Source organism: Streptomyces sp. NPDC127097 (assembly GCF_042724075.1).
GTDB lineage: Bacteria > Actinomycetota > Actinomycetes > Streptomycetales > Streptomycetaceae > Streptomyces.
In genome coordinates, this window is record NZ_JBHXFI010000003.1 from 52,649 (window position 1) to 110,319 (window position 57,671).

The following is a 57,671-nucleotide window of genomic DNA, read 5'->3' on the forward strand; positions in this document are numbered from 1 at the left end:
CAACATCCCCCCCCCGCGGGAGTAAAAGTTGATGCGTTAGATCACCAGCCGGTAGTTGTTCTCTCTACACTAACTTGTGTGTTGTTGCGTGGTTGTGTGCCCCCCGGACTTGCCGGCGGTCCCCCACCCACGACTCAGGACACTAGGACGTGTCCGATGGGTCGCGTCGCTTCTTCCCCTACTCACACCGGTGTTAGCCGGTTGTTAGTGGAGCGGCAGCTTCTCGATAGTGGCCCGGACCAGAGTGGGTGACGTACCGAGGAGACAACTACGCCGACTGCCCCGGGGGCCTGCAATGATTTCCAGCACCACTGCCCGCACCGCCCGTCGCCGCACCCTGCGCATTGCCGCCGCGGCCCTGACCGCAGCCGCCGGCCTCACCCTGACCGCCTGCTCCGGCTCGGACGCCGCCGACACGAAGTCCGCCGGCCACCCGCGCACGAACTCTGCCGCCGCAGAGTCCACCGCCTCGGGCTGGTCCGGACTTCAGAGCTCTGATGGCAAGTCGAGCCCCGTTGCCAGCATCGGCACCAAGGCGGTCGCCGCGGGCAAGCAGTCGGGCGGCGCGCAGTCCGCCAGAGCCAAAACGGGATCCCCGGTCCGGACCACGACCCTGGCGGACGGCAGCACGGCCAAGATCTACGACCTCGGCTCCCAGCGCTACCGCGCCGAGATCGTCAGCGACGGTTCGGTCGTGGCCACGATGGAGACGATGGGGCAGGACGCCGCCGCCGGGCTCGATGCCAACGGCATGTACGTCGTGCTCACGATGGGCGGCGAGATCCACTCCTGGATGGGCGGCGAGCATCAGGGACCGGGCACTTTCAAGCTCGCCGGCGGCTGGACGGCCAAGGTCACGAAGGTCGGCGAGCTGCGGTACCGCGCGCAGATCAACGGCTTCGAGGGCGTGGCCGCCACGCTGGAGACGAAGGGGCACGACGTGGGGCTCGACGCCAACGGCGTGTACATCGTGCTGAGCGCCGGCGGTGTGATCAGCGCCCACGAGTAAAGATCCGCCCGGCTGCGGCGGTGCAGCCACCTCCGGCGGGGCAGCCCCACCGCCAGAGCGGCGGAAGCGGTCTGCGCACTCACTCGCGCGGCGTCCTGCCCTCCGTGACGCGGCCTCAAAGTAGTCCTGGGTGCTTGGGTCGAAACGCAGGCGGGTCTGCACGATCCGGTGCAGGGCGCACCCGCGCGGCGTTGGCGGATGCTCACCGCGCCCTGGTCCGGCTCGCCAACCTCAAGCGTGCCCGCCGGGAACTGCCGGCGCAGAGCGCCCTCCTCGGCTGCTCGGCGCAGCAGCAGCACGCGGCCACCCCGCATGCGTTGATGAAACGGCTCGCTCCTAAGCAACCGTGAGCACGATCTTGCCCTGGATGTGTCCTCGGGCGGCGCGTTCGTGCGCGGCTCGCGCATCCGCGAGCGCAAACGTGCTGTCGATCGCGACGCGGACCGTGCCCGCGTCGAGCAGGCATCCCAATTCGGCAAGCTGCGCGCCGTTCGAACGGACCTGGGTGCCCGTGACCGTGACGCCCAGCTTCACGGTCTCTTCTTCGTCGAATTCGCCGAAGAACACGGGGAACTGGGAGCCGCCACGCTTGAGCGTGCGCAGGAAGCGCTTGCTGTCGGGGCCACCGACGGTGTCGAGAACGAGGTCGACGTCATGCACGAGTTCCTCGGGACGAATCTTGGTGTAGTCGATGAACTGGTCGGCGCCGAGCTCGCGCAGGAACGATTCATGCGCGCCCGATGCCACCGCGATGACTCGTGCACCCTTCCATTTCGCCAGCTGTAGCCCGAAGTGCCCCACACCGCCCGCGGCGCCGTTGATGAGCACCGTCGTGTTGGCGTCGAGTGCCGTCGGGTGATGCTGCGCCGCTTGGAAGGGCGACGGGTGATCGTGTCCGAGCTCGATCAGGAACTGCCACGCGGTGAGCCCGGCCATGGGGGCCCCGGCGGCGTGCACGTGATCGATGCCGGCCGGCTTGAGTGCGAGGTCCGACGCAGGCGCGGCCACGTACTCGGCATATGTGCTGCCATCGAAGCTGGGGAAGCGAAGGAGACCGAAGACTTCGTCCCCGACGGAGAGGCCGTCCACATCCGCGGCGACGGCCTCGACGACGCCCGACAGGTCCGTCCCCGGAATCACGGGCAACTCGAACCTCGGCCTCGTCTCCGGAGGCAGGTTGGCCATCCCCTCGCGCAGATACCAGTCGGGGGGATTGACGCCGACCGCGTGCACGCGAACGAGCACCTCACCCGGCCCCGGCTCGGGAATCGGCACCTCGTCGTAACGCAGAACTTCAGGGCCGCCGTGCTCATGGAGCCGGACCGCCCTCATCGTGTGTGTCGACATCGTTTCCTCCTGCCCGCCCCTGCGGGATACACTTATCCGGATCGGCGATCCACATAAGTGGACCACTGATCCGAATATATGGACCACTGATCCGGATAGTCAAGAGGGACAGATGCGGGCCGACGCCAGGAAGAACCGCGACCACCTGCTCGCAGTAGCGGGCACCGCCATCACCGAGCAAGGCGTCGACGTGTCACTGCGCGACATCGCGCGCAGGGCCGATGTCGGACTCGCGACGCTGCTGCGTCACTTCCCGACCCGCGAGGCGCTGCTCGATGCCCTGCTCCGCACGAGCTTCGACGAGCTGGCCGCCAAGGCAGGCGCCCTCGAAACGTCCAGCTCGCCCGACGATGCGCTCATTTCGTGGCTACGCGACTGCGTCGCGTGGACAACCGAGTACCGGGGCGTGACCGTGCTGATGGCAGCCGCCATCGAGGACACCGAATCCGCACTCCACGCCTCGTGCGTCACCCTGCGCGCAGCCGGTACGCGGCTCCTCACCCGTGCCCAGGCCGCGGGCACGGCGCGAAGCGATATCGATGGCGCCGATTTGTTTGCGCTGGTAGCCATGCTCGCCTGGCTCGGCGATCAGCCCTCACTCGCGCCACGCGCCGACCGCCTCTTCGAGGTTGTCGCGAGCGCGATTCTCACAACCGCAGGAAGCCGGCCATGCCACGGGCGGACGCCGCCCTCAGATCCGTAGCTGACATGGCCACACGCTGTTCGGCGGCCTCGGCCGCGTGCTCGGCAGAGAGGTTCGACGCCGAGTTCGCCAAGCCGGCCGAAGCCCGCGGCAACGAGTCGCACGTTTCCCCGGGAACACCCGGCGACCGCCGCGAAGCGGCCGACGAAGACCGCGGGGCGCACGTCTCGGCGCGGGCCATTCTGCGCGGACTCGCGTGGCAACTGCCCGTCCTGAGAGACCGTTTGACGACAGGGCGTTCATCGGCTGCCAGTATCAAAGCTTCCCCAGTCGGGGGTGGGCGGCGGAGGTCGGCGTAGGCGCGGACGGTGACGCCGGCCTGGCCGGGGGTGTGCCTGCCAGGGGGCGGAGGGCCCGCTGGCACAGGAGCAACCTTGGGGTCCTGTTCGTCACCCGCTGTGCTCTGCTGTACCACCCTGCGGCTAATTTGTGTGCAGGACAGGTACGCACGCCCGTGGTGGCAGAGGTGCACGAGGGATGGGAGGTCGGGAAGGGTGTCGCTGCGCGCAGGTGATCCAGCCGAAATCGGCGGTTATCCGCTTGAGGCGCGACTCGGCTCGGGTGGCATGGGCACGGTCTTTCTGGCCCGTACGAGTTCGGGGCGTCGTGTCGCGATCAAACTGATCCACCCGCAGTTCGCGGCGGACGACGAGTTCCGCACCCGCTTTCGGCAGGAGGTGGTGGCGGCAAGGCGAGTGAGTGGCGCGTTCACCGCCGCCGTGGTCGACGCTGCCCCTGAGGCCGAGCAGCCGTGGATGGCGACGACCTATATCCAGGGGCACACGCTCGCCCGGCGCATCGGCACGAAGGGCCCGCTGAGCGGAGCGGAGCTGAGAAGGCTCGCCATCGGGCTGGCGGAGGCACTACGGGACATCCACCGGGCGGGGGTCGTCCACCGTGACCTGAAGCCCTCTAACGTCGTCCTCTCGTCCGAGGGCCCACGCGTCATCGACTTCGGTATTTCGCGCGCCGTGGACCAGCAGACGCTGACGGTTACAGGGCGGGTCATCGGTACGCCGCCCTTCATGTCGCCGGAGCAGTTGCAGGCGCCGCGCGATGTGGGGCCGCCGTCCGATGTCTTCTCGCTGGGGACGCTGCTGGCCTACTCAGCGACGGGCCACGGGCCGTTCGACGCGGAGAGCCCCTACATAGCTGCGTATCAGGTGGTGCACAGGGAGCCGTCGCTGGAGGATGTGCCGGCGGCCTTGCGCACGGTCGTCGAGTCGTGCCTGGCCAAGGAGCCCAACGAGCGGCCCTCGGCGGACGAACTCCTCGTGCTGCTACGGGACCTGCCGGCCGACCTCGGCCAGATCGACGCGAGGGGAGTTGGCGCGGGCCGCACCCGCGACATAGTCACCGAGCATCACTTCGCGACGCCGGCCACCCCGACGCCAGCCACTCCGACGCCATCCGCCCCCACACGAGCCACCCCGACGCCCGCAGCCCCGACCACCACCCCGGCCGACCTCGATACAGGGAGCGCCGACACCTCCATCGGCCGCCGATTGCGTCCCCGATGGCGTCCCGTGTTCGCGGCCGCGGTCGCGGTCACGGTGGCAGCGATCGGTGGCGGAGTCGCCGCACTGACGGCGGGCGGCTTCGGGGGGAACAGCGGCGGCGACAAGGGCAACAGACTTGCCGCGCCAGGTGCCGCACTTCCGGACGGTTTCGAGCCGTGGCACAAAGCCGTGCCCGGCGGTCGCCCCGACGTCCCCGACGAGCTGCGTTGCGTCGTGCGCGGCAAGGCGGTGTTCTGCGGGGGCGGCAGTGTTGTCGCGACCCGTATCAGGGCCAGGGACGGCTCGCGGGTGTGGACGGCGAAGAGCCCCGGCGTCCCCGTCAACGGCATGCACCTGGTGGGCGCCACCGACGACACGGTGCTCGGTTACCGCTTCGCCGCCCAGGACGCCCCGCAGGACCCTCCGAGTGAGGTGGTGGCCCTCGACGCGGACAGCGGACGGGAGCTGTGGTCCGTGCCGTCCGGCGCCCAGTCGACGGCCGTCACGGGTCGGACCCAGGACGCCATGGTGGTCGGTTCCGACGTCGTGACGGTCGACGCTTCCAACTCCCGCTTCGAGGCCCACAACGCGCACAGCGGTCAGGTCACATGGACGTCGCCATTCCCAGCGGGTACGCAGTGCGCTCCCGTCCCGGCGGGCCCACGGCTCGTCGCGATGTGCGCGAAGGATGCGGAGGTGGATGCCTTGGCAGTGCGCCACCCCACCCTGTACCCGGTCGACCGCGCCTCGGGGACACTGGGCAGGCCCATCGCGGTCAACGGCCCCGCCGTGCCGATGGGCGTCGCCAACGGCAGGCTCGTGCTCCTGCACGTACACAGAAAGGGAACGGAGCTGGCCGGCTACAACGGGGTGACGCGGGTCGACCCGGCCTCCCGGAAGGTCACGTACTCCCGACTGGCCAAGACATACGCGGGGACGCCCGGCATGGCGGACAGCACCGTCTACGTGAGCGGGCAGACCGGTCTCGTCACAGCACTCGACCCCGCGACCGGCCGGAAGAAGTGGTCGCGGCAGACTGGCGTGGAGGGCGCGGCGGGTCCTTTTGCGGGAGCCGGCGCACTGTATTTCAGTTCGGCCACCGGCCGGGTGGTCGCGCTGTCGCCGGACGACGGCAAAGCCCTATGGACAACAGATCCGCAGATCGATGGTTTGACGGGCCAGCAGGGCGCAAGCCCACGGGTGACTCTTGCGGGGCGTGCGGTGATCGTGGCCGCGGCCAAGAACACTCTCTTCGCTTTCGACGCGCAGAAGCCGCCGAAGTCGGGCTGACCCGGGTGGCTGGACGGCGGCTGCAACAAACGGGCGGCCGCGTCACTGCCCCCGCGCGCCCCGGCGTGCGCGTTGAGCGTTCGTTTACCGTCACGCGCCACGGTAAGAGTGCGGGAATACGGCGGGGAATCGACCGTGTGGGGCGGTCGGCCGCGCCGTACACCACGACGGAGTGGGGGAAGCAGCACATGACCACCGCCGCATTCACGAACCGGGCGACGCTGACGTACTCGATCGCCTTCATCGGATACGCGGACCTCGAAGGAGAGGTCAAGAGCGTCTCGCACCAGGCCCTGCGCGGAGGCAACTACTACAAGGACCTGCCCGAACCAAAGGAATGGAACGGCGCCCTCAAGGGCATCCAGCACCGGACGGACTCCGAACGGCAGGTGGTGAACCTCCTCGCCGACGCGATCTACAGCCACCTGAGATGCCGGAGCACCGCCCAGTACACATCGCGCATCGGCGCGGTCCGCAAAGGCACCGTGGTCCTCTACTCCGACATGGGGCCGTGCCACTCCTGCCGCTCGGTGATCAAGGACTTCCGCAGGGATTTCCCGGCTCTGACCCTGGACATCCGCTACCGCAACGCGCTGCGTGGCGGCGGCTCCGCTGCTCTCGTCCCGGCCGGTGACGGCCTGTACGGGAGCTACGGCATCGGTGACGCCACGCAGCGCGAGGACGAACTGTGGGCCAAGATCTACCCGGGTACTCCCGTGGCCGCCGCCACCGGGGCGTACGACGTCAAGGTCGCCGGGCCGGGCGGTCAGACCTTCGCCGGCACGGTGAGCGCGATCGACCAGCAGCCCCACAGCTCGTATCTGTACCCGGCGCCGAAGGCCACAGCGGCACCGCTGGACGAGGTGGCCGCCGTCGTGGACGGGATCGCACGGGGCATCAGCACCAAGATGGCGCCCGGCCAGTTGATGCGGCCGCAGGCATTCCGGCGGTGGATCGGGAACATCGAGGGCACCGTCCGGCTCGACTGCGAGCGGGGGCCCAGCGGGGACGGCCGGACGGCGGTGGCGGCGTTCGTCGAGGACTTCCCGAAGGTCGAAGTCGAGGTGGCTTACCCGGGCACGGCCGCACAGGCCGACGGCTGCGGCTACTCCGACGCCACCGAACAGGACGACGGCACCTGGCTGAAGACCTTCTCCCCCGCCGACTGACGGGCGAGGTCGGCCTGCTGGCCCGGGGTGCGCCGAGAGGTGTCCCCTAACTGATCACCGCGGAATGAGTTCGGTGTGACGGCTGGGAGTTGGGGGTGCCATCGGGCAGGGTCTGCCGAATGGCTGATGGTCTTGTGCCTGACGACCTGTGGGAACGGAGAGCCCCGCTGATCCCGGCCCGGCCGCCGCGACGGCACCGCTTCCCCGGCCGGAGGCCGGTGGAAGCCGGTGGAAGACCGTGTTGCACTGGCGGGCATCGTGTACGTGCTGCGCACAGGTGTGACCTGGGCGGATGTCCCCGCCGAGCGGATCGGCTGCACGGGGTGACCTGCTGGCGGCGTCTGCGGGACTGGACCGAGGCCGGGGTCCGGACCCGCCTCCACAAGGCTCTGCTGATGGAAGATCCGACCGGACCTCGGTCAGTCGATGCCTTCGACGATGCGGAAGTCGCGCTCGACGCCGTCGGAGAGGGCGACCAGCGCCTCCTGGTAGGCCGCGCTCTCGCGCGCCGCGACGGCCTGTTCGAAGCTGTCGAACTCGACCAGGACGGTGCGCTCGGCGATTCCGGCGTCATACGCCACGACCCGACCGCCGCGGACGACGGTCCGACCGCCCATGGGTTGGACGGCCAGACCGGCCAGCTTGTTGTAAGCAGCCAGCTTCTCAGGGTCTGAAATGGTGCGGTAGACGCTGACCCAGTAGCCCTTGGCCATGGGAACCTCCAGTGTGGGGATGAGTACATCTGACTTACGGAACTTACGGGTTGGTCTCGGACGTGCGTCGGCGGGCGAGAGCGAGGCTTGTCAGCGTCGTGATCGCCATGGCGCCGATGCCGACCAGCGCCGCGGTGGTGTAGGCGCTGTCGTCGGGGAAGAGGTGGCCGGGGCCGGTGCCCGCGGCGAGGATCAGGCCGCCGATGGCGCTGCCCAGGGAGTACCCGACGCTGCGGACGACGTAGTTGAAGCTCATGGCGCTCGACGTCTCGCTCTTGGGGGTGACGGCCAGGATGACTCCGGGCATCGCGGCCGAGAAGCCGCCGACGCCGAAGCCGAGCACGCCCATCGCCGCGAACAGTTCGGCCAGGTTGGACCGGGCCGCCGCGAACAGGGCGAACCCGCCGCCGACCACGACGGCGCTGCCGGCCAGGAGCAGGGGGTCGGCGATCCGCGCCCGGACCCGCGGCGTGAGCTTGCCGGCGACGAACCCCAGCACCGAGAACGGGATGAGGACCAGCCCGGCGACGAAGGTCGTCAGCCCGAAGCCGTAGCCGGCGCCGTGCGGCGTCTGCGCGTACCGGGTGATGAGCGTGAGCAGGAGGTACATGCCGATCCCGCCGACGAACATGGCGAGGTTCGCCCCGGCGACCGCCGGGTGCCGCACCGCCCGCACATCGACCAGGGGCGTCGTGCTGCGCAGCTCGATGACGGCCCAGACGCAGAGCAGCACCACCGCGACGACGGCGAGGCCCGCCGCCACGGCGAGGTGCCGGCTCCACAGATTCCGTTCGCCGGCGAGGAACAGCACCAGGAGCAGCGCAGCGGCCAGGACGACCGCGCCTGCCACGTCCACGTGGGCGGAGCGGCCTTCGGGGGCTTCGGGCATGGAGCGCCACGCGGTCAGGAGGGCGGCGGCGGTGACGACCAGGCCGAGGCCGTAGGCGGCCCGTACCCCGCCGAGCTCGGCGAGCAGTGCGGCCAGCGGGTAGCCGACGCCGGCCCCGATGATCGAGACCACCGAGATCAGGGCGATCACGGCCGCGCTGCGCTCCTCGGAGAGGTGGTCCCGGGCCACGCCCATCATCAGCGCCGTCAGCCCGAGCCCGACGCCCTGGGCCGCCCGGCCGGCCAGCAGCCACGCGAACGGCAGCGGCAGCACGGTGAGCGCGCTGCCGGCGACGACGACCGCCAGCGTGGCGAGGATCGTGGCCCGCCGGTGCGGGCCGGCTCCGAGCCGGCCCAGGACCGGCGTGGCGACGGCGCCGCTGAGCAGCGCGACGGTCAGCGTCCACTGCGCGCTGCCGAGCGAGACGTGGAACGAGGTCGCCACGCTGGTGATGAGTGGCGTCCCGAGGCTGGCGACCGCCGCCACGACCAGAGCGATGAACAGCAGGGCGGGGACCAGCAGCCGCGCCTCGGAACGGGCCACCGGGAACGCCTTCACCGCGACCCCGCCGACCGGCTGCCCGTTCACCGCTTCGGCCCTTCGCGGTCCTGGCTTTCGAGCTCTGCCAGATGCTTCAGCGCCGGAAGGGCCGCCACCAGCGCCTCGACCTCGTCGCCGGTGAGCTCGCCGATCAACCGCTCGAACGCGTGGACGCCCGCCTGGCGCCGCGTCCGGACATAGGAGGCGCCGGCCTCGGTCAGGCACACCAGCGTGACCCGCTTGTCGGACGCGTCGCCCCGCCGCTCGACCAGGCCGGACTCCTCCATCACCCGGACCAGGGCGGTCATCGCGGGCTGGGTGACGCCCTCGACCGCGGCCAGATCGGTGATGCGCCGCGGGCCGGTCCGGTCCAGGGTGGCCAGGGTGGCGGCGGACGTCAGGCTCATGTCCCGGGGCAGGCGTCTCGCGGCCCTGGTGGCCAGGCCGTAGAGGGCTGCCCCGATGGCGGCGGACGCGCCAGGGGCGGTGTCTTGACGACTCATGGTCGAAGCATAGCATTTTTATATTCATGCTTTATGGAAATGCCCCAACTGGCGTGGACGGCACGCCCCTTGAGGAGGCCGGCCCACCGGATCCGGGGCAGCGCCAGGCCCAGCAGCCGGTCGGCGCGGTCGCCCTCCGCGAGCCGGTCGCGGTAGTCGGACAGCACGCTGTGGTGGGACCCGGGATCTTCCAGCTCCAGGCCGAGGGCGCACTTGACGTCGATGCGGCAGCGCACCGCCTCGGCGACCTGCGGCAGCGGGCCGGTATACCCCAGAATCCTGCTGCGAGGGTCAGCCTCCAGCACCGTGACCTGGGCAGGTGATCCGATAGCGCTGCTGAGGGGACGGGGTTTGTGACGGTTCTCGTGAGCCCTCGCCGTATTTCAGAGGGATACCCGCACTGTTCTGCCAACGGCAGAACACCAGCCGGACCGGGCTCGACGATCACTACAGTCCGGTCTCATGACGACGATTACGACGCGTACGGTCGAGTATCCGGCCGACGGTTTGACGATGATCGGGCACCTCGCGCTCCCGGCCGGTGCAGACCGCCGGCCCGCCGTGCTGCTCGGACCAGAGGGCACGGGGCTCAGCGACGTCGAGCGCCGCCGGGCCGATGCTCTCGCCGAACTGGGATATATAGCGCTGGCCTTCGACCTTCACGGCGGGCGCTATTTGGGCGACCCCGAGGAGATGCTGGCCCGTTGCATGCCACTGCTCGCCGATCCCGACCGGATGCGGGGCATCGGCCATGCGGCGCTGGACGTGTTGCGCACCGAACCGCGGACCGACCCCGACCGGATCGCCGCCGTCGGTTACGGCACCGGGGGCGCCATCGGGCTGGAACTCGGGCGCGACGGCGTCAACCTGCGCGCGATCGGGACAGTCAACGCACTGACCACGGGCCGACCGGGCGAGGCGGCGCGCATCCGCTGCCCGGTGTGGGCCGGGGTCGGGTCAGAAGACCCGATCATGCCGCCCGCGCAACGGGACGCATTCACGGCCGAGATGCAGGCCGCGGGCGTCGACTGGCGCCTCGTGGTCTACGGCGGCGCCTTGCACGCCTTCCACCACCCGTCGGTCGACCACATCGTGCGCCCCGGTGTCGGATACCACCCGCGGCACGCGCAGCGAGCCTGGCGCGACGTCGTCGACCTGCTCGCCGAGTGCCTGCCCGTGACGGAGGATCTGGGGCATGACCCAGGCAAGCATGCCGGCGCGGGGCACTGACAGTCGCTCCCCTCAAGTCCGCACAGCAGAAACACATTCGGGCAATTACTCGATCGCGGAGACGTATTCACAACTGCCGCAGTAAATGCCGGATTTACTGTGGCAGAGCCCCTCCCGTGATCACCGCGACCTGCGTCGGGACAATCCGGCCGCCGGGGCGAGGTGTACGCATTTACTGTGGCAGTGTCAGGAGGGCGGGGCGGCGTCACGATCGAATCGGTGACCGATCTCGGGAGTGGGGGCGCGCTTCGGTTACCGCGCTCGGGTCGTACCTCTGTCTGCCCGCCCGCGTCGTACACCGCGGCGGTCGAGCGCTACCTCACCGGCGCGGGCATCGCGAGTCCTCCGCGCGGATCTACCGGATCTCGCTGACGACGTGGGGATGGCTGCTCACCGGCAAACCGGCGCCGACCGGGCCCGCCCGCCGAGGCGCGAAGCCGCCCGTCTCCCCCGTCGCCGCGATCGACGACCCGGCGCTGCCGGAGGTCTTGGCCGAGCTGGCGGGCGGCGCGGGCGGACCAGATGGACGCCGACACCATCAACCGGGAGCTTGTCCATCGCGCGCAAGGCGATCGGCTGGTGGCAGCGCCAAGGCTGGATCGAGTGCGATCCGACGATCGGCATCGAGCGGCGGCCGGCGCCGCCGGACCGCACCAAGGCTCTCGCGGAGAACCAGATCGCCGCCCTGTGGCGCCTCGACGTCGCGCTGCGGGAGAAGACGCAGTGGAAGATGCTCTACGAGTCCGCCGCACGGGCCGACGAGGTGCTGTGCCTCAACGTGGAAGACCTCCACCGCAGGACAAGCACGGCAGGATCACCGCCAAGGGCGGGGCGACCGAGTGGATTCACTGGCAGTCCGGCACCGCCCAGCTCCTGCCCCGCCTCATCGCCCTCGCCCGCGAGGTCACCCGCGAGCAGGGCCGCGGCGACCTGCCCGACACCGCCGTCGGTGGCGCCAGCGACGCCAACTTCGTCGCCGCCCTCGGCCTGCCCGTGCTGTGCGGCATGGGCGCAGTCGGCGACAACGCCCACGCCCGGGGCGAGTTCATCTACCCCGACACGGTGCCCGCCCAGACCTCCCTGGTCGCGGGACTGCTGGGACGACTGGTCGAACCGCTGCGGGACTGCGCATGACCCTCCAAGCTCACCTGCGCGACCGGATCGGCGAGTTGGATCTGCCACTACTCGTCCTGCATTCGCCGAACGACAACACCGTCCACATCGACAACACCGGAGAGATCTTCCGCGAGGCACGACACCCGCGAAGCTTCGTCCCGCTCGAAGGAGCAGACCATCTCCTGACCGCCCGAGGACAAGCACAGCGAGCCGCCCACATCATCAGCGCCTGGGCAGACCAGTACCTCCACGGGTAACGGCCCGCAGGAGAGACATCTCAGGTGGTGAAGGGGCTCGCTCGGATAGTCCCGCAGGGTGCACCCCTTGGCTGGCACCCGGTCAACGGACGCAGACGATCAGCGTCAAGCACCTCACGGGCATGGCCACCGCCGACCGCCGGCACAGCGCCCAGCTCCTGGACAGCTACTACGACACCGTCGTCGGCGTGCTGGAGAACTCCCGCTGCGACCAGGTGACCGAAGCCCGGCTGTTCACGCTGGCCTCCCTCCCTTGCCCAGACGATCGGGTGGCACCGCTTCGACCACGACCACCACACCGCCGTCGGCCACTACTGGAGCGCCGCCCTCCACGCCGCCCATCAAGTCGGCGACGGCGACCGCGGAGCAGGTGTCCTTTCTGATCTGGCGTACCAGAACATCTGGCTCGGCCAGGCGGGCACCGCCATCGACGTCCTGGACCATGCTCTGTCCCGTACCCAGGACCCCACCGCCCGCTCCCTGCTCCATCTGCGCAAGGCCCGGGCCTCGGCCATGGACGGCGATGGCCGCGCCTGCCGCCGCGACCTCGATGCGGCGGAACATGCCCTCGACTCCCCCACCACCCGCCCCGCAGATACCGATGTTCGCGGCACCGTCAGGCCCGACGGAAAACACAGCGCGCGCCCACTTCCCGCAGTACCCGCGCGCCGTCGGCCGCACATCACCGACCAGGCTCAGCCGGCCACTCGGCGTCAGCGGATCGAACGAATCCCGCTACCGCCGCAGGAGCCGGTCGGCTGCCTCCCGTGCGGAAACAGGTTCCAGCGCCGGGGGGTGCTGTGCATTGCCGTTCTCCCTCGAAGCGTTGGTGACAACAGGCGCTCCATTGGATCAGCCACGAACTGTGCAACGGCCGTCGGCCCCCTGAAATGACGTCCAAGGCTCGGACGAATGGAGCCGCGCCGAGATCGGCTCGACGAGCGAAAGACGCCCTATGAGCAGGTCGTGAGCCGAACATGAGCGAGGTGGCCAATTCTCGTTGTGTGCCGATCGCAGCAGCAATTCCTATGTGCTGCTGCGATCGGCAGCACTTCCGTTCCGGCCGGCTCGGAGCTGATGCACACCCCCGACGGTGCCGCCCTCCCTGGACGGTCTCACCCGGAGTCGTGAACGGAATCGCAGGACGCAATCCGCACGTCAGGCAGAAGGCAAGGGAAGCAGAAATGAACGGACGAGTACGCAACGTTCTCCCGTCCAGCAGGGGTCGGCGGGCGAAGGCGGCCACGGTGGGAGCGATGGCTCTTGCGGCGTCGCTGTGCCTGAGCATCACTCCGGCGCAGGCGGACGGAGGCGGCTTCGGCGGGATGATTACGCAACCGAGCGACGTCCCCAAGCCCTCCGGTCGCGACTGGCTGGACGACCCGCAAACACGCGCCGAGTTCCTCTCGACCTGCGGCGACAAGTGCACCGTCACCGGTGGCGAGTTCATCAACGAGGCGAGCGAGGGCACGCCGGAGCGGGTCTCGGAGTTCCACGACACCTGCAACGCCACCGGCTCCTTCACCTACAAGGAGGAGGAGACCAACGGCAACGGCCTCGTCGTCAGCATGGGCCTGAAGATTCCTGCCGTGAAGGGCGTTGAGGTCCTGCCGAGGATCGACTACAGCCAGATCCACACCCAGACCACCGGCATCACCGACACGGTCACTCAGGACCAGCCCTACACCATCTACTGGCTGGACAAGGTTCCGATGACCCAGACCCTGCGCGGCAATTGGCACTACGAAGGGGATGGCGTCAAAGCCCTCCCGGAGCGCGATTTCACGGATGTGGAGGCCGACGTGACGTACAACGCCTTCCGGAAGCAGTCCCGCCCGATGACCGAAGAGGAGAAGGTCTCCCGCTGCGGCAACGCCAGCCCCTCCTGATACTGCCGGACACTCGGCCCACCGCCCGCCTCTCCCCTTCCGTGGCGGGCGGTACGGGGCCTGCCACAGCCACGTGGTCAGCAGATCGCTGACCAGTGATGGAGCATGCCTGATGGCCCATCAGAACGAGCGCCAATGAGCGTCACGAGCGTCATTTCAGCGTCAAGATATCGCCCGTAACGCCACACCGCACATAATGCGCATGCACAAAAACGCAGGTCAGGCGCCCTTAGCCGCCTTTTCCAGCACCACAACGCACTCCACATGATGCGTCACAGGAAACAAGCCGCAGCCCTCGGCAGCGTCCGACGCCTGCCTCCGGCCCGGTGACCGGTGCTTCGGGCCATGTCGCTGTCAGCAGTACCCCGAGTGATAGCCGAGAGACGCCCCTGGGCCACGGCCGGCAGACGAGCTCGAAGTTGCGCATCGGAGGCGCTCCGCCAAAGCATCGCAATCCCCTGGCCCGTCGTCGATCTTCACGTAAAGTGCGGCCGAGAGGGTACTCAGGTCTGTCATCACGCACGGCCCTGGACGCCCTCAATCCGCTCCGGCCAAACCACAGAACTACGTGTCGACCGTGATCGCAGTTCGGCTCAGATGTGCCGCCATCGCGGAATTGAGGCCGGCGTCCAGGCGGAGGCAAAGTGAAAGTCCCTGACATGTCCCACGGTGCGCGTCTCACCGCCCATAGTGCCGTCTCCACATCCCTGGCCCTGTGCAGTGATCGCGCACTGCACGAACTCGTGGACACAGCAGTGCCGATCGGAACCGGCATCGGCGGGAAGTCCGCCCTGCTGGAGATCGCCGGAACCCCGACCTTTGTGAAGCGGGTGCCCCTCACCGACCTGGAAAGGCAGCCCGAGCACGTCCGGTCCACGGCGAACCTGTTCGAGCTGCCCGACTTCTGCCAGTACGGCATCGGCGCCATCGGCGGCCCGGGCTTCGGGGCCTGGAGAGAACTCGCCGTGCACACCATGACGACGAACTGGGTACTCGCGGGCGAATACGAGGGCTTCCCTCTGATGTACCACTGGAGGGTGCTGCCCGACGCGACGCCCCTGCCCGAAGAGTTGGCCGACGTCGAACGGGCCGTAGCGTACTGGGGCAGCGGATCGCAGGTGCGCCGCCGGATCCAGGCTCTCCAACGGTCCTCGGCGAGCGTCGCGCTGTTCCTGGAGTACCTCCCGCAGAACCTGCACCAATGGCTGAGCACCCAGGTCGAAGCAGGAGAGCAGACCGCCAACCGGGCCTGCACCATGGTGGAGAGTGAGCTGGCAGCCGGCACCTCGTTCATGAACAGCCGCGGGCTCCTGCACTTCGACGCGCACTTCGAGAACATCCTGACCGACGGTCGGCACCTCTACTTCGCGGACTACGGCCTCGCCATGTCCTCCCAGTTCGAGCTGTCGCAGGACGAGGCCGACTTCTTCGACCGGCATCAGACCTACGACCGCGGTTACACCGCCACGTATCTGGTGAACTGGCTGGTCACCGCTCTGTTCGGATTCCAGAGAGACAACAGGGACGGCCGCTACGAACTGGTGCGCGCCTTCGCAGCGGGCAAGCGCCCAACCGGAATCCCCGAGGAGGCCGCAGCGATCCTCGCCCGGCATGCGCCGACCGCCGCCGTGATATCGGACTTCAACCGCACGTTCCAGCGCCAGAGTAGGCAGACCCCGTATCCGCTGGAGGAACTCCGCCGGATCCATCGGTCGGCCCCCGGGGGCTGATCGCGTCCCCGCCGTGCCAGACATGGTCGAGGGCCGGCATGCGCCTCGGGCTGATCGACCGGCCTCTGGTCCACCAAGCGGTCTCAGAGCTCGCCGCTGGTCGCGACACCCGCGAAGCGCTCCTCGGCGCCAGCCAGGATGTGCGTTCCTTGTTGGCCGCCGAGCCCATGCGCTACCTCCACGGCCTGACCACCGTCGGCGGTCACACTGAGAGATTCCGCGGGTAGAGGACAAGGCGTCATGGTCGGCGGGCTGGCCGTGTGTCCCAGCGTTGGCTGGTCCAGGCTTCGCGGATGAGGCGTCGGATCACGATGATCGCGGTCATCAACGCGAGCAGTGCGTTGATGACGACCGCTCGACGTTCAGTGCAGGACAGGGTGAAGTTGAAGCCGCGGCTGTACCAGGAGTTGGTGCACTCGACGACCCAGCGGCGACAAAACGGATCCCGGTGCCCACGTCACATCAGCCTGACGCCCCTACCCGCGAAATCTCTTACCAACTGACCAAACTCAGGAGCAGTCGGTGGACGTCAGCTACTTCGGTGCCCACGGGCACGTTCCGCTGCGCGTGGCCCTGCTGCTGGCCGCGGTGGCGGGCATCCTGCTCACCGCGCTGGCGGGCAGCGCGCGGATCATGCAGTTGCGCGCGACCGCCCACAAGCACCGCCGGGCCGACCACAGGGCTGTGAAGGCCGAGGCCAAGGACTCGTCGAAGGCCCGGCGGTATCCCGGACTACCGGGAGCCCGCCACAGGCTGCGGCTTGTAGAAGGATTTCTCCAGGTAGGCGGCCTCGTGCGGCTGGTAGGGCTCCTCCAAGTAGGCGGCCTCGTCTTCGTCGAGTTCGACGTCCACCGCGGCGACCGCGTCGGCCAGCTGGGCCGGCTTGGTGACCCCGACGATGGGCGAGGTCACCGCCGGGTTGCGCATGACCCAGGCCAGGGCGACCTGGGCCGGGGACAGGCCCCGCTTGCCCGCGATCTCGTGGACGCGCTCGGCCACTACCTGGTCCTCGTCGCGGTAGAGGGTCTTGCCGCCCTCGTCGGTCCCGGCACGTGCCGTGGTGGTGTCCCGGGCCCGCGTCAGTCTGCCCCGCGCCAGCGGGCTCCACGGGATCACCCCGATGCCCTGGTCGGCGCAGAGCGGGAGCATCTCCCGCTCTGCTTCTCGGTGGATGAGGTTGTAGTGGTCCTGCATCGACACGAACCGGGTCCAGCCGTTCAGGTCAGCCAGGTACAGGGCCTTGGCGAACTGCCAGGCGTGCATGGAAGAGGCTCCGATGTAGCGGACCTTCCCGGACTTGACCGCGTCGTGCAGCGCCTCGAGGGTTTCCTCGATCGGGGTGTCGTAGTCCCAGCGGTGGATCTGGTACAGGTCGATGTAGTCGGTCCCCAGTCGCTTCAGGGAGGCGTCGAGCTCGGCGAAGATCGCCTTGCGGGACAGCCCGGCGCCGTTCGGGCCGGGGCGCGTCCGCATCCAGACCTTGGTGGCGAGAACGACCTCCTCGCGCCGGGTGAAGTCCTTGACCGCCTGGCCGACGATCTCCTCGCTGCTTCCGGCGCTGTACCCATTGGCCGTGTCCAGGAAGTTGACGCCGCCCTCGAGGGCCTGCTTGATGATGTCCCGGCTGGCGTCCGCGCCCAGCGACCAGGGCTCGCCGCCCCGGTCCGGCTCGCCGAAGCTCATGCAGCCGAGGGTGATGGCGGAGACTTCCAGTCCGGTCGTTCCGAGTTTGACGTATCGCATGTTTCCGAAGCTAGGAGTTGGAGTGCGCTCTAACGCAATACGTCTCGGTCCGGAATTCGGAGGCGTGAGCATGTGCACCCTGTCAGGTTTCGACCGTTTCGGCCAGACGCACCAGAGACCCCAGTGGTAGCGAGTAACAAACTGTCAATTCTCGGCCGAGCGCGTGGGGCACTATTCAGCCCCCGACGGCAAAACCGCCCTCGCAGGTCCGTCGCCACGACCGATCATCGCTCGATCACTAAGAGATTCCGCTGGTCCGGGCGGCGGTATCGCGGCGCTCGCGACGGCGCCCCTACCCGCGGGATCTCTTAGCTGTAGGTGATCAAATCGCGAACGGACGCCGCCTCGATGTCTGTCCGTTGGAACACCCGCACGCGGTCGGGGATGGGCCGTGGCTCCCCCCTGTGGCAGCTACGGGCTTGATCCCGCGTTTCCACAGCGGGCCGCGGTACTTCTCGTAGTCGTAGCCACGTCGGCGAACAGCTGCCGCAGCCGGTGACGCGGTCTGCCGGTGCGGCCCTTAATGCGGGGTACCGCATCGAGCAGGGGCAACAGCTGGGAGACATCGTGCCGTTGCGACCAGTCAGCGTGATGGCCGGCGGAGTACCGCGCGAGTCGGTGATCACATGGTGCTTCGAGCCCGGCCTGGCGCGGTCGACCGGGCTCGGGTCGGTTTGTTCCACACCCCGACTTCGTGCCAGTCCCGCAGCCGGCGCCAGCAGGTCATTCCCGAGCCGAAGCCGAGCTCCTGTGGCAGCTACTCCCACTGGATGCCGGTAGGCAGCACGAACAAGATCCCCTGTAGGCACTTGCGGTCATCCAGCGACAACCGGCCCGGATTCCGACTCCGATCGCCTTGGGCATGAGACCGTCGATCACAGCCTCGTCGACGGCGAGTTGCTCGCGCGCCATGCGTCGAGGCTCGCGGCGGCCTCGACGTCGTACCGCGTCCGGCCGCGCTTCCACGCCTCGTACGCCTCTTACATCGCAGCCGAGACGGCGATCTCGCGGAATCCGAGTCGCTCGCGGGTGCGCAGGATGACGGCCTCGTCGGCGCGCTGATCGCCGATGTCCTGATTCGTCTTGGTCGCCATGGCCGCTCGCCTCTCTGGTGCGGAGGATACGGATTTCGGGCGATCCAGGAACTTGGGTGCCGTAAGTCGCGACGAGCCCCATCCGATTTCATCGCACGGGGCGGGCCAGCGAGCGTCATTTCCACGAGTAAGGGCGCAACTGACGGGGTGTGGCTACGCCATATCGGTGCAGTGCGACATCATGCGCTTACCCTTGAACGTGGCGACCTCAAGCTCGATGTGGTCAAGACCAGCCTTGTTGCTTTTAGTTCCCTTCCAAGATTTGTAGTCACCGTAGCCACCAGTGGCCTTGAGCCACGTGCTGTAAGAGCGGCCCCCGTTCATTCCGAGCGGCTTGTGGCTCGGCTGACGGGAAGGGGGCGGTCTCTGCATCATTCCCGCCCCGCAGCCGAGGCCGGCGCGACAGACGGAACCGCACCCGGCACCGCAGACCCACAGACCCGCACCGCCAAGACCTGGCCCGGCAGACCCACGCCGGCACGCTGTACGGCGCAGGTGCCTCCTGGCGCCGCCTAGCTGCCGCCGGCCCCGCGTCGCAGTTGCGCCGAAAGGTGGTGTTGCAGCGGCTGACCGACCGCCGCAAGATCGTGGACAAAGGTGAGCGTGTTCTCGTCGGTAAGGGTGTAGCGGCGGCGGGTGGCGTTGACCTCCTTGGCGGTGGGGGCGAGAGCCACCTCATGGGTGGTGAGGTCGACCATTCCATCGCCTGCACGGCCGACCGAGATCTCCGCGATGCCGGTGGGCTGGGTGATCAATGCCTCCACCCGCCCGTCGGGCTGTAGCCGCCACCAGCCGCTCTCCCGGGCCGACGGCCGCAGCGGGGTGTCGTCCGCATCGAGCAGCCAGGAGCGCGCCTCGTAGTGGAGGAAGGGCCGCCCGTCGTGGCTGAAGGTGACCTCCTGCGCGTACAAGAACTCCTCGGCCAGCGTGGGGTACCCGCCACGGCCCCGGCCGTGCCAAGTGCCCAGGAGCCCGATCACCGGCGCGAGCAGTGCGTGCGGCGCGGGTGCTTCGTCCGGTCGCAAGGCGTCGGGATACGGGTGCTTCGGGGCGTGGTCGAACATGATGTGCGCTCCTGGGTAGAGGCGGGTGCCGGGTGGCAGCCTAGGGCGTCGATCCACCGACGCCGGGCAGCGGAGGGCGCGCCGCCCGGTGACCGCCGTACGGACACGGTGGATCCGGTGCCTCCGCATTCTCCGTACGGGCACGGTGGAGCCGGTGCCGCCGCATTCCCCGTACGCGCTACCGGGGCGAGGAGGCAAGGGGCCGGCTGACCGAGTGGCTCCCTCGCGTCAACCCGCCTCGATAGCAGAGGTGTTGGGTGTTGGGTGAGGCAGTGACCTCGCCTCCTTGTTACGGCGATGGCGCTGCCCATGGAGTATCCGACGACCGCATGGCGGCTACCAGGGCAGGGGCCGGCTCAACGCTTCCCGACGGCCGCGTCTCAGCTACGCTCCCCCTCCTCCCCGAGAGGCGCCCGGCCGCCCTACGGTCCCTCGTTGACGGCTGCCCGCTCCACCGCGCAGTCCTCGACGTGCCACTTCTTGAGGATCTTCGCGTATGCGCCGTTCCTGATGAGGCGGTCGAGAGCTTCCCGTAGGGCGTCGCGCAGGGCTGTGTTGGTCTTGGCGACCGCTACACCGTAGAGAAGGGGTTCCAGCTGCTCACCGCTGAGTTCGAGGGCGGTGCCGCCTGCGCGGGTCGCGGCGCTGTGGGCCGCGACCGGGTAGTCGTCCAGGCAGGCCGTGGACCGACCCTTGGCGACATCGTCGTAGACCTCCGCCGGTGAGTCGAACTCCCGGATCTTCACCTTCTCGGGGACCTGCCTGTTCAGCTGGTCCAGGAGGTCACGGGCGGCCGTGCCACGCTGGACGGCGACCTTCCTGCCGGACAGGTCTGCGGGGGCCTTGACGCCCTCCGGGTTGCCCTTGCGGACAACGATCACCAGCCCGGCCTTGAAATAGTCGACCAGGTCGACGCCGCTGCCGGTCTTCGTGCCGTCCGCGCGCCCCTCCTGACGGTCCTTGGTGTCGGCCATCGCCGACATGACCAGGTCGAAGCGGTTCACGTGCAGTCCGGTGAGGAGGGTGTCGAAAGCGGCGTTCACGAACTTGACGCGCAGGCCCAGTTCACGGCCGAGGGCGTTCGCGAGGTCGACGTCGAGACCGGCGTGCTCGCCGTCGTCCCTGACGAACTCCATGGGCGGGTAGGCGATGTCCGAGCCGATGGTGACGATGCCCTTGTCGCGTATCTCCTTCGGCAGCCGGCCGGAGGGGGCCCCGATGGCAGAAGGGTTCCCGCCCGGCTCGACGCCGGACGGATTCCTGCTGCCGCCGGGCTTTCCCCCGGCGCCCGTGCTGCCGCCGTCCCCGCTGTCCGGCTGAAGCACCCAGGCCAGTGCCCCGCCACCGACTCCGACCCCGACGACGGACAGCGCGGCGAGCACACCGCGCCGGCTCGGCCCCGGGGACGCGGGCCGGGAAGGGGACACGGTCTGCCCAGGGGAGAGCGGAAGCTGGTCCGGGGGGACGGCGTGCGGCCCCGGTGACGGAGCGGGGCCGTGGCGCTCCTGCGACGGAGTGGCGAGGGCTGGGCCATACCCGTCCGGAGACGAAGTGGCGGGGGCTGGACCGTACTGGCCCGGGGACGGAGTGGCGGGCTGCGGAGGCGCGGGAGTGCCCGCGGGCGGCGGCACGTCGTACGACGGCGGGGGCGGTGCGCCGTCCGCCGTCGTACGGGTCGGCAGTTGGTCGTCGGGGACGTCGGCGGGCCCCCCGGCCGGGGGCCGCAGCGCGAACATGTCCGGGGACCTGGGGTCACTGAGCTGCGCGGACAGACGGCGCAGCTGTACGGCGACGGGCTCCGGCAGCCAGACGCCGTAGGGGCCCGGTGCGCCCACCCGCGCCATGAGAGCGGGCAGAGCGGGCCGCCGCTCCGGATCCTTCGCCAGGCAGGCCGACGCCAACTCCCGGAGAGCATCCGTGAGTTCGTCGAGCCGCGGCTCCTCGTGCACGGTGCGGTACATGAGGACCTGCGGATCGGCGTTCCCGTAGGGGCCGCCACCCGTCGCCGCGTACACGATCACCCCGCCCAGCGCGAACACGTCCGCCGCGCCCGTGACCTTGGGGCCGGTCATGACGAGTTGCTCGGGCGCCATGAACCCCGGGGTGCCCAGGGCGGTACCGGTCGTCGTCAGCGCAGTGTCCGCGGCGGAGTGCGCGATGCCGAAGTCGATCACGCGCGGGCCCTCGGCGGTGAGCAGGATGTTCGACGGCTTGAGGTCGCGGTGCACCAGCCCGTGCGCGTGCACCGCCGTCAGGGCGTGCAGCAGGCCGGCCGTCAGCAGCCGCACCGCGTGCTCGGGCAGCGGCCCGCAGTCGTGCACGGCATCGGTGAGCGAGACACCCGGCACGTACTCGGTCGCCATCCAGGGCACGTCATCGTGCGGCGCGGCGTCGACCACCGGTGCCACGAACGGTCCGCCCACCTGCTGGGCCGCGGATACCTCACGGGCGAAACGCGCACGGAAGCCCCGGTCGTCGGCGAGTTCGGAGCGCGCGGTCTTCACCGCCACCGGCCGCCCGTCCGCCGCGCGGCCGAGATAGACCCGTCCCATTCCGCCGCCACCGAGCAGCCCGATGATGCGGAACGGACCGATCTGCTGCGGATCGTGCTTCGCCAGCGGTCGCACCAATACCCCCACCCATGCCAGCAGTTGTCCGACACCATTCTGCACGGCCCCGAATGCTCCGGCGGTGGCTGTTCGGCGGTGGTGCCGACGGTGCTGTGGCGCCGGGCGCCGGTGCGGTGGACACCACGTCCGCGGAGTCGCGGCGCTCCCGCCGCCCGCCGCCCTCCGGGCAGCCGGCCGTCCCGGTGGACTGCTGCCATTTCCGTTCGCGCCGTCGTGCGATGCTGCGGGCGAACTGGACGTCTCGGCGGGGAGGGACGACGAGCGGCTGGTCGCGGGCTATGTGGAGCGGGTGCTCGGCCGGATCGAGACGCATGCCCCGGGCCTGCGCGCCTTAGTGACCCGGTGGGGTGCGGTCAGTCCGGTGGGGATCGCCGCGGCCCACCGCAACGCCGCCCGCTGCGGCTCCGCCGAGCTCGACCAGAGCCTGATCTGGCGGCCTGGGCTGTCGTCGGCCGTGCCGTACAGCTCCGTGGCCTGCGTGCCGCAGGGCGAACGGTCCTCCGGCGATCCCTCACCCGGGCACGGTTCGACCGGTCGGCGGCAAGGGCCCGGGGCTGCTCGAAGGACTCGACGGACCATCCCGGGAACGAGGCGTGCCGACGCTACCGTCCGGTGTAGGTGAACTCGTCGGCCGGGCTGGTGGGAGAGGTGGCCTTGCCGACCGTCACGGTGATGTTCACCGTCTGGTGGACGTCGAGCTGATCGGGCGCGGTTGCGGTGATCTGGTTGGTGGAGATGAACCTGACCGAACCGGATGCCTTGTCCTTGAAGTGCACGGTGGCGCCATTGGCGAAGCCCGAGCCGCCGATGGTGACCGGGGTGCCGACCTTTCCGCTGGTCGGGCTGACCGCACTGACCACCACAGGTGCGGGTCCGCCATAGGCGAACTGCCCCATCGCGACGGCCGGGGAGGTGCCGAGGGTGTTGGTGACGCGGACGTGGACGACGCCGGATCCGTTGGGGACCTGAGCGGTGATTCTTCTGCCGGAGGGGTCGACGGTGCGCTGGGTGCAGGCGAAGCGGCCGAAGTCGACCATGCTGTCCTGACTGAAACCGCTGCCGTTGATGGTCACCATGGCGCCTGCTGCGCCGAAGGTGGGGCTCATGTCGATCACGACGGGCGGGGAAGGGACGGGAGGCGCCCCCACCAGGTCCAGGTAGGTGGAGTTGGCGTGCTGGAAGGCGACCTGGCCGAGGAAGTCCTGGGTGGTCTTGTTGACCAGGTTCTTGGCAAGCTTCCCGTATCCGGTGTTCATCAGGCATTCCGTGCCGGGCTGGACGTAGACGTTGCCCTTGGTGCGCTGGGAGATCGCCCCGATGAGCAGCTTCACTTCTTCGGTCGCCTGCGGTCCCGGGTCCGGGTACCAGCCGGTGGTGGTGTCGAGATCGGCCCACGCGTGCGGTACCAGGTCGTAGGCGTTGTTCTGGCGCTCGTCGATGACCCACGGCAGGGAGTTGAAGTAGTCGACGAAGCTCTGCACGCCCGCGGTGGGAGCGGCATAGGTCATCACCGCGTACTTCGGCTGTTTCGGCCAGGTCTGTGCTTGCAGGTACGGCGCGAGCATGGTGGCGATGCAACCGCCCAGGCTGTGACCGGTCAGATAGACGGTCGGCTCCGGCGAGGACGCCGACTTGAGCGCGGCGGCGAGCGCCTGAGTGAGCGTGAGGTTCGGGGAGGGTGAGGAGGCGAGCGAGCGGGCGTTGATCACCCGTTTGAACGCATCCATCGCCCCCTTGGAAACGTAGGGCTTCGGCGATCCGCTTTCGGGGAACGGAACGACCGTGCCGACGTCGAGGTCCTCGAGGATGTCGGTCCAATCGGCGTCCGTTCCGCGAGCGACCACGGCGAACTCGTTCGAGCCGTTCTGTGCGATGAAGGCCATATTGGCGTTGGCCGCGCTCAGGGCGAGCCACACCAGCTTCCATGTGCCCTGCGTCGCAAGACTGGGATCGTTCAGTTGCGCGTTGATGCCCAAGATGATGCGTTTGGTCTGCTCCTCCAGGGTTTCCCCGGACGGACGTGGGGTGTTCCCGGTGGCTGCAAAGGCAGCCAGGGTCATGGTCACCTGGGCGATTGTCGGATCGGGTGCCATCGTCGTTCCTGCTCCTCGGATGCTTTGCCGACGCGGAGGCGGTTCGGCCTTCGGCAGCATCAGGGCAGATCTGTGCCGAACCGTCAGAGTGGACCGCACACCATCAGACCTCCCCGCTGCGCTGTCCGGTGCTTCCCCTGCCTTCAGCCTGACCAGGTTCACCTTGTTGGCCGTTCGCCATACGTGTCTGCGGTGCGCCGAGTCAGGTGCGCGGCGTGGGCGCCAGAGCTGCGGTGTCCGCGGGCAGGCTCGGGTCGGCGGCCCGGGCGAAGGCGTTCCGGCACCGCAAGGGGATGCGCGCGGCGGACATCCTGACCACGGACACCCTGTGGGGCCTGAGCGCCTCGGCGGCCCGTTCCTGGTTCGCCCGCTCGGACCGTCGGCTGACGCCCGAGCACCGGCACGATCCCCTACCACGAGCGCCTCGGCTTCGTGGCCCGCCCGGAAGAACCACCATCTGTCGAGCGACCACGGACGGCGGCCCGGTCTACTCCGTGTACATCGGGCGGGCCCGGGTACTCGGGCGTCAATTGATACTCGGGTCGCTGCACCGGCCACCCGGGGCCACCCTGGGAGGGAGCCCCCGGCCGGGTCCCTGCCGGGAGGGGTGGCGCCCAGCGGAGAGATCACTCGTCCGGAGGTGTACGAGATGGGCCTGCGCACCTGGGTCACCGAGTGGCCCGTGTACCGGCAGCTCACCGGGAACGACCCGCTCGGACGCGGGAGCGCCACCCGTTCCGCCCACACCGAGACCCTCCGGCCGCGCACCGACCGGGCCGACAGGGTCGTGCAGTCCGTCTGCCCGTACTGCGCCGTCGGCTGCGGTCAGCAGGTCTACGTCAAGGACGACCGCGTCGTGCAGATCGAGGGCGACCCGGACTCCCCTGTCAGCCGGGGCCGGCTGTGCCCCAAGGGCTCCGCCTCCCTCCAGCTCACCACCGGCGCCGCACGTCTGCACCACGTCCTCTACCGTCGGCCGCACGGCACGGACTGGGAGCCGCTCGACCTGGAGACCGCCATGGACATGGTGGCCGAGCGAGTGGTCCGGACCCGTGCCGAGACCTGGGAGTGGGAGCGCGATGGTGTCCGCACGGCGCGCACCATGGGACTTGCGAGCCTGGGCGGAGCGACCCTCGACAACGAGGAGAACTACCTGATCAAGAAGCTGCTCACCGGCCTGGGGGTCGTGCAGGTCGAGAACCAGGCTCGCGTGTGCCACAGCTCGACGGTCGCCGGCCTCGGTACGTCCTTCGGACGTGGCGGCGCCACGACCTTCATGCAGGATCTTCAGCATTCCGACTGCATCGTGATCCAGGGCTCCAACTACGCGGAAGCTCACCCGGTCGGCTTCCAGTGGGTCATGGAAGCCAAAGCGCGCGGAGCCAAGATCATCCACGTCGACCCCCGCTTCACCCGGACGAGCGCCCTCGCCGATCTGCACGTCCCGATCCGCGCCGGCAGCGACATCGTGTTCCTCGGGGCGCTGATCAACCACGTCCTGACCGAGGGCAAGGACTTCCGCGAGTACGTCCTGCGCTACACCAACGCGGCTTCGCTCGTGGGCGAGGACTTTCGCGACACCGAAGACCTGGGAGGCGTGTTTTCCGGATTCGACCCCGAGACCGGCACGTACGATCCCGACAGCTGGCAGTACGACGGCGCCGATGTGCAGGCCCCCGCGGGCGATCCCGACCAGCGCTACGAGGAACGAGTACGCCAGGCCGGCCGCTCGGAGGCGCACGGGTCCGGCGGCCCCCAGGCCCCAGGCCGGCCGCGGCGCGATGACACCCTCCGGCACGAGCGCTGCGTCTACCAGGTCCTCAAACGCCACTACGCGCGCTACACACCCGAGCTCGTCGAGGAGACCTGCGGCATCCCCCGGGCGACCTTCCTGGAGGTGTGCGACGCGCTCACCGCCAATTCCGGACGCGACCGGACCAGCGCTTTCTGCTACGCGGTCGGCTGGACGCAGCACACCGTCGGCTCCCAGTACATCCGTGCCGCCTGCGTGCTCCAGCTGCTGCTCGGCAACATCGGCCGGCCCGGCGGAGGCATTCAGGCGCTGCGCGGCCACGCCTCCATCCAGGGCTCCAGCGACATCCCCACCCTCTTCAACCTGCTGCCCGGCTACCTGCCCATGCCGCACGCCCACGCCCATGAGGACCTCGACGCCTTCATCGCCGCCAGCCGCACCGACAAGGGCTTCTGGGGCAACATGCGCGCCTACTTCGTCAGTCTCCTCAAGGCGTACTACGGCGATGCCGCCACCGCCGACAACGATTTCTGCTTCGACCACCTGCCCCGTCTGACCGGCTCGCACAGCACGTACGAGACCGTCATGGCGCAGCTCGACGGCGAGTGCAAGGGGTATTTCCTCATGGGGGAGAATCCGGCGGTCGGCTCCGCCAACACCCGCCTCCAGCGCCTGGGGATGGCGCAGCTCGACTGGCTCGTGGTGCGCGACTTCTCCCTCATCGAGTCCGCGACGTGGTGGAAGGACGGCCCCGAGATCGCCACGGGTGAGATGCGCACCGAGGACATCGGCACCGAGGTCTTCTTCTTCCCCGCCGCCGCACACACCGAGAAGTCCGGCTCCTTCACCAACACCAACCGCTGGGTCCAGTGGCACCAGGCCGCTGTCGAACCCGAGGGCGAGGCGCGCAGCGACCTGTGGTTCATGTACCACCTCGGACGCCGCGTCAAGGAGCTCCTCAAGGACTCCACCGACCGCCGGGACCGGCCCGTCCAGGACCTCACGTGGGACTACCCCGTGGAGGGCCCGCTGCGCGAGCCCGTCGCCGCCGCCGTGCTCGCCGAGATCAACGGCCACGGACCGGACGGCACCCCGCTGTCGGCCTACACCCAGCTGACGGACGACGGCTCCACGAAGTGCGGCTGCTGGATCTACTGCGGGGTCTACGCGGACGGCGTCAACCAGGCCGACCGCCGCAAGCCGCACAGCGAGCAGAGCTGGACCGCACTGGAGTGGGCCTGGGCCTGGCCCGCCAACTGCCGCATCCTCTACAACCGGGCCTCCGCCGACCCTGAGGGCCGGCCCTGGAGCGCTCGCAAGGCTTATGTGTGGTGGGACAGCGACGCCGGCCGCTGGACGGGGCACGACGTGCCCGACTTCATTCCCGGCCTCGACCCGGCGCACGTCCCGCCCGAGGACGCCGTCGGGCCCGAGGCGCTGCGCGGCGACGACCCGTTCATCATGCAGGCCGACGGCAAAGGCTGGCTCTACGTTCCCGCGGGGCTGGAGGACGGGCCGCTGCCCACGCACTACGAGCCGCAGGACTCGCCCTTTCCCAATCTGCTGTACCCCGACGTCGGCCGGTCGCCGGTCCGCAGGACCCTGCCCCGCGAGGGCAACCGCTACCACCCGAGCGGCAACGAGCCGGGCGCCGAGGTCTACCCGTACATCGTCACCACCCACCGTCTGACGGAGCACTTCACCGCAGGGGGCATGAGCCGCTGGTCGCCCTATCTGAGCGAACTGCAACCGGAGTTCTTCTGCGAACTGTCCCCGGAGCTGGCGGCCGAGCGCGGTCTGGAACACGGCGGCTGGGCCACCGTCATCACCGCCCGCAACGCCATCGAGGCCCGCGTCCTGGTCACCGAACGGCTCCGGCCGCTGATCGTGCACGGCCGCCCCGTGCACCAGATCGGGATGCCTTTCCACTGGGGGCCCAATGGCGTCGTGACCGGCGACGCGGCCAACGAGCTGATGGCCATCTCGTTGGACCCCAACGCGCACATCCAGGAGGACAAGGCGCTCACCGCCGACATCAGGCCCGGACGCCGGCCACGCGGCGCCGCCCTGCCCGCACTCGTGGCCGAGTACCGACGCCGCGCGGGCATCACCGAGCACACCGGAGTGGAGGAGAGCACATGACGGCCGACCCCGTGCCGGAGGCCGGATCCGAGCCCGAGGGCCGGTCCCTGTTCGACCGGCTCCTGTACGGCCCCGAGTCCGACCCGGCCGGCGACGCCGGATACGAGGACGCCCCGCCCCGCGTCGGGTTCTTCACCGACACCTCGGTATGCATCGGCTGCAAGGCGTGCGAGGTGGCCTGCAAGGAGTGGAACGCCCTCCCCGAGGACGGCCTCTCCCTCACCGGCATGTCCTACGACAACACCCAGGGTCTCGGGGCGTCCACCTGGCGGCACGTCGCCTTCATCGAGCAACAAAAGCCCGTGCGCACCGGCCCGCCCGAGCCGGAGGGCCGCACCCTGCTGCCCCTCGCCGACGGCCGCCCGGCACCGGCCGAGCCGTCCCAGGAGCCCGGCGGAATGCGGTGGCTCATGTCCTCCGACGTGTGCAAGCACTGCACCCATGCGGCCTGCCTCGATGTCTGCCCCACCGGCTCGCTCTTCCGCACCGAGTTCGGGACGGTGGTGGTCCAGGAGGACATCTGCAACGGCTGCGGCTATTGCGTGCCGGCCTGCCCCTACGGTGTGATCGAGCAACGGGCCGAAGACGGCCGGGCGTTCAAATGCACGATGTGTTACGACCGGCTCGGGGCCGGGCAGGAACCCGCCTGCGCCAAGGCGTGCCCCACAGATTCCATCCAGTTCGGCCCACTCGACGAACTGCGGGAACGCGCCGCCCTCCGCGTGGAACAACTCCAGGGGTCCGGTGTACCCGAGGCGCGTCTGTACGGACACGAACCGGACGACGGAGTGGGCGGTGACGGTGCCTTCTTCCTGCTCCTGGACGAACCCGAGGTCTACGGTCTGCCGCCGGCGCCCGTCGTGACCACCAGGGACCTGCCCGCGATGTGGAAACACGCGGGCGTCGCCGCCGTGTCCCTGCTCGCCGCAGGGGCCCTCTCCCACGTGCTGCCCGCCCTCGGCCGAGCTGCGGGCCTGCGGAAAGGACGCCGATGACCTCATCCCCCGACGGCCCGCGCGCATCGCGCCATAAGGGTCCTGGCCGCAAGCGACCGGGCGAAGAACTCATGGTCCCCCGCGCCGAGTTCCGGTCCTATTACGGCAGGCCCGTCATCAAGGCACCGTCCTGGGCGCCCCGTGACATCGCCGGCTACTTCTTCCTCGGCGGTCTCGCGGGAGCCGGATCGGTCCTCGCCGCAGGCGCCCACTTCACCGGACGTCCCGTCACCGCGACCGCGCTCAAGGTGTCCTCCCTCGGGGCCCTCGGCCTCTCCGTGGCCGCACTGATCAATGACCTCGGGCGCCCCTCACGGTTCACGAACATGCTGCGGGTGTTCAAGCCGACCTCGCCGATGAGCGTCGGCTCGTGGCTGCTGGGCGTCTACGGGCCGGCCGCGGGACTCGCCGCCGTCACCGCCGTCAGCGGCACCTTCCGGCGCGTGGGTACCGCCGCGACCCTCGGCGCGGCGCTCACCGGCCCCGCCGTCGCCTCGTACACCGCCGTCCTCGCAGCCGACACCGCCGTTCCCGCCTGGCACGGCGCGCACCGCGAACTCCCCTATCTCTTCGCGGCCTCCGCGACCGCCGCGGCCTCGGGGATGGCCCTCGTGGCCGGACCGGTCCGGGAAACGGGGCCCGCCCGATGCGCCGCTGTGCTCGCGGCCGCCGGAGAACTCGCCGCGAGCACGGCCGCCGAACGTCGCCTGGGCAGCGTTGCCGAGACGTGGCGGGAAGGGCGGGCGGGCACGCTGCTTCGCGGCGCCCGCGCGCTCATCGTGGGCGGTGCGGTGACGGGAGCCACGGCTCCGTTCCTGGGACCCGCCGCACGACCCACCGCCTGTGTCGCCGGACTGGCCCTGCTCGCCGGCTCGGCCTGCACCCGCTTCGGGGTCTTCGCGGCGGGCGTCGCCTCGGCCGAGGACCCCCGGCACACCGTCGTACCGCAACGCGAACGACTCGACCGGAAGCGTGCCGCGCAGGAGAACGACGAAGCGTACGCCCCGGACAAGGAGTGAACCGTGCAGATCGGCTACAAACTCGCTGCCGAGTCCTTCGGTCCCCAAGAACTGGTACGCCAGGCCGTGCTCGCGGAGCAGGCCGGATTCGACTTCGTCGAGATCAGCGACCACTACCACCCCTGGCTGGACGTCCAGGGCCACTCCCCCTTCGCCTGGACGGTGCTCGGGACGATCGGCGCCAAGACCGAACGCATCGGTCTGGCGACCGGAGTCACCTGCCCCACGGTCCGCTACCACCCCGCGATCATCGCGCAGGCGGCAGCGACCCTCGCCCTGCTCTCCGACGGTCGTTTCACGCTCGGTGTGGGCTCGGGGGAACGGCTCAACGAGCACGTGACCGGAGAAGGGTTCCCCAACTCCGTACCTGAGCGGCACGCACGGCTGCGGGAGGCACTGGAGATCATCAGGCTGCTGTGGAGCGGCGGCTACCAGTCCTACGACGGCCGGCATCTGAAGCTGGACGACGCCCGCGTCTTCGACCTCCCCCAGGAACTCCCGGAGATCGCGGTGGCCGCCGGCGGCCCCGCCGCGGCCCGCCTCGCCGCCGAGCTCGGAGACGGGCTCTTCGCCACCGAGCCCACGGGCGAGACGGTGGAGGCATACCGCCGTGCGGGCGGCGACGGCCCGCGGTACGCCGAGGTCCCCATGGCCTGGGCTCCCCACGCGCGCACCGGGGCACAGGCCGCCCTGGAGACCTCACGGTGGGCGATGACCGGGTGGAAGGTGATGAGCGAGCTGCCCAACCCGACGAACTTCGAGGCCGCCACCGCCACCGTGCGCGAAGAGGACATGCTGTCCACCTTCGCCTGCGGAACCGACCCCGCGAGGTTCCTGGAAGTGGCGCAGCCCTTCGTGGACGCGGGCTTCGACCGGCTCGTGACGCACAACGCCGGGCCGGACCCGGACGGGTTCATGGACTTCTACCGAAGTGAACTGGACCAGCGGCTCCGCGGCTTGAAGCCCGCCGCCACCTCCTGACCCGCCCGCATTCTCAGCTAGCTCGGCCCCACCAGGAAGCCCGAGGCGATGAGTACGGCCGCACCGGCCCCGTAGCAACAGGTGCTTGCCCTCGCTGGACGGAACGGGCGACTCCTCACCCCCGCGCGTGCACGGGCATGACCGTTCGCGTATCGGGTACCGGCGTGAGTGCCGTTCCTTACGGCGGATCGATCTTCAATTCCGCCTCTGTGCAGGCGCGGAACGCGGGGCGCCTACTTACCTCGGCCGGTGAGGTAGTCGCGTACCCGGTCCACCATTCCCAGACCCGGGGCGAGCAGCTTGTTGGCCGGCGGTGTGCTGGGAGCGTTGGGGTGCGGGCGGGTGGGGGCGCTCTTCTTCGCCTGCCGGACCTTGTTGCCCAGCTCCTCCAGGACGTAGGGATGCACGTGCGTGCGCAGTTGGGCGAAGAGGTGATTCTCCTCGTCGCCCACGTGGGCGGTCACCTCGGTACGCAGCTTCACTACCAGCCGGTCGAAGTCGAGATCATCGGCCTCACGCTGCTGGAGGTCGTCGAGGAGCTGTTCGATGCGCGCGTGGTCAGCGAGTTCCTTGTCCGCCAGCGCGTCCCCCTCCTCCAGGTGCTCACGCACCGCGGGGTAGAGGTACTCCTCCTCGGCTACGGAGTGCCGCACCAGCTCGATCGTCAACGCATCCACCAGACGCTTGCGGTCCGCACTCCCTGGAGGAGCGTCTTCGAACTGTTTGAACAGCTCATCGACCTCCCGGTGGTCGGTGGTCAGCTCCGCGATCACATCACCGCCATGCCCCACGGCACACCGCCTTTCACCGTGCAGCCGGCACATCACCGGCCGTCCCCTCAGGGGTTCCCGGACCTTCAGGGAAATCACACCGCTGGGCGTCCCATTGACCCGCCTGAGGGACGGAGGGCGTGGCGAGCAGACACCGTCCGCCCGGGAGAAGGGACGATCAGCGTGGGTGCGCTGCGTACCGCGCCCATCGTCCCGGTCTCCATCGACCGGCGGTCCTGCGCCTGCCCCCACTTCAGGGGCCTTGGGCGCAGGGCCGACGACACCACACTGGCCTTCGTCGCAGGGCTTGTTCCTGATCACTCGGCGGTGTGAGCGCCCCTGTCCCTGGACGAAGCAGGGGCGGCTCTCACAAGCCCAGCTGCCAGACACCAAGGGCCTGCGCCCAGGCCGGCAGCCACGCGCCGAGAGGACTCAATCGACCACGCGAAACCAAGCAGCCTGGGCACAAAACGCTAGCGGCTCAGTACGCAAAAATCGGCAGCACCACGGCCCGCGATCGCCGACCAGCAGTGTCGTGGACACCGGTAGGTGCCGCACTGTCTTTGTGGAAGTTGAAACGCCCGAGGAGGCCATCGAGGTCGGGCGCCGTCTGGTGGACGAAGGCGTGCAACTGATCGAGCTGTGCGGTGGGTTCGGGCCGGTGTGGGCCGGTCGTGCCATCGAGGCGATTGACGGTGCGGTCCCCGTTGGCACGGTTGGCTACGGTCCCGAAGCGGTCGATCAAGTACACGCGATCTTTTCCTGACCCGCCGGAGGCGGCCGACGCCGAGGACGACGAGACGGCGGAGGACTGAGGCAGACGGCCGAGTTTGCGCCCACCGGGTGAATCGCGGCGCCGCTCGGCGCCACAGTCCGTAACCGTACGGACCCTCACCAGCTGATCCTGGCCAACCGCAGGTCCGGCTCCGGGAACGGCGGGTTAGCGGTGGGTGAAGCGGGTGGTGAGGGTGACGGTGGTGAGACCTTTGATCATTCCGGCCTTGTTCCAGCCCATCCCGAAGTCGTTGCGGTCGATGGTGACCTCGCCGCTGAGGGTCACGTCGTTCGGGCCGGCGGCAGTGGCGCGGGCGGTGAAGGTGAGCGGGCGGGTCGTACCGAGCACAGTGAGGCGGCCAGTGACCTTGGCGGTTCCGGCGCCGTCGGTGACGACGCCGGTGGCCGTGAAGGTGAACGTCGGATACCTCTCGACATCGAAGAAGTCCGCGGAGCGCAGGTGAGTGTCGAGCTTGGCCTGCTTGCTGAGGATCGACGCCGCCTCGATGGTCAGCGTGCCGTGCGCGGAACCGTCGGGGTCGATTTCGCCTTCGCCGCTGAGCTTGGTGAAGACGGCCTTGATCGTGGCCAGCCCCCACATCGACTTGTGCTTGATCTCCACTGATGACGTGGTCGCGTCCAGGACCCAGAGGCCGGCGCTGAGGTCGGACAGTCTGGTGGAGGGCTGGGCGCGGTTGATGCTGTGGTTCGTCATGGCGATCGCCTTTCAGGGTGGGGCAGGGAGTGAGATTTCGGGTGGCGTGTGGGCTTCGCGGGCTCGTGCGTTCAGCGGCTGGTCCCGCCTCGTGGCGCGGCCGCGGTGGATGGTGGGGCAGGGGTTGGGGGCCTTCGGTGTTGTGTTGCCCGACGGTTCCCGCACCGCCGGGCAACACCACGGGTCAGGCGAGGCCGATCTGCTGGTAGAAGGTGAGGTTGTCCCAGAAGAGGAACTCTTCCTCCATCACTCCGTTCTTGTTCCAGATGCCGACCGTGGCCATGTTGATAGCGATCCGGTCCCACTGCTGACCGGAGTAGACGACGAAGTCCAGTTCGTCGAAGACCTTGAGGTGCTTGCGCTCCGTATCGGTCAGGTGGGCCGGCCAGAGCGACTCGGCCTGCGGGGTGGAGGCGGGTCACCGAACAGTTCCCGGTCGCCCGTGGTCGCGGCTGCCAGGTCGGTTCCGCTGGTTACCGCGGTGATGGCGAGGGCGCCCAGGGCAGCGGCGCCCGCACCTCTAAGGACGTTACGGCGGTCAATCATGTCGATTCCTTGTCTACAAGATCACCCGGAGGAAGGGTGAGTCCTTGGAAGGCGGCTCTCGCCACAGTCGCAGCCTGGGGCCGCTTAGGGCTCCCATCAGGGGATTACTCATCCGGTAGCTTGAAGCTTCAACCTCGAAGCTAGCCCGCCAAACTTGAAGCGTCAAGCGAGGTGCCGTGAATTTGACTTGAAGAATCAAGCTAGGATGGGGCCATGGACACGCATGAACCCCGCTGGCTGAACGCCGAGGAGAGGCAGACCTGGCTCTCCCTGACCGCCATGGTGATCAACCTGTCGAACGCGCTGGACACCCAGTTGCAGCGCGACGCCGGGATCAGCCACTTCGAGTACCAGGTCCTCGCCACCCTGTCCGAGGCCGCCGAGCGCACCATGCGCATGAGCGACCTGGCGATCCGCACCAACAGCTCGCTCTCCCGCCTCTCCCACGTGGCAAAGCGCCTGGAGAAGCAAGACTGGGTGCGCCGCACCCCCGACCCGGACAACGGCCGCTACACCCTGGCCATCCTCACCGAAACAGGCTGGGAAAAGGTCGTCGCCACCGCCCCGGGCCATGTCGACGAGGTCCGCCGCCTCGTCTTCGACCCCCTCACCCAGGCCCAGCAGCGCACCCTGCGCGCCATCGGCCACCGCGTCAACCAGGCCATCGCCCCCACCGACACCTGCCGCCCGGACTGACGATGCGCCTCACACATCGGCCGCCCGCCCCGCAAGAGACTCACCGCGCCCTCGATACGCAATCCGGCACTGCACATGACCCTGGCCATGCTCGCGCCAGGCCACCACCATGCGCTGCCACTGCAACCGGCGCACCGGCGGTCACGAAATCCCGCCAGGTGACGGATCGTCAACTCGCTTTACTCAGAAACAGGCTCCTGACCCGCAGGAAATGCGAGCTGCAATTGAAGTGCTAAGTGAGCAGTTTTTTACCTGACAAACAGGAACCCTCAGCATTGACCCCGAGTTCCTCTTCATTTGCCACCCCGCCTACGGGAATCGCTCTTCCAACTTGATCTCGCAGCGCAAAGCGGTTCACGAACCACTCAAAGTCATGCATGAGACTCTTGGAAAGCTGTTCGCGGCGCCGCCAAGCATCCCGCTGTTCAAGCAGTCGCAGTGCTTCCTGGATGTACTCCAGGGACTCCGAGGAATGAAGCCGCACCATCTCCAAGATCATTAGATCCGGCAGGTGAGCCACTCCGAATCGCATGCAATTGTGAACAAGGGCGGTGCGTACCGAGGTAATGAAATTATTGCACTCATGTGGAGTTTTGAACTGGTGAGTGATCTCGATGTCGGATGCAAGGAGGATCTCGGCGCCACTGCGCCATGCCCGTACGCTGAACTCCGGTTCAAAACCACCATAGTGCAGCATTCCCTCATCGTAGCCGCCGATGCGCTCAAACAGGGAACGCTCCATCACGGTGCCAGCGGACGATGCGATCTGGACGTGCGGCGCCGAGCCGGGCGGACTGGTATTCCAGCGCGTTCCCATATATGGCACGACTAGGCGACAACCATAGCCCTGCCAGGAATGATCCTGATTTCGGATGGTTGCCGCCAGGATCCGCTGCGGCTTGATGAGGTTACCCACTTGCCGATCCCACGCTGGTGAGAACTGCACGTGAGCGTCGGTGATGAAGACTACGTCGCCACGGGCGTGCTGAACGGCCAGGTTGCGCGCTGCCCCAACACCCAGGTGTACATCTGAACGGATGACTCGTGCCTGGACCCGGCCAGCTAGCGCGCCGATATCTGGCCGGGTCGCAGGCTGCGAGCAGTCATCAACGATGACTACTTCGATGTCGCGAGGTGATTCACAGGTCTCTACGGCTGACACGACAGTCTGCGCCACGCGGGCGCCTTCGTCGCGCGCTGGAAAGACGATGCTGATTGTCGGCGCGCTCCGCACGGCAAGTCAGCAGTCGACAATAGTGATTGGTGTGGTGGTTTGGTTAGCCTCGGGCCGGGCCTTGTCGATGACCATCAACACGTCTGAGTTTTCGAGGCGCTGCCGCTCGGCATCGGACAATTTGTACCGCTCTGCGAACGCCTGCGGGTCATCCCGCAATAGGCGGATCACCGCATTCTCTCTGCATGCGGCTTCGAGGACTTCGCGCAGCTTCTCCTCGCGGACCTGGCTCATGTCGTTTCCTCTCCTTAGATGCGTGGACTCTCTGTACATACGGTGCGGGAATCCCGCCACCGTACGGTCGGGGCGAGTCGCTGACCATAGGCCGCGATGCGGTCTCGGTACGGCAGCAGGTCACCGATCATGTTTCGGACAACCTCATCGATCGGTAGCGACGGGCGGAATCCCAGTGCCCGCAAGTGATTACTGTCCGGGCAGTAGTGATGAGCTTCGTCTTCCACCCGCGGGTTTTCTTGATGCCGGATCTCGGGGGTGAGACCGCATCTCTCACCAGCCGCCCCCACGATCAGCGCCAATTCGTTGATGGACAAGACCTCGCGCAACTGGTTGAAGACCCTGTACTCTCCTGCGGCTGGTGGGTTGTCGATAGCCAGGCCCAGACACTGCATTGAGTCGGAAAGCGACAGAAACCCTCGCTTTTGCGTGCCTTGGCCATAGGGCATAATCGGTTGACTGATTACCGCTTGACAGCAGAACCTGTTAAGCGCAGTACCGAAAGCCTCATCGAAATCCAGGCGGGTATTCAGTCGGGTGTCAGGGTTGCACCAGGTGCCATATACGACGCCTTGCATAACGTCAGTTGCTCGCAGCCCCCAGAGCTGGCAGGCGAAGGCAACGCTGTGAGAGTCGAATACCTTGCTCCAGTGGTACCACGAGCCGGCCTGGCGGGGAAACGGGAGCCTTTCGCGCCGGCCACGGTACTCGACCTCAAAAAATCCCTCGGGAATATCCAAGTCGGGTGTGCCGTACTCGCCCATCGTTCCCAACTTGACCAGATGGGCCTCCGGGCACTGATCACGCATGGCAAAAAGCAGGCTCAAGGTTCCCGAGACGTTGTTACGTTGCACGAAGTCTGCGTGCTGGAAATCAATCATCGAGTACGGTGCGGATGGGCACTCGGCGAGATGCACAACCGTATCGGGCTGAAATTCGGCTAGGGCGGTGCGCAGTGCCGAATGGTCGAGCATGTCAAGTGCGAAGAACTGAAGCGGCTCGTCGAAGTGCTCAGAGAAAGCTGCCAGTCGCTCGTCCAGCGGCGCGATGGGGATTGCACTGACGGAGCCCATTTCATCGACCCAAACCCTGCGCAGCAGAGCATCCGCGCCGCCAATGGTGTGACCCCGACGCGCCAGATGCTGCGCCAGGCTCCAGCCTAGGTATCCGTCTACGCCGGCGATGAAAACCCGCACGAGCAGTCTCCAATGTGCCATGAAGGTAGAACGCGACCCTAGATGCTCAGCGGTCTCACCAGAGTAGCGCCAGCAAGTTCATGAACAGCTTGCCCCGATCGAGAGGAACCTGCTACCGGCGAAGTTGGTTTTGCTGCATTCGGGCGACTGATGAGCGGTGCCGACGCGCGACCAGGATCATCCCGCTGCCACTACAGCCGGCCACACCTCGTCCTCGTTGCGGCTGTGGAAGTAGGCGCGGATCGTCGGTCCCAGCTCGGCCAGACCGCAGTCGCTCCAGCGGCGGATGGTGTCGGGCGCTTCGACGAGGTGGCGGGCCGGGTCGAGGGCGCTCAGCAGGGCATGGCGGTCTCGGTAGCGGCGCTGCCGGAGCGAGCCGTGCTGGATGACCTCCACGTCGGTCTCGGCGGCGACGGGCTGCCGCCCGTCGGTCCAGGCGCGGGCCTGCGCCAGCCAGGCGTCGGTCTCTGCGAGGAGCGCGGGCGACCAGACCTGGGGGATGAATGACTGGCGGCGGACGACGGGCATGGGCGTGTGGTCTGCCAAGGCGTACGCGAAAACCGAGTCGCCGCCGCCGACGAGCGCGTAGTCGAAAAGTCCGGGGCCTTCGGTGAAGAATTCACGGGCCGCTCCCCAAGCCACCCCGTGCGCGCCAAGCTTGCCGGGCCACAGGGCGCTGGGGAGAGAGTGGGTGCAGAGACCCTCAAAGGTGCGGTAGCGGGCCTCGCGGAACGCCTGCACGAGGGGAGCCCGAGTGAAGGCATCAGCGACCGCCTGGGGCCAGTCGGGGGTGATGACCATGTCGTTGTCCGCCCAGACGATGTGCGTGTACCGGCCGGGGAGGCGACGGGCCGCCAGGTTGATCAGCCGTTCCTTGTGCCACATATATGGGCAGGTCTCGCTCCAGTACGCGATGTTGGCGTCCAGCGGCGGCACCTCACCGGCGCCGGTGAGGTAGACGTGCTCGGCGATTCCGGCACGGCGGAATGCCTCAAGGCTTCGGGCCAGCTTTCGCGGGTGGGACCGATACCCGGCCGGGTTGAAGTAGGGAACCAGGACGGCGATCCCGTCAGTGCGCATTCGTACCTCCTTCGGTGGGCCCTCGGTGTCCAATCTCTGGCCCTTGTGGAGAGCTGGCTACTTCGGGTCACGGAGGTTTAGGCCAGACGGGGGAAGGCGGGCACGCGCGATCCCGTCGGTTCGTCCGTCGTGGCGATCCGCAGACCCTGCGCCCCGCAGTTGGTCGACGGCCAGGCCATGTACTCCGTGTGCCAGCAGATCGCGGAGCTCGTCAGCACGGTCAGGCACCACGCCTGTTCGTTCTACTGCTCAGGCCGGCGGCGGGGAATCCCGGCCCGTGGCGGCGGTCATCGACCCGGTCGGGTTGCTGATCTCTTCGACAGCGACAGAAAACTGTGGTCCCAGGCCGTCTGTCGGGCGCCTCAAGGTTGCCTGACGGGTGCCTGACGAACGGCGAAGGGCCCGTGCGACACCGAGTCGCACGGGCCGCATGGCCGGCTATCTGCTCACCGGCCAACTACCTGCTCAGAACAGCCCCTTGTAGCCCTGCCAGCCGGTCGTGACCTGCGTACGGGCGCTGAACGACCCCTTGCCGTCACCGTTGTTGCGGTAGACGTTGCCGCTGGTGTCGCGGGCGACGAGGTCCGTCTTGCCGTCGCCCGTGATGTCTCCGACACCCACGATGGCGTTGTACGAGGAGCCCCAGTCGGTGAAGACCGCGACCCGGCTCTTGAACTGCCCGTCCGCCGTACCGTCATAGCGGTACAGCGTCCCGTCCGTGTGGCGCGCCAGCAGGTCGCCGTAGCCGTCGCCGTTCAGGTCACCGGCCCCGATGAGATGGGTGTACGCCGTCCACGCCGTGCGGATCTTCGTCCGCGCCTTGAAACCACCCGCGCCGTCGTCCGCGTAGAGGTAGACATCCCCGGTGGAGGACTGGCGGGCAATCAGGTCGGTGCGCCCGTCACCGGTGAGGTCACCGGGGGCCGTCAGTACGTTGTACTGATCCCAGCCGGTGCTGAGGATGGTGTGCGAGCTCGACGGGGTGTAGCCGCCACCGGCGCATTTGCCTGTGTAGCGGCGGAGTTCGCCGCCGGGCATCCGGACCAGCAGGTCGTTGCAGCGGTCCTCGCCCAGGTCGCCGAACGGGACCGCGACCGTGCCGGCCGGCCAGCCGCTGCCCGACGCCTTGCTGCCGAACGCGCCCGTGCCGTTGCCGTAGTGCGTGGTCAGGTACCCGGACGAGCTGAGCGTCATCAGGTCGCCGGCGCCGCCGTTGAGGTCGTGGAAGGCGCGCATGCCGCCGGTGAGGCTGAACGTGCCGGTCAGCGACAGGTCTGCGCCGGAGCCGTCTTCGGGAGCGGCGCTCAGCTGCCAGGTGTAGGTGCCGTCGACCGCCCACCTGCCGGAGTCCGTACGGCCGTCCCAGCTGGTCTTCAGGGCAGCGCCGCTGCGTGCCGCGTCGAGCGTACGCACGACCTTGCCCGCACGGTCCTTGAGGGTGACCTTGGCGTCGGTGGCGGGCTTGGAGAGCTGCCAGGCCGCCTGCCACGTCGGGGCGGTGGCGGACTTCAGGTTCACCGAGGTCCCGACCCGCGACTCGATCTTCGTCAGCGGGGAGGTCGGCACCCCGGGGTCGAAGATCTGGAGGTCCTTCCTGTTGTCCGCGAGGAAGGCGATGCCGGTGCCGAAGCGGTCCGCATCGAGGTACTTGCCCGACGCCCATTCCGGTGTCTGGGCGATGGTCCTGGTCGCGTCCCCGATGGGCGTCACCAGCAGCCGCTGGTTGTCGGTGTCGTGGGTGAGGAGGTAGCCGTCGCCGAGCGTCCCCGTGGAGGGCCCGCGCCACTGCTCCTTGGACACGCGGTCGTACACACCGTGGCCGCCCGAGATGTTCAGCTTGCAGTCCCAGGACACCCAGCGGCCGACGGCCTGTACGTCCACCGCGACGCAGTCGTCGCCGGTCTGCACCGTGTCGGTCGCGCCGCTCTTGAGGTCGAGGGACGTGAGTGTGCCCGTGGTCTCGCCCGCCCGCCAGAGTTTCGTGCCCCATACGGCCAGTCCACCGCGGCCCTTGTACGCACGGATCACCTTGGCGCCGCCCGTGGCCTCAAGGTCGACCACGTACTGGACGTCGCTGTCCTGGCGCCGGCGGTCGCCGAAGACCACGTAGCGGCCGGAGGCGGAGGTCACCCAGGTGCGGACGTCCGCCGGCAGCTGCTCGCCGGTGGCCGGGTCCGCCGGCTGCACCACCGTCTTCTTGCCGCCGGGAGCCACCACCTCCAGTGCGTAGCGGCCGTCATCGCCCTTGGCCGTCAGCGCGTACCGGCCGTCACCGGTGCCCGTGACGTACGCGGCGTAGAACTCCTTCTGGGCGTCCCCGGTGGCCTGCGGATCGGGCTGTGCCAGCAGCGAGCGGTCGCCGGCCGATGGCGTGCCGCCGAGTTTGGTGTCGCGCCGGTAGAGGGAGGCGAGGTAGTTGCTGTCCCGCTCCGTGGTGACCAGCTGTCCCGCGGTCAGCGAGACCTCGTCCACCGCCGCGCGCTTGACCGCCACATCCCGCAGCTTGGTCACCGTGAGGCTGCCGTCGTCGGCGGCCGTCACCTTGCGCACGGCCCAGTCCTGTGCCGAGTCGCCACCGGTGACGATGACGCCGCCGCCGGGTACTTGGGCCATCTGCGCCTGTGCGTGCGGCAGCAGCGTCCTGGCCTCGCCGCCGTCGAGCGGGACGGCCTTGAGCGGCTCGCCCCGGCGCTGGAGCAGGTCGCCGTCCTTCTCCGGCACGTCCCAGGCCGTCAGCAGCGAACCGCCCACGAGCCCGATCCGCGCGGTGCCTTCGCCGCCGGCCGGCAGCGGCACCTTGGTTTCCGGGCCGTCCAGGGCGTCCCGGCCCAGCACACGCACGGTGGTGTTCCCGCCCTCGGGCGAGTACCAGGCGAGGCGGGTGCCGGAGAACACCACACGGGCGCCGGCTCCACCCGTCGCGCCCGGCAGGATGGGCCGTACCCTCGCCGACTCCAGGTCCAGCAGGCCGAGGCCATGGGTGCCGTCGGGCGCCGCGTACCAGATCGCCACCGAACGGGTGTCGCCGCCGAGCACGGTGTCGTAGCGCTCCACCCAGCCGTTCAGCCCCGTGACCGGGGTGTCCGACAGGCCGTCGGCCGTCTTCCGCAGGATGTGCAGACCGTTGATCGCGCCGACCTCATCCCGGGTGGCGGTGAGCACGGCGTCGCCGAAGCTGCCCTTGAAGATCTGTCCGGCGGGCAGGGTCAAGGTCGTGGACGTGCCCGCCTGCATGTCCTTCAGCGTCACGCGGTCCGTGAAGGAGGCGCTGACGATGTCGGACGCGGTGGCGGTGACGGTGTCCGAGGCGGGGCCGGCGAACGTGGCGCTCCCGCCGTACGTCGCCCACTGATAGTCGCCCAGCGCGGCGGCTGTGGCCGACTCGCGCCGCTCCAGCACGCCCGTGGTACCGGCGCCGTAGACAGGGTTGCCGGTCGGCACGTAACGGTCGGGCGCCGCGATGACCAGCGGGGCGGACTCGGCCTGTGCCTGGGAGAGAAGCAGGGATGCGCCTCCGGCCGCGAGACCGAGCGCAACGGTCGCGGCGATTCCACCGCGTATGAGGGTGCGTCTATGACCTGGTTTGTGGCGTGCAGCCACGGCATACCTCCAGCTGAGGGGAGAACGAGGGCGGCTATGCATCGCGGAATGGGGGTCGTCGCGGCGCCAGCCTCTCGAAAGCTGGGGGACGATAACACGGCCTGACCAGCCAAGTCGATGCAAGTCGAGGCAGGACACGGCTCGTCCGGCACGCGTGACGAATGACGCTTACGCATGGTCCGAGGGCTCATCGCGGGGGCCTTGGGACCGCTGGAAACGTCATCGGTCGAGGCGTCCTCGGCCTCTTGCGGCACCTCGGCCGACTGACCGCACTCCGCAACGATGCACCACTTCTGCCCAAATTCGCCCACCGACAGTGAACTACATCACTTTCCGCGACAGCGCTGTGATGTTTCACCAACGGGCGGCGCTGGATGCTTTGGGTCGCATGTATGGCGGCTGCGCTCAAAGCTGGGACAAGAGGCGATAAGGATGAGTATGCGGGCAGCACGTCATCGGCGTTCGGTGAAGGGCCGTGTCATCGCCGGGGGTTCCGCCGCCGTGGCGGTGGGGGGCGCAGTGACAGTGGCGGTGACGTTGTCTGCCCAGGCCGCGTGGTCTTCGGCGTGGAAGGTATCCGCCAGGGGCTGGACAGCCGACGATTCACCCTGGGTCTCGGTCGACCGGCAAGGTGACCTCCCCGGTGAACACGGACGTGCTGGAGACCCTGTTCAGCGAGGTGGACGGTCCGCTCCGCATCGCCTGTCGGAGCGTTCCGTCCCAGATCGGAGCGACAACGACCAAGCTCACCCGCTCCCTCGTGGAGGCTGGGCAAGAGGCACGCAGCCGCTTGCTCCCAGCCCGCCGGAAGCGGAACTGCCCGCGGGCGATCAAGAAGCCCAACCGGTGGCTCGTGCTGCGGACCCGCGCCAGATGAGGAGCGGTCGAGCCCGACCGCTGGGTCCTCAACCAGACCAAGAAGGCCAAGACCAACGGGCGGGGGCCGAACCTGTCACCACCCTAATGCCGCATCAGCCATCGTTCGCCCTGGTGCGACATCGCCCCCCGCCACCGGCCGGCAGGCATCAGCTGCCACAGTTGGGGGATGAACGGAGACTTCTTGGCCCGGCACCATGACCAGTTGACTGCGTGGCTGAGGGACGGAAAGGCCGAAAGCCTCAACGCATTCCTGGGCGCACACCACGAGTCCTTCGTGCTCGTGACGACAGATGGAGCGATCCTCGACCTTGAGACGCTGCGAGAATCCCTGCGTAGTGCGGGCGGCAGCCAGCCTGGCTTGTCGATCCAGGTCGAGGAAGTCACCAGTATCACCCCCGAGGTGTACCGGTTCCTGGAGCGCCACATCGTGGACGGCTCCGTCGTGGACGTGCGGGTGGTGACTGCCGTAATGGAGGACGGATTGCTGCTCAGCGTGCAGGAGACTGCCCGTCGGTAGCGGAACCAGCGGACGTCACGCTTCAGCAGTATCGATCTCGCGTGGCACGGACTCGTTCTACCACCCGTATTGCCTGCAATACCTCACCGCCCGAGCCAGCATCCGAACGGCATGTCACGTCACGTCACGTCGCAACAGGGCAGGCAACATTGCCTGATACAGCACTAGATATAGACGACGCGAACGACGGTGATGGTCAGCACGGCGTTGCTGACGTAGCAGCGGACCACGACCCCGCTGACGGTGGCCTCGCGCCGGTCGGCTCGGCCTTGACCGGCGTGGACCCGTGCCCATAGGGGTCGGCGGCCAGACGCTGCATGCCGGTATCGAAGGCGGTCCGTAACGCGCGGGGCATCGCCTGGCGGGCCTGGCCGGTGTGCGGGGCGTACTGGACGCGGAAGCGGCTCACGCCACCTCCGAGCCGGGTGTTCCGGCGTCGATGGCGCCGAGGTCTTCGCCGCGGTCGAAGCGCCCGCGGGGATGGCCCCGCGGTGCGGGCTGGAGCTGTTCCCTGCACGCGCAGGGAAACGCCCGTGCTCAAAGCCGACGAAGCGGGCCCAGACGCCGGCTCCCCGCGCCCGCCGGAGGCTGGCCCCTCCGGCCGCTTAGGCTCTGTCCTGGCGAGCCTCCCCGTAGGGTGCCTCGACGGAACTCTGACCGGAATCGTGGAGGGAGGCAAACAGGTGGACACTGACCTGCGGCGTGCGGCTGTCGTGGCACTAGGCGAGCTCGGACGAAGTCAGGACTACCGTGACCGGGCGGATGCCGGTCACAGCCTGGCCGCGTTCGCCGAGATGGAGGAGGCCATCGGGCCGCTGCTGGAGCTTGTGCTCGACCCAGGTGACACCTTCGTCACCCGGCGGACCGCGGAAGCCTTGCTTCGGCGAAGGGATAGGGCCGGGCTGACGATAGTCGCGTCCGCACTGGCAGTCGCCAACTCAAGTCGCAGCGACTGGATCCACACCGCAATCGTCGATGTATTCAGCATCTTCTCCGACGGCCGGGACAAGGCGCTACGGCTAGCCGAGGAGATGTCGCGGGACACCGACGCCCGCGTTGCCCTGGGAGCCCGTCAGCTGCACGAGATCCTGACAGAGATCGATCCTGTTCTTCACCCCGCATAGTGCGGGTCGAGGCTCTCCCGGCCACCGACGGCCCTCCCCCACGGCCCGACCACCGCACCAACACCCTCCGAGCCGACCGTCTTCGTCTGTGGGGTGAACCGGTCCGCGCCTGCGAGGACGCCCTGCTCCCCGCACCCGCAGGGAGGTCCCTTCTTGCCCCTTTTCAGCTCGGTGCCGAAGGCAGCGCTCGGCACCAGCCCCCCGTGCCTCAACACGCGGCTTTCGGCCGGCTGGGGCCTGCGGCCGCTCGCGTTGACCGCCAAAACTCGCCGCCCTCGGGCCATTGCCCGAACTCGACGACCCCGCCCACCAGTTCCTGGCCCGCTCTGCTGCCGAACACGCAGCCGACCTGCTGCGCCAGGCTGTACGACGCGGCCGAGAACCGGTCGCGGACCGATCCAGCGGCTGACGCCCGAACAGGACGCGGACCGATTGACGGCCCATCAGGGCACTATGAAGGGGCGTCGTCCACCATTTGACTCGGCACACGCAGCACCTGGCATGAGTGCTCTCGCTGCGGCACCTGGCCGGCCCCATACGACGATGCCCACCAGACAACCCTGGGCACGGCCGGCTCGCCAGGGCGGAGACACCCGTGGTGATCGCCTTGGTCGGGCGACACGTAATTCGAACGAATCGGCCTAGTGGCGCACCTGGGTCAGACACAGCGTGGTATCGCCATTCCGGCCGCCACGCTCGGTGTACTCATCGAATTCCGGCGGGCATTTCCCCTGGGCGTCGGCGCTGAACATGACTTTGTAGTCGGCTTTGGCGTCATTGCAAGGGATGGTGAACATGACCGGCTTTGCGTGTGTCCCGCTGTTCTCCAGACAGTCCCCGGCGACCGCGTGACGGGCGTCCTTCGCTGGCGGCTTACCGTCGTCTGTCATCATCGTCAATCCCCAAAACCCTGCCACGACCACGCCCAGGGTGCCGAGCGCGATGAGCGGCCGCAGCCATGGACGTCGTTCAGGCCCTGTGGGTATGAACACCGGGACGCCTGGCTGCTGGAATGGCGGATGCCCGTGTACAGGCTGCTGACCATGGAACTGCGGGCCGGGAGCAGGCGGTCCATAGGGGGCTGGGCCACCGTGGCCGGCTGGCGGCCCGTACGAGGCAGGGCCGGGTTGCTGGCCCCAGGGAGTCGGCCCTTGTGGGGGTGGTGAGTACGCGGACATACGGATCCCCCTGTTGTGTCGGTTGGCCTGCGCGCCGGTTCGAGTGCCACCACCAGGCTATGCGGCCTCGTGCTCCTGCCGAACGCCGGGCCGCTTCTGGCGGGTTCCTGACCACCGGATCGCGGGCGTCTCGACTGCATCGAGTTGAGGAGGCGGCTGACGAGGCCCACCGTGCCCAGGCAAGTCCGGCCCGGAAGCGACAGGCCAAACCGCGGTGTGCTCACCGGTGTACCTCCGGCCACTGGAATCGCAGTCGCCCGGCCGCTTCTTGCCCCTTTTCAGCTCAGTAGCCGAATGACCTGCTCCCCGCGCCCGCGGGGACGCGCCCCAAAGGGGCACGCCCAGGGGAAGGAGAACGATCGGATTTGGTCAGGGTCTGCGATCGGCCGGTGGGCGGGGCGTTGGTGCGTCACGATGGCCGCGGTCGTTCGTGAGGAGGAATGGCTGTGGGTGATCACCGTAAGCCCGATCCGGATCCGAGCCAGGGCAAGCCGCCGCCGGGGAACTCCGACGAAAAGGTGCCCGACCCGCCGCCTCCGTCGGGGAAGCGGCGGAAGTAGGCGCTCTCGATGTCTGAACTCTGCGCACTCCAGGGCCGCTTGGCGGGCGCTATGGAGGCGAACGGCCTCTGGCCGGCGGACTCGCCCTGGGTCCGCCGAGCAATGGAGGACGCTCCACGGCACGCCTTCGCCCCGGATCGGGTGTGGGAGTGGGACGGCGACGCCTACGCCCCGGTCGAGCAGGCAAGAGCGTCGGCTCGATGGGCGAGACTCGTTTATGGCGGTGTCTATGACTCCACCATCACCCAGGTCACTGACGGGCTGCCCACGTCCAGTCTGTCCTGCGAGGCAGTGGTCGCTGACATGCTGGACTCGCTGATCTTGGAACCGGGGCACATCACGCTGGAACTGGGCACCGCGACAGGCCGGAACGCCGCGCTTCTCGCGGCGCGGGCCGGGCGAAGCCGGGTTACCAGCGTCGAATTCGACCCGCACTTGGCTGCTGCCGCCCACACCCATCTCGCCGGCGCCGGCGCAGACGTTGAAGTCGTCGTCGGTGACGGCGAACTCGGCGTGCCGGGTGCCGGCCCCTTTGACCGGGTGATGGCCACGTATGCCGTCGACGTGGTGCCCTGGGCCTGGGTGGAGCAGACACGGCCCGGTGGGCGCCTCGTTACTCCGTGGGGCCGGCTGGGCCATGTGACACTGACCGTTGCTCCCGATGGCTGTTCGGCGACTGGCTGGATGCAGGGGCTGGCCACGTTCATGCCCGCCCGCGGGACCGGCCAGGGCAAGCTCTGGGAGCAGGTCCGCGGCGATCAAGCACCTGACGCTGACGGCTTGTTCGGTCAGAATCTGGAAGCGCTGCACCACGACGCCAACGTGCTCTTCGCACTCCGGGTGCTCCTGCCTGACGTCCGCATCCGCACGGAAGCCGGCCAGGGCATCACTGCCTGGGTCCATGACGGCAAGTCTTCCTGGACCACGATCGTTGCTCCTCAAACCGGTCAGGCGACGGCCTATCAGGGGGGCCCGCGTCGCCTGGCCGCTGAGCTGGAAGAAGCCTGGCAGGCATGGGAGACAAACGGTGCTCCGGGCCTGTACGAGTTCGGGATGACACGCACCCCCCAGGAGCAGTACATCTGGAGCAACGATCCCGAGACGGGCCCACGATGGTCGACGAACGCACCTGTACTCAAGACTGCCAAGCAACACGCTGCCACACAGTGAGGCGCACCCGGCCACCCATCCAGTGCTCCCCGTACGTGCGGGGATGTTCCCTCTTGGGAGTGTGTACGCCTGAGCGCGCTCCTGCTCGCCGAGGCCATGGGGATTGCCCGAGCCGCACGCTGGTATGGGGTGTGAGAGCGCCTGACCGGCCTGGCCAGACGTGAAGATAAAGGGGCCCTTCCCCGTACGAGGAAAGGCCCCTTCGAAACAGAGCGCCCGGCAGGTACGGGCCTTGACTGCCGACCCTTTGGTGAGTTTGTACGTCCGGGCGATCTGCACTGGTCCGTCGCCGGACTTGGCTCGGGCGCGTGCCCGCCCGCGTTGGGCCACGGCGAGTTCCTCCCCTCGCAGCAGACCAGGTGACGTGGGGTTTTCGGAGCCAGTGAGATCAGCCCGGGAGGGGGATGAACAGCAGGATGCCGTGGGCGGTGGCGGCGTTGTAGCAGGCATTGCCGGGGAAGGTGGCGGTGTAGAAGGGGGTGGCGATGGCGAAGACGGGGACGACGGCGTTGTGGATGGTGGCCGTGCCGGTGGCGTCGGTGACGGCGGTGCCGAGGTTGACCGGGCCGAAGAGCGTGGTGGCGGTGAAGGTCACCGGCTGACCGGCCACCGGCATCCCCGAGGTGGTCTTCAGGGTGGCGCTGAGGGTGGGGATGTAGAACTCGGGCAGCGGGGTCAGCCGGAGCCGGATCGTGCCTGGCTGCGCGGTCAGTGTCGTGGGGTTGGAGTTCACGGTGACGGGGGTGCTGGCGCTGGAGCCGGTGAAGCAGCTGTCACCGCTGTAGGAGGCGCTGAGGGTGCCGGTGGTCAGGGCGGTGGTGGTGAAGCATGCCTGCCCCGATGCGTTGACGGGGACCATCTGGGTCCCCCCGTTGGGGAGGGTGAAGGTGACCGTGCCGGTCGGCACCGAGGTGGTGCCTGGTGCCGGGGTGACGGTGGCGCACACGGTCACGCTCTGCCCGCAGGTGGAGGGGTTCGGCGTCACCGACAGCGCCGTCGTCGTGGGGTTGGGGCTCACAGTGACGGAGGTGGGGTTGCCGTTCACGGTCGCGGTGAACGAACCGGCGGTATAGGTGTGGGTGGTCTGCCCGCTCCCGGTGGCGTCCAGGGGGACGGTGACCGTGGGGCTCGCGTCCCCGAAGTTCACCACCGCTGTCCCGTTCGGAGTCCCCCCGGAAATGTTGAACGTCACCGGTTGCCCGCACACCGGCGACGCCGGCGAGGTCGTCACCGTCAACGGCGAAATCTCCGTCACGTTGGCCGAATTGGCGTTGGTGACGTAGACGTTGCTGTTCTGCGCCGCCGCCACCGAGAACGGGAACGCGCCCACGGGGACGGTGGCCAGGACGGTGTTCGTGGTGCTGCTGATCACCGTCACGTTGTTGGAATTGCTGTTGCCGACGTAGACGTTGCCGGTCGGCGCCACCGCCACCCCGAACGGGCCCCCGCCGGTAGGGACAGTGGCCAGGACCGTGTTCGTGGCGCTGCTGATCACCGTCACGTTGTTCGAAACGGTGTTGGTGACGTAGACGTTGCCGTTCTGCGCCACCGCGATCACCCCCGGGACCGAGCCGGCGGGGACGGTGGCCACGACGGTGTTCGTGGCGCTGTCGATCACCGTCACGTTGTTCGAGGTCTGGTTGGCGATGTAGACGTTGCCGTTCTGCGCCACCGCCGCATAGCCCGGGAAACCACCGGTGGGGAGGGTGGTCAGGACGGTGTTGGTGGCGCTGCTGATCACCGTCACGTTGTTCGCGTTCCGGTTGGCGACGTAGACGTTGCCGTTCGCCGCCACCGCCACCGCGTCCGGGACCGCGCCGACGGGGACGGTGGCCAGGACCGTGTTCGTGGCGCTGCTGATCACCGTCACGTTGTTCGACGTGCTGTTGGCGACGTAGACGTTGCCGTTCGGCGCCACCGCCAGTGCGAACGGGCCCCCGCCGGTGGGGACGGTGGCCAGGACCGTGTTCGTGGCGCTGCTGATCACCGTCACGTTGTTCGAGCTCTGGTTGGTGACGTAGACGTTGCCGTTCTGCGCCACCGCAATCATGGCCGGGTCTGAGCCGGCGGGGACGGTGGCCAGGACGGTGTTCGTGGTGCTGTCGATCACGGTCACGTTGGCCGAATTGGCGTTGCCGACGTAGACGTTGCCGTTCTGTGCCACCGCCACCGCCAGCGGGGTCGTGCCCGCCGGAATCGTCACCGTGGAGAAGGCCGCACTGAACGGCACGGCCGCAAGCCCCCGTACAGCGGCCACCTCGGATCCACCGGCCGGTACAACCGGCCGGAACCCGCCGGCTACCGCCGGAGCTCCCAACCAACCCGTAGTCGGTTCCATGACAAACCTCTCTCAGCTGAGAGGGCCGCCCGAGAACTCCCATCCGGGGCCCGCGTCGCACGGCGCCGGTATACGCGAACCGGATCACCACTTGCACACCGGGACAGAGAGCGGACACGCCGACACGTACCACGCACCCGCGCACCACAGGGGTTGCCCATCTCTCCCCGGAGAGATGGGCAACCCACCGGAAACGGTCACCACCATTAACCCGAATTGGCCAATAAAACACCACCGTATTGACCCGACTGCCACTCGGACGGACCAACACACAGCCCCACCCGGGCACGTCGTTGGAGAGGACGAACTGGCGCGCGATGTGGCCCGGAACGTGGAGCTGAGCAGGGGGGCGAGGCGAGAGATGGAGCCGGCGCACCAGCGCCTCGATCACCGGGAACATGTAGTCGTGGCGACTTGACCCAGCTCGCTCTCACACGAACGATGCCGTAATCCCTGCCTACTTCTCCCGAACGATGCCCCCGGGCCGGCACGCAGTCAACGGACTCAGACGAGGGAAGCCGCCGGGATCGGCGCCCCCAAACGACCGACGCACGGCGGTGCCTCGTGGCACATGACCCTCGCCTGCCTTCCCGTCGACGTTCGCTCCCTGGTGCCAAGCGCTGCGTCCCGGGGGCCGACAAGACCCTGACCGCGGCTCTCGCCGAGGCGGGAACCATGGATCGGGCCGCCCGCGCCCGGCTCCGCCCGCTCCGCGTAACCGGCCCAGCGCCCCGCCGATCGTTTTGCCCACGCGACATCCGGTCGTCGGCCTGGAAGGCTCGGCATAGATGACGGCTGTCTTGCCGGGTGCTGGGATCCACATGAGGTCGGTCCGGTGCCGGGAAATGACGGCCCACCTGGCCCGTCCCCGAACGCAGGAACCCCGGCCAGCAAGCCGACGAGGGTTCCTCACCTCTCACGCGATGTCACACGCGTCACACCAACAGCATTGACGCTCCTGGACCACAAGGGCCTGACCTACGCCTACGCCCCCGACCTGGACCACACAAGACGTGATTTACAACCTGTGCGCATGTGGTACCCAGAGCGGCCCCCAGTACGAGTACGGGGGCGTCGTCCGGGCCGTCTATCCGGTACTGCAAGGTCTTCTCACTCACCCGGCCACGCCACCGAATTAGCCTGACACCGAGTCTTGATGGGGATCAGCGGTTTTCCCCAGTGTCACTCGGGTTCCCCAGTCGATTCAGCAGTCAACTGTGGTGCCGCGAACGCGAGAGCTATGTCCGGCGAGGGCGAGAACTGCGGCGGTGCAGGAGAAGCCGATCAGTGCACCGAGGGTGTTGCTGGTGAGGTCGTTGATGTCGGTGCTGCGTCCTGATCGGGTCAGGTACTGGGTGACCTCGATGGTGAGGGAGCCTAGGAATCCGAAGAGGGTGGCCTGGTACCAGCGCACCGGGAGCAGGGATAGCAGGAGGCCGACGGGGGCGAACATGAGCACGTTCAGCACGGCGTCCTTGATGTCCGCCGCATTGGTCAGGTCCAGTGGCTTCAGATTGAGAGCCTGGCCGCCGCCGGAGGGGGTCCCGAAGGTGAAGTAGACGATGCAGGCTGCCCAGAACCACAGCAGCCCGAGGGCGACCCGCTGCGACATCTGCCGAGGACTTCTGCGCCGGGTGGTGACCGCACAGAGGGCAACACCACCCAGAACACCGATAAGGAAGGCGACCGGGAAGAACATGGTGAGAAGCTATCAGACGATCATAAGAGACTTTTTTTACTCGACAAAGCGGCGGTCGGGACCTCCATTGAATTCGCTCTGGACGGGGTGCTGTGTGGGGAATCCGAGTGAGCATGTCTGTCCCCGGCCCAGGCGGAGGGTGGGGAGACTCAAGGAGTCTCATCAGTCCGGAGCCGTCGGAAGGTAGCCGCCCCCGCGCCCGAAGCGGAGTCTGCGCAGGTCAGAAACTCACCGTGGAGACGACGCAGACGATCGCGCGACCCGGCTCGTCGTAGATCACCATGATCCGCTGGTACGGATGCGGTGCCTTGCTCGTGATCAGGACCGGGGCCTTCTGGCCAAGAGAAGCGGCGTTGCAAGGTGCGCGCCGGCATCTCACTCACGTCCTGCACGCTCTCAAATTCACCAACCTCGCCTGGATTGCCGGAAACAACACAGCGCGGCTGACGGGCTCCGGCGGCCCCGCGTCCTGCCGGCCCTTCGGAGCGCTCCTCCATCCCGGCCAGCTGTGGCCCGGCCTCGACCACACCGCGCTGCTGACCGGCGCCCGCATCGCCCGCATCGCCCCCATCGTCGTGCTGCTCGCCCTCGCCGGAAGCCAAGCACATCGAAGTGGTCTCCACGCAGGCAGAGATGAGCCGCGGGCCCAGCCGACAAGCCCCGCCCAGCGGAGCTTCTCGCGGCCGGCTGCACCCAGCCCTGACATACCCGTGGGCAGGCCGCGAGTCGTGTGGCTGGCACTGGACGGACAGCGGCACCCAGTGGCCGGCCTACGTACTGATCGCCGCAGTCGTCAGCCCGTGGTCACACTGCGACGACTATGCTCGCTGCAAAGCGATACGGGGGCATGGTGGCTAATCTTATTCATCGGCAGGAGATGGAAGTAGAAGTCGAATTCTACTCGTTTGCGCTTCAAGAAGCGGACGACAACCTTGTTCCTTCACCGTTTCCGGAAGGCTCAGCATCAGGCAATTTTCTGTCTTTCCGTGAACGAAGAATCGATATCGAAAGCGGCGGTCACACGCACACGGCATTTCTGACCGCCGAAGTATGGGACTCGGAACCAAGAACTGACCCCAGTGGGGGCTGGGAAGCCGAAGGCGAGGGCGAGATCGAGTCCCTAACCGGAGAGCTGACCATCTGTCAGATGATGGGAAATTCAGGAACGTACATCCAGCTCGGACGGCAGCACACGATTTGGAAGGCACGCATCCAAAGCTCGGGACGTGAGGCCGTAAATCAACTGGCGCAAGTTGACGTCCCCATAGGTGTCGAACAATATCTCGTGCAACTCTGGCCCGCCGGCGAGTGAGACTGCGCAGCAGCCGGATGGGGAGACAGTGACTCACTCGGCACGAAGTCAATCTATCGCCATGAGGTAGGCATCAACTTCATTTCCCTTGGAGTCTCTGCCATGCAGCGTCCGGGGGCATGGTCAGCAGGCTCTCGTCGACCGGGGCCCTTTTGACGGGTCACGGCCGCGTGCTGATGCGCGTGTACGGCAGTGGAGTCGACGGAGACGACCCACTCCAGGTCACCCCTTCTGGTCCGCCTGCGCGAGCAGCGCGGTGAAGCCCCTCCCCCATGCTCCGTGGAAGGCCCAGCCCCGCAGCCGGTTGTGGACAACCCTCCACGGTGACCCGAAACGCTCTGGCAGGTCCGTCCACGGCGTCCCGGTGCGGTACTTGAACGCGATCGCGTCGGTCACCTGCCGGTGATCACGCCACCGCCCACCCCTGCAAGGCGTCCGATCCGGCAGCAACGGCTCGTCGCGCCCACTGCGCATCAGTCAGCGATCCGATGATCCACAGGAAACGGACCAGGTGTGGAGGGCGCCGACGCGGCCGGCGGGGCCGCGAAGGCCGGACTCCACGTTCCACAGCCCCGGGATGATCTCCAAGCCGCTACACGGTCATGCCAGGCCGAACCATGGCAGGCACTCCGACAGCCCCTCCAACTTGCACCGGGCACACCCGGTCGCGCCGCACCCCATCGGACCGGCCCGGACCGGGTTGCCTGGTCGAACTCAGGGGAGCTGCACGCTCAACGCGTAGAGACGGGTGGTCTGTTCGCTGTTGGTGTTGTCGTCCGACACGAGGTACAGCGGACGTCGGCCCTTGTGCGGGCCGGTGGTCCACGGCGCGCCGAGGGCCATTCCCTCGACGTTCTCCAGCAGCGGACTGACGACCCGTCTCGAGTGGGTGGGGACGACACCAGGGTCACCGGCAGGGCACTGCCCGAGGTCGAAGAGCAGGCTGTGCTCGACAAACACATCGGCCGGCTGGTCGTAGAGCGCCTTGCGCGCGTCCACGGGCTGGGCGCCTTTGAGGGGGACGTCGTAGACCCGGATCGCGTTGCCGACGCCGTCCACGTACTGCCGTTCCAGGGCGAGCAGCCGGTCGTCGGCGGACGCGGCCAGTTCAGCCAGGTACATGCCCTCCTTGGCCTGGTACGCGTACTGCCGGTCGAGGCGGTAGGCGCCGCCCGGGGTGCCGACGTAACGCTGGATGCGGAGCATGTTGCGGCCGCGGGAGTCGCCGTCCTTGGCCAACGCGCCCTCCATCGCGGCGTAGAGGTACCTCCCGTCCGGGGAGGCGGTCAGCGACTCGATCGCTCGCCCGGCCTGTCCCTGGCCCTGCGGGCTGATCCGGAACTCGGACGGAATGGGCAGGTCAGGGCCCACCTGTGTGCCCGTGGCCAGCTTGAAGCGGCGGATGGCGGGCCCGGACTCCGAGGCGACCAGGATTGTCTTTCCGCCGCGCTCGACGACCAGGCCCTCGCCGTCGAACCACTCGGAGGGTTTGGTGCCGGTCTGGGTGCGCAGTGTCTTGGCGGTCAGGGCTTCAGGGCGGAGCTTCTCCGGCGAACCGAGGCGCAGCGGGAAAACCCGCCCCGTCTGATTGTCCGTCAGGGTCAGGGCCTGGCCGGGCCCAGTGAGCGCGAGCGCGGAGAGGCCGCCGATGGTCTCGCCCGACGCCTGCTGCTTGTCGAGCGCGTCGGAGTAGCTCAGCAGGGTGGCCCGCGGCGAGCAGGCGCCGCCCGGCAGGCGGGGGTGGAGTTCCCGCACCCACTGCCACACGGGCGGAGCGGCGAGTCCTGCCACCAGGCCGAGCACCAGGGCGCCTGTCGCCAGCGCGCGGCGCGGGATGCGCACGCGCGGCGCAACAGGCGGGCCCGTGACTCTTGGGGGCGGCAGCACCGCCAGATTGCGGATGAACGGCAGGAGGCCGACCCCGCCCTCGTCCCGGTCCTGGGGCTCCTGCGGCTGCGGCAACCGGCGCTCGGCCATCCGGTCCCGGACCGCCTCAAAGATCGCGTGCAGCCCCAGCAGCTCGGGCCCGTCGGGCACGCCCTCGCGCAGTACGCCCACGAGTTCACCGGTGAATGCCGTACACCGGCGGGGGTCGGGAGCATGGGACTTGCGGTCCGCTGACGTGGACGTCATCACATAGGCGCCGCGCACGCCCTTCAGCGTCTTCCCCGATGCCCGCACGCCCCGGTCCGCGACGGACATGCCGCCCTTGAGGACCCGGCCGCTGTAGCAGCAGTCCAGCAGGAGGACCCGGCGCTCGGCGGAGCCGTGATCGCGCATGGCGCGGCGGATGTAGGAGTCGCTGACGGCCGTCTCGGGCTGGTCCTCGACGGAGTCGGGGAGGGTGAGGTAGAGCTCCTCCTCCGCGCGGTCCAGCAGGCCGTGTCCCGCGTAGTAGACGATCAGAGTGTCGGCGGCCACCCGGGCAGCCGCGCGGATCGGGCCGACAAGAGCGGCCGCGGACTCCGGGTTCCGGACCGTTGTGATCCGCTCCGCGGGGATACCCAGGATCGCTTCGTCGGTCAGCGCGGCAGCCAGTTCGGTGAGGTTGTGCCGTACGCTGCGCAGCGGTTCGAGTTCGGAGTAATGGTCGACGCCGATGAGGACACAGGCCGAGCGCGCGGCGTCGATCCCCAGCGCGTCCTCGGGGCCCGTGCCCTCCGTCGTCGCGTCGACGGTCACCTCCCCGCCTCCTGCTCCGTACCTGGACCCGGCTCCGGCTCCGGCTCCGGACCGTCCCCGGCGATCGGCCGCACCGAGACGTCCGGGAATGCCTCCCGGACCGCTTCCAGTTCCCCGGGCGCAGCGCCCATGACCTGGATGATGACCTGGGACCGGGGCCTGCGCCCGTCCCGCCAGGCAGCGTAGGAGAACGGCAGCTGCGCCAGCGCCGCGAGCGTGGACACCACCGCGAGCACGGCCTCCAGGTCGCCGCCCATCTCGTCCGGCCTGGCCGGTCCGCGCACCGGCTCGATCAGGATCCGGCCGCGCAGCGAACGGTCGTCGCACAGCCAGGTGTAGAGCGACCGCAGCTCCTGCCGGCTGTCCGGACCGATCAGCTCGAACCTGATGTCCATCGCTCTCCCCCGGGCTCACACGGCAGCTTGCTCTCAGTGTGCCCCTTGTCACTGACATAACTTCCCTGTTTTCACGGGATGTTCCTCGTCCGGACACCTTCCGGGCCCCCTGGACCGGAACCAGCCGGGGAAGCCAGCACAGCGACCGTCCCATCGCGGCCCTCAGCGAATGGCTGCGACCAGCCCCTTGACACACGCCCCGAATGTGACGCCGCCCCTGGGATCCTGGGATGCGCCCCCTGGTAGTCAGTGGGAGATGAGCTGCCGGCCGCAGGGCGGCAGGGGTACTCACGGGCTGTTCAACGCCACAATTAGGCGCTGTGGCATGAGAACGCCCACTGGGCCGGCCAACGACGGCGAGGATTCGGTGCGTCAGAAAGCGCTGGCCATCAGCCACATCACGCATACGTACGCGCCGCCGCCCACGCCGAGGATGATGCCGAGCCACAGCAGCGCCCCGAGCGGCCACGGTACGGGCGTCTCAGGCTTGGGCGGTTCGACGGGGCAGCAGTTGTTGCAGTGCGGATCAGGCATGGGCAGCATCTTCGCGGGGCGCAGGCCGGGGCGGGAGGGCGTGAAAGGGGCGCATACGGCCGGCGGTCGACCTGCTGACCTTCACCGAGGCACCCCTTGGGAAGGGGGCGATGCACATGGGGAATTCTGCTGCGCCCACCTCACAGCACGTCGCGTGGGTAGGAGGTGTCCGGTGGGTCACGTGATGGGCACTCAGCCGGCCGAGCGCAGACATCCGCGGGGCAATCACGACCTGTGCGGCGGGCCCACCGACCGCCGGCTTGCCGTCCCCTTGTGGGGCACGATCCGCGTCCATGGTCTCGCTGGACGCATCGACGTGAGGTACGAACCCGCGTCCGCTCCCCCACGCTCGCGTAACCGTTGTCACCGTGGGTAGTTGTCGTGGTATGCACGACGTACGCACCGTAAGGGCGCCCTCTATGCTGCGGCTCGCGGCCGCCTCACTCGCCGGGACGGCCATCGAGTTCTACGACTTCTTCGTCTACGGGACCGCTGCGGCGCTGGTCCTGGGGCCGCTGTTCTTTCCCACGTTCTCATCGGTCGCCGGGACGCTGGCCGCCTTCGGAACCTTCGGCGTGGGCTTCGTCGCCCGGCCACTCGGCTCGGTGCTGTTCGGACACATCGGGGACCGGCACGGCAGACGCCCGGTTCTCCTCGCGTCATTGCTCCTCACCGGTGCCTCCACGGTCGCGGTCGGCTGTGTGCCGACGTACGACACGATCGGGGTGACCGCTCCCGTGCTGCTGCTCGTCCTGCGGTTTCTACAGGGGCTCGGGCTCGGCGGGGAGTGGGGCGGGGCCGTCCTGCTGACCGCGGAGCACGCGCCCGCCGAACGGCGCGCGCTGTGGACAAGCGTTCCGCAGGTGGGGCCGTCACTGGGGTTCCTGCTCGCCAACGGCGTGATGCTGGCGCTTTCGGCGACGCTGTCCGACGCGCAGTTCGCGTCCTGGGGGTGGCGCGTGCCCTTCTGGGCGGCCGGCCTGCTGGCCGTGGCGGGGCTGTGGCTGCGGTCGTCGCTCGCCGAGAGTCCGCGTTTCCGT

44 protein-coding genes and 9 pseudogenes (1 of these 53 cut by a window edge) are annotated in these 57,671 nt (G+C 68.5%); 25 read left to right on the plus strand and 28 right to left on the minus strand.

Annotated features, from left to right (window positions below):
* Nucleotides 1-295 precede the first annotated feature (295 nt).
* Nucleotides 296-1,009, plus strand: coding sequence for a hypothetical protein (locus tag ACFWJW_RS03975; RefSeq protein WP_387234519.1), 714 nt, complete (start codon nucleotides 296-298; stop codon nucleotides 1,007-1,009).
* A 191-nt stretch (nucleotides 1,010-1,200) separates the two neighbouring features.
* The gene (locus ACFWJW_RS03980) at nucleotides 1,201-1,359 is read left to right on the plus strand and encodes a hypothetical protein (RefSeq protein WP_387234523.1); all 159 of its coding nucleotides are present in this window, start codon (nucleotides 1,201-1,203) and stop codon (nucleotides 1,357-1,359) included.
* On the opposite strand, the gene ACFWJW_RS03985 is transcribed toward ACFWJW_RS03980, so the two are convergent.
* Complete coding sequence (locus tag ACFWJW_RS03985; RefSeq protein ID WP_387234526.1) at nucleotides 1,346-2,356, minus strand: NADP-dependent oxidoreductase; 1,011 nt, start codon at nucleotides 2,354-2,356, stop codon at nucleotides 1,346-1,348. The two genes, ACFWJW_RS03980 and ACFWJW_RS03985, sit on opposite strands and share 14 nt — an antisense overlap.
* Nucleotides 2,357-2,468: 112 nt before the next feature.
* On the opposite strand from ACFWJW_RS03985, the gene ACFWJW_RS03990 reads away from it, so the two are divergent.
* The 4 genes and pseudogenes from ACFWJW_RS03990 to ACFWJW_RS04005 form a co-directional block, all read left to right on the plus strand.
* Complete coding sequence (locus ACFWJW_RS03990) at nucleotides 2,469-3,059, plus strand: TetR/AcrR family transcriptional regulator (protein ID WP_387234529.1); 591 nt, start codon at nucleotides 2,469-2,471, stop codon at nucleotides 3,057-3,059.
* A gap of 494 nt (nucleotides 3,060-3,553) precedes the next feature.
* Nucleotides 3,554-5,848, plus strand: coding sequence for a serine/threonine-protein kinase (locus ACFWJW_RS03995; RefSeq protein WP_387234532.1), 2,295 nt, complete (start codon nucleotides 3,554-3,556; stop codon nucleotides 5,846-5,848).
* A 188-nt stretch (nucleotides 5,849-6,036) separates the two neighbouring features.
* Nucleotides 6,037-7,017, plus strand: coding sequence for a hypothetical protein (locus ACFWJW_RS04000; RefSeq protein ID WP_387234535.1), 981 nt, complete (start codon nucleotides 6,037-6,039; stop codon nucleotides 7,015-7,017).
* A 119-nt stretch (nucleotides 7,018-7,136) separates the two neighbouring features.
* A pseudogene (locus tag ACFWJW_RS04005) lies at nucleotides 7,137-7,418 on the plus strand (transposase); the annotation flags it as partial.
* Between the two features lie 18 nt (nucleotides 7,419-7,436).
* Here ACFWJW_RS04005 and ACFWJW_RS04010 read toward each other — a convergent pair.
* The 4 genes and pseudogenes from ACFWJW_RS04010 to ACFWJW_RS04025 all read right to left on the minus strand — a co-directional run.
* Nucleotides 7,437-7,730 carry a DUF1330 domain-containing protein gene (locus tag ACFWJW_RS04010; RefSeq protein WP_387234537.1) on the minus strand — a complete coding sequence of 98 codons (294 nt, stop codon included), beginning with the start codon at nucleotides 7,728-7,730 and terminating at the stop codon, nucleotides 7,437-7,439.
* A gap of 43 nt (nucleotides 7,731-7,773) precedes the next feature.
* Entirely contained in the window at nucleotides 7,774-9,207 is a 1,434-nt protein-coding gene (locus ACFWJW_RS04015) for an MFS transporter (protein WP_387234540.1), read from the minus strand.
* Nucleotides 9,204-9,566 carry a MarR family transcriptional regulator gene (locus ACFWJW_RS04020; protein WP_323187110.1) on the minus strand — a complete coding sequence of 121 codons (363 nt, stop codon included), beginning with the start codon at nucleotides 9,564-9,566 and terminating at the stop codon, nucleotides 9,204-9,206. Before ACFWJW_RS04020 ends, ACFWJW_RS04015 begins: the two co-directional genes overlap by 4 nt.
* A 155-nt stretch (nucleotides 9,567-9,721) precedes the next feature.
* A pseudogene (locus tag ACFWJW_RS04025) lies at nucleotides 9,722-9,913 on the minus strand (transposase); the annotation flags it as partial.
* Between the two features lie 211 nt (nucleotides 9,914-10,124).
* Between ACFWJW_RS04025 and ACFWJW_RS04030 the strand changes: the two are divergent.
* From ACFWJW_RS04030 to ACFWJW_RS04040, 3 genes and pseudogenes are all read left to right on the plus strand, one after another.
* Complete coding sequence (locus tag ACFWJW_RS04030; RefSeq protein ID WP_387234543.1) at nucleotides 10,125-10,892, plus strand: dienelactone hydrolase family protein; 768 nt, start codon at nucleotides 10,125-10,127, stop codon at nucleotides 10,890-10,892.
* Between the two features lie 882 nt (nucleotides 10,893-11,774).
* A pseudogene (locus ACFWJW_RS04035) lies at nucleotides 11,775-12,026 on the plus strand (M20/M25/M40 family metallo-hydrolase); the annotation flags it as partial.
* Nucleotides 12,023-12,265: a hypothetical protein gene (locus ACFWJW_RS04040; RefSeq protein WP_387234546.1), complete on the plus strand. Its 243-nt coding sequence runs from the start codon at nucleotides 12,023-12,025 to the stop codon at nucleotides 12,263-12,265. The pseudogene ACFWJW_RS04035 and the gene ACFWJW_RS04040, both read left to right, overlap by 4 nt.
* A 234-nt stretch (nucleotides 12,266-12,499) precedes the next feature.
* Here ACFWJW_RS04040 and ACFWJW_RS04045 read toward each other — a convergent pair whose 3' ends face one another.
* Complete coding sequence (locus ACFWJW_RS04045) at nucleotides 12,500-12,829, minus strand: hypothetical protein (protein WP_387234548.1); 330 nt, start codon at nucleotides 12,827-12,829, stop codon at nucleotides 12,500-12,502.
* A gap of 692 nt (nucleotides 12,830-13,521) precedes the next feature.
* On the opposite strand from ACFWJW_RS04045, the gene ACFWJW_RS04050 reads away from it, so the two are divergent.
* From ACFWJW_RS04050 to ACFWJW_RS04060, 3 genes and pseudogenes are all read left to right on the plus strand, one after another.
* On the plus strand, nucleotides 13,522-14,154 hold the full coding sequence (locus ACFWJW_RS04050) for a hypothetical protein (RefSeq protein ID WP_387234551.1): 633 nt from the start codon (nucleotides 13,522-13,524) through the stop codon (nucleotides 14,152-14,154).
* A 659-nt stretch (nucleotides 14,155-14,813) separates the two neighbouring features.
* Nucleotides 14,814-15,884, plus strand: coding sequence for a protein kinase family protein (locus ACFWJW_RS04055; RefSeq protein ID WP_387234553.1), 1,071 nt, complete (start codon nucleotides 14,814-14,816; stop codon nucleotides 15,882-15,884).
* Nucleotides 15,881-16,084, plus strand: a pseudogene (locus tag ACFWJW_RS04060) (DNA cytosine methyltransferase); the annotation flags it as partial. The gene ACFWJW_RS04055 and the pseudogene ACFWJW_RS04060, both read left to right, overlap by 4 nt.
* A gap of 38 nt (nucleotides 16,085-16,122) precedes the next feature.
* On the opposite strand, the pseudogene ACFWJW_RS04065 reads toward ACFWJW_RS04060, so the two are convergent.
* Nucleotides 16,123-16,314: pseudogene (locus ACFWJW_RS04065) on the minus strand (IS5/IS1182 family transposase); the annotation flags it as partial.
* Between the two features lie 137 nt (nucleotides 16,315-16,451).
* Between ACFWJW_RS04065 and ACFWJW_RS04070 the strand changes: the two are divergent.
* A pseudogene (locus ACFWJW_RS04070) lies at nucleotides 16,452-16,496 on the plus strand (hypothetical protein); the annotation flags it as partial.
* A gap of 120 nt (nucleotides 16,497-16,616) precedes the next feature.
* Here ACFWJW_RS04070 and ACFWJW_RS04075 read toward each other — a convergent pair.
* The 5 genes and pseudogenes from ACFWJW_RS04075 to ACFWJW_RS04095 form a co-directional block, all read right to left on the minus strand.
* A complete protein-coding gene (locus ACFWJW_RS04075; protein WP_387234555.1) occupies nucleotides 16,617-17,627 on the minus strand; it encodes an aldo/keto reductase in 1,011 nt (336 codons plus the stop codon).
* 388 nt (nucleotides 17,628-18,015) lie between these two features.
* Nucleotides 18,016-18,477 (minus strand): annotated as a pseudogene (locus ACFWJW_RS04080) (transposase); the annotation flags it as partial.
* A gap of 756 nt (nucleotides 18,478-19,233) precedes the next feature.
* Entirely contained in the window at nucleotides 19,234-19,785 is a 552-nt protein-coding gene (locus ACFWJW_RS04085) for an FABP family protein (protein ID WP_387234558.1), read from the minus strand.
* A 422-nt stretch (nucleotides 19,786-20,207) separates the two neighbouring features.
* Complete coding sequence (locus ACFWJW_RS04090; RefSeq protein WP_387234561.1) at nucleotides 20,208-22,457, minus strand: transporter substrate-binding domain-containing protein; 2,250 nt, start codon at nucleotides 22,455-22,457, stop codon at nucleotides 20,208-20,210.
* Between the two features lie 560 nt (nucleotides 22,458-23,017).
* A complete protein-coding gene (locus ACFWJW_RS04095) occupies nucleotides 23,018-24,475 on the minus strand; it encodes an IPT/TIG domain-containing protein (protein WP_387235097.1) in 1,458 nt (485 codons plus the stop codon).
* 344 nt (nucleotides 24,476-24,819) lie between these two features.
* On the opposite strand from ACFWJW_RS04095, the pseudogene ACFWJW_RS04100 reads away from it, so the two are divergent.
* The 5 genes and pseudogenes from ACFWJW_RS04100 to ACFWJW_RS04120 all read left to right on the plus strand — a co-directional run.
* Nucleotides 24,820-24,897: pseudogene (locus tag ACFWJW_RS04100) on the plus strand (LysE family translocator); the annotation flags it as partial.
* A gap of 260 nt (nucleotides 24,898-25,157) precedes the next feature.
* Nucleotides 25,158-28,403 carry a formate dehydrogenase gene (fdh, locus tag ACFWJW_RS04105; RefSeq protein WP_387234564.1) on the plus strand — a complete coding sequence of 1,082 codons (3,246 nt, stop codon included), beginning with the start codon at nucleotides 25,158-25,160 and terminating at the stop codon, nucleotides 28,401-28,403.
* A complete protein-coding gene (locus ACFWJW_RS04110; protein ID WP_387234567.1) occupies nucleotides 28,400-29,398 on the plus strand; it encodes a 4Fe-4S dicluster domain-containing protein in 999 nt (332 codons plus the stop codon). The genes fdh and ACFWJW_RS04110 overlap by 4 nt, the downstream gene beginning before the upstream one ends.
* 71 nt (nucleotides 29,399-29,469) lie before the next feature.
* Nucleotides 29,470-30,417, plus strand: a complete 948-nt coding sequence (nrfD, locus tag ACFWJW_RS04115) for an NrfD/PsrC family molybdoenzyme membrane anchor subunit (protein WP_387234570.1) — start codon at nucleotides 29,470-29,472, stop codon at nucleotides 30,415-30,417.
* Between the two features lie 3 nt (nucleotides 30,418-30,420).
* On the plus strand, nucleotides 30,421-31,398 hold the full coding sequence (locus ACFWJW_RS04120) for a TIGR03557 family F420-dependent LLM class oxidoreductase (protein WP_387234573.1): 978 nt from the start codon (nucleotides 30,421-30,423) through the stop codon (nucleotides 31,396-31,398).
* Nucleotides 31,399-31,631: 233 nt separating this feature from the next.
* Here ACFWJW_RS04120 and ACFWJW_RS04125 read toward each other — a convergent pair whose 3' ends face one another.
* Nucleotides 31,632-32,189, minus strand: a complete 558-nt coding sequence (locus tag ACFWJW_RS04125) for a hemerythrin domain-containing protein (protein WP_387234575.1) — start codon at nucleotides 32,187-32,189, stop codon at nucleotides 31,632-31,634.
* 514 nt (nucleotides 32,190-32,703) lie between these two features.
* Here ACFWJW_RS04125 and ACFWJW_RS04130 point away from each other — a divergent pair.
* A complete protein-coding gene (locus ACFWJW_RS04130) occupies nucleotides 32,704-32,934 on the plus strand; it encodes a DUF6506 family protein (RefSeq protein WP_387234578.1) in 231 nt (76 codons plus the stop codon).
* A 174-nt stretch (nucleotides 32,935-33,108) separates the two neighbouring features.
* On the opposite strand, the gene ACFWJW_RS04135 is transcribed toward ACFWJW_RS04130, so the two are convergent.
* Complete coding sequence (locus tag ACFWJW_RS04135; protein WP_387234581.1) at nucleotides 33,109-33,657, minus strand: YceI family protein; 549 nt, start codon at nucleotides 33,655-33,657, stop codon at nucleotides 33,109-33,111.
* A gap of 759 nt (nucleotides 33,658-34,416) precedes the next feature.
* Here ACFWJW_RS04135 and ACFWJW_RS04140 point away from each other — a divergent pair.
* Nucleotides 34,417-34,899, plus strand: coding sequence for a MarR family winged helix-turn-helix transcriptional regulator (locus tag ACFWJW_RS04140; protein WP_387234584.1), 483 nt, complete (start codon nucleotides 34,417-34,419; stop codon nucleotides 34,897-34,899).
* A 232-nt stretch (nucleotides 34,900-35,131) separates the two neighbouring features.
* On the opposite strand, the gene ACFWJW_RS04145 is transcribed toward ACFWJW_RS04140, so the two are convergent.
* The 6 genes from ACFWJW_RS04145 to ACFWJW_RS04170 all read right to left on the minus strand — a co-directional run bounded on the left by ACFWJW_RS04145 (nucleotide 35,132) and on the right by ACFWJW_RS04170 (nucleotide 42,243).
* Entirely contained in the window at nucleotides 35,132-36,133 is a 1,002-nt protein-coding gene (locus ACFWJW_RS04145; protein ID WP_387234587.1) for a glycosyltransferase family 2 protein, read from the minus strand.
* A gap of 6 nt (nucleotides 36,134-36,139) precedes the next feature.
* On the minus strand, nucleotides 36,140-36,367 hold the full coding sequence (locus ACFWJW_RS04150; protein WP_190144651.1) for a hypothetical protein: 228 nt from the start codon (nucleotides 36,365-36,367) through the stop codon (nucleotides 36,140-36,142).
* A gap of 14 nt (nucleotides 36,368-36,381) precedes the next feature.
* Nucleotides 36,382-37,563, minus strand: coding sequence for an NAD-dependent epimerase/dehydratase family protein (locus ACFWJW_RS04155; RefSeq protein WP_387234590.1), 1,182 nt, complete (start codon nucleotides 37,561-37,563; stop codon nucleotides 36,382-36,384).
* 177 nt (nucleotides 37,564-37,740) lie between these two features.
* A complete protein-coding gene (locus ACFWJW_RS04160) occupies nucleotides 37,741-38,643 on the minus strand; it encodes a hypothetical protein (RefSeq protein ID WP_387234593.1) in 903 nt (300 codons plus the stop codon).
* 77 nt (nucleotides 38,644-38,720) lie between these two features.
* The gene (locus ACFWJW_RS04165) at nucleotides 38,721-38,861 is read right to left on the minus strand and encodes a hypothetical protein (protein WP_387234596.1); all 141 of its coding nucleotides are present in this window, start codon (nucleotides 38,859-38,861) and stop codon (nucleotides 38,721-38,723) included.
* A gap of 247 nt (nucleotides 38,862-39,108) precedes the next feature.
* The gene (locus ACFWJW_RS04170) at nucleotides 39,109-42,243 is read right to left on the minus strand and encodes an FG-GAP-like repeat-containing protein (protein ID WP_387234599.1); all 3,135 of its coding nucleotides are present in this window, start codon (nucleotides 42,241-42,243) and stop codon (nucleotides 39,109-39,111) included.
* 1,045 nt (nucleotides 42,244-43,288) lie between these two features.
* On the opposite strand from ACFWJW_RS04170, the gene ACFWJW_RS04175 reads away from it, so the two are divergent.
* Both ACFWJW_RS04175 and ACFWJW_RS04180 read left to right on the plus strand, forming a co-directional pair.
* Nucleotides 43,289-43,639 (plus strand): hypothetical protein, encoded by a 351-nt coding sequence (locus tag ACFWJW_RS04175; protein WP_387234602.1) that lies wholly within the window; start codon nucleotides 43,289-43,291, stop codon nucleotides 43,637-43,639.
* Between the two features lie 533 nt (nucleotides 43,640-44,172).
* A complete protein-coding gene (locus ACFWJW_RS04180; RefSeq protein ID WP_387234605.1) occupies nucleotides 44,173-44,763 on the plus strand; it encodes a hypothetical protein in 591 nt (196 codons plus the stop codon).
* A gap of 641 nt (nucleotides 44,764-45,404) precedes the next feature.
* Here the strand turns inward: ACFWJW_RS04180 and ACFWJW_RS04185 are convergent.
* Complete coding sequence (locus ACFWJW_RS04185; protein WP_387234608.1) at nucleotides 45,405-45,755, minus strand: hypothetical protein; 351 nt, start codon at nucleotides 45,753-45,755, stop codon at nucleotides 45,405-45,407.
* Nucleotides 45,756-46,603: 848 nt separating this feature from the next.
* Here ACFWJW_RS04185 and ACFWJW_RS04190 point away from each other — a divergent pair.
* A complete protein-coding gene (locus ACFWJW_RS04190) occupies nucleotides 46,604-47,671 on the plus strand; it encodes a methyltransferase domain-containing protein (RefSeq protein ID WP_387234610.1) in 1,068 nt (355 codons plus the stop codon).
* A 388-nt stretch (nucleotides 47,672-48,059) separates the two neighbouring features.
* Here ACFWJW_RS04190 and ACFWJW_RS04195 read toward each other — a convergent pair whose 3' ends face one another.
* The 3 genes and pseudogenes from ACFWJW_RS04195 to ACFWJW_RS04205 all read right to left on the minus strand — a co-directional run bounded on the left by ACFWJW_RS04195 (nucleotide 48,060) and on the right by ACFWJW_RS04205 (nucleotide 51,621).
* Nucleotides 48,060-49,928, minus strand: a complete 1,869-nt coding sequence (locus ACFWJW_RS04195; protein WP_387234613.1) for an Ig-like domain repeat protein — start codon at nucleotides 49,926-49,928, stop codon at nucleotides 48,060-48,062.
* 1,115 nt (nucleotides 49,929-51,043) lie between these two features.
* Nucleotides 51,044-51,127, minus strand: a pseudogene (locus ACFWJW_RS04200) (3-oxoadipate enol-lactone hydrolase); the annotation flags it as partial.
* A gap of 86 nt (nucleotides 51,128-51,213) precedes the next feature.
* On the minus strand, nucleotides 51,214-51,621 hold the full coding sequence (locus ACFWJW_RS04205) for a VanZ family protein (RefSeq protein ID WP_387234616.1): 408 nt from the start codon (nucleotides 51,619-51,621) through the stop codon (nucleotides 51,214-51,216).
* Between the two features lie 907 nt (nucleotides 51,622-52,528).
* Here ACFWJW_RS04205 and ACFWJW_RS04210 point away from each other — a divergent pair.
* Nucleotides 52,529-53,020: a hypothetical protein gene (locus ACFWJW_RS04210; protein ID WP_387234619.1), complete on the plus strand. Its 492-nt coding sequence runs from the start codon at nucleotides 52,529-52,531 to the stop codon at nucleotides 53,018-53,020.
* A gap of 222 nt (nucleotides 53,021-53,242) precedes the next feature.
* On the opposite strand, the gene ACFWJW_RS04215 is transcribed toward ACFWJW_RS04210, so the two are convergent.
* The 4 genes from ACFWJW_RS04215 to ACFWJW_RS04230 form a co-directional block, all read right to left on the minus strand.
* Nucleotides 53,243-53,494 (minus strand): transposase, encoded by a 252-nt coding sequence (locus ACFWJW_RS04215; RefSeq protein ID WP_387234621.1) that lies wholly within the window; start codon nucleotides 53,492-53,494, stop codon nucleotides 53,243-53,245.
* Between the two features lie 240 nt (nucleotides 53,495-53,734).
* Nucleotides 53,735-55,702, minus strand: a complete 1,968-nt coding sequence (locus ACFWJW_RS04220; protein ID WP_387234624.1) for an esterase-like activity of phytase family protein — start codon at nucleotides 55,700-55,702, stop codon at nucleotides 53,735-53,737.
* Nucleotides 55,699-56,097 carry a hypothetical protein gene (locus ACFWJW_RS04225; protein ID WP_387234627.1) on the minus strand — a complete coding sequence of 133 codons (399 nt, stop codon included), beginning with the start codon at nucleotides 56,095-56,097 and terminating at the stop codon, nucleotides 55,699-55,701. Before ACFWJW_RS04225 ends, ACFWJW_RS04220 begins: the two co-directional genes overlap by 4 nt.
* A gap of 372 nt (nucleotides 56,098-56,469) precedes the next feature.
* On the minus strand, nucleotides 56,470-56,631 hold the full coding sequence (locus ACFWJW_RS04230; protein WP_187412855.1) for a hypothetical protein: 162 nt from the start codon (nucleotides 56,629-56,631) through the stop codon (nucleotides 56,470-56,472).
* Between the two features lie 419 nt (nucleotides 56,632-57,050).
* Between ACFWJW_RS04230 and ACFWJW_RS04235 the strand changes: the two genes are divergently transcribed.
* Nucleotides 57,051-57,671: the beginning of an MFS transporter gene (locus tag ACFWJW_RS04235; RefSeq protein ID WP_387234630.1), read on the plus strand. It continues 651 nt past the right edge of the window; the window shows 621 of its 1,272 coding nt (coding positions 1-621); it begins with the start codon at nucleotides 57,051-57,053; the stop codon falls past the right edge of the window.

Coding starts and splice junctions, on each gene's coding strand:
- ACFWJW_RS04175 (WP_387234602.1), top strand. CDS start 43,289: ATGAACGGAGACTTCTTGGCCCGGCACCATGACCAGTTGACTGCGTGG.
- ACFWJW_RS04110 (WP_387234567.1), top strand. CDS start 28,400: ATGACGGCCGACCCCGTGCCGGAGGCCGGATCCGAGCCCGAGGGCCGG.
- ACFWJW_RS04205 (WP_387234616.1), bottom strand. CDS start 51,621: ATGTCGCAGCGGGTCGCCCTCGGGCTGCTGTGGTTCTGGGCAGCCTGC.
- ACFWJW_RS04055 (WP_387234553.1), top strand. CDS start 14,814: ATGTCCCACGGTGCGCGTCTCACCGCCCATAGTGCCGTCTCCACATCC.
- ACFWJW_RS04050 (WP_387234551.1), top strand. CDS start 13,522: ATGGCTCTTGCGGCGTCGCTGTGCCTGAGCATCACTCCGGCGCAGGCG.
- ACFWJW_RS04230 (WP_187412855.1), bottom strand. CDS start 56,631: ATGCCTGATCCGCACTGCAACAACTGCTGCCCCGTCGAACCGCCCAAG.
- ACFWJW_RS04225 (WP_387234627.1), bottom strand. CDS start 56,097: ATGGACATCAGGTTCGAGCTGATCGGTCCGGACAGCCGGCAGGAGCTG.
- ACFWJW_RS04210 (WP_387234619.1), top strand. CDS start 52,529: ATGCTCGCTGCAAAGCGATACGGGGGCATGGTGGCTAATCTTATTCAT.
- ACFWJW_RS04150 (WP_190144651.1), bottom strand. CDS start 36,367: ATGAGCCAGGTCCGCGAGGAGAAGCTGCGCGAAGTCCTCGAAGCCGCA.
- ACFWJW_RS04075 (WP_387234555.1), bottom strand. CDS start 17,627: ATGCGATACGTCAAACTCGGAACGACCGGACTGGAAGTCTCCGCCATC.
- ACFWJW_RS04010 (WP_387234537.1), bottom strand. CDS start 7,730: ATGGCCAAGGGCTACTGGGTCAGCGTCTACCGCACCATTTCAGACCCT.
- ACFWJW_RS03990 (WP_387234529.1), top strand. CDS start 2,469: ATGCGGGCCGACGCCAGGAAGAACCGCGACCACCTGCTCGCAGTAGCG.
- ACFWJW_RS04030 (WP_387234543.1), top strand. CDS start 10,125: ATGACGACGATTACGACGCGTACGGTCGAGTATCCGGCCGACGGTTTG.
- ACFWJW_RS04215 (WP_387234621.1), bottom strand. CDS start 53,494: ATGCGCAGTGGGCGCGACGAGCCGTTGCTGCCGGATCGGACGCCTTGC.
- ACFWJW_RS04020 (WP_323187110.1), bottom strand. CDS start 9,566: ATGAGCCTGACGTCCGCCGCCACCCTGGCCACCCTGGACCGGACCGGC.
- fdh (WP_387234564.1), top strand. CDS start 25,158: ATGGGCCTGCGCACCTGGGTCACCGAGTGGCCCGTGTACCGGCAGCTC.
- ACFWJW_RS04045 (WP_387234548.1), bottom strand. CDS start 12,829: ATGTTCCGCCGCATCGAGGTCGCGGCGGCAGGCGCGGCCATCGCCGTC.
- ACFWJW_RS04160 (WP_387234593.1), bottom strand. CDS start 38,643: ATGCGCACTGACGGGATCGCCGTCCTGGTTCCCTACTTCAACCCGGCC.
- ACFWJW_RS04085 (WP_387234558.1), bottom strand. CDS start 19,785: ATGTTCGACCACGCCCCGAAGCACCCGTATCCCGACGCCTTGCGACCG.
- ACFWJW_RS04095 (WP_387235097.1), bottom strand. CDS start 24,475: ATGACCCTGGCTGCCTTTGCAGCCACCGGGAACACCCCACGTCCGTCC.
- ACFWJW_RS04000 (WP_387234535.1), top strand. CDS start 6,037: ATGACCACCGCCGCATTCACGAACCGGGCGACGCTGACGTACTCGATC.
- ACFWJW_RS04190 (WP_387234610.1), top strand. CDS start 46,604: ATGGAGGACGCTCCACGGCACGCCTTCGCCCCGGATCGGGTGTGGGAG.
- ACFWJW_RS04040 (WP_387234546.1), top strand. CDS start 12,023: ATGACCCTCCAAGCTCACCTGCGCGACCGGATCGGCGAGTTGGATCTG.
- ACFWJW_RS03985 (WP_387234526.1), bottom strand. CDS start 2,356: ATGTCGACACACACGATGAGGGCGGTCCGGCTCCATGAGCACGGCGGC.
- ACFWJW_RS03975 (WP_387234519.1), top strand. CDS start 296: ATGATTTCCAGCACCACTGCCCGCACCGCCCGTCGCCGCACCCTGCGC.
- ACFWJW_RS04135 (WP_387234581.1), bottom strand. CDS start 33,657: ATGACGAACCACAGCATCAACCGCGCCCAGCCCTCCACCAGACTGTCC.
- nrfD (WP_387234570.1), top strand. CDS start 29,470: ATGGTCCCCCGCGCCGAGTTCCGGTCCTATTACGGCAGGCCCGTCATC.
- ACFWJW_RS04140 (WP_387234584.1), top strand. CDS start 34,417: ATGGACACGCATGAACCCCGCTGGCTGAACGCCGAGGAGAGGCAGACC.